This is a genomic window from Methanimicrococcus hongohii (assembly GCF_032594095.1).
GTDB classification, from domain to species: Archaea; Halobacteriota; Methanosarcinia; order Methanosarcinales; family Methanosarcinaceae; genus Methanimicrococcus; species Methanimicrococcus hongohii.
On the sequence record NZ_CP131059.1, the window covers coordinates 519,041 to 576,711 of the forward strand.

Below are 57,671 nucleotides of genomic sequence, written 5' to 3' on the forward strand. Positions count from 1 at the left end.
TAAAGTTCGACTCCTTTTTCGCCATCCTTCGCTTGTTCAACAACGTATCCGGAGTTCTGGATAATTTGAACAAGAAGGTCACGAAGCAAGTCCTCATCATCGACAACCAGTACTTTTTTTTGCATAATTAGATCACTCTCAATATTCTAACCAAACTGAATCATATGTAAAATACGGGAACCGACCGTATTTATCCCTCATTTTCAAAATGAGAATTTATATGATACATTACAATAGAATAGATTATAAAGTATTCGCTGAATTTGAAATCATTGAATGACATTTTAAGATGCGCTCAAATATAAAACAACTTCGTTGACGGAAGAAATAACAGTTTTTTTGAAAAATAAAAACATTTTAGATTTAATAAATTTAAATAAAGTCTTAAAAATATAAACAATAAAAAAATAAAAAGAAAGTAAAAGAACCTGAAAAAAAGATTATTTTGATATAAAATTTGAAAAGAAATTGAGAGAAATCCGGAAAAATTTAGAGAGAAATCAGAGAAAAAGATGAAAATATATTTTTAAATTTGGCATTTAAAATTTAAGCTGGTCTTTATCGGCTTTTTTTATTTTCCAGAAGTTTATATCTAATTGGGGGGTAAATAGCAGTTATATGAATTCAGATATCTCATATTATTCAAAAAAATTAAATGCCGGTCTTGATCTTCTTGACCGAAATAACATATTTGAGGATTATGAAAGCCTTATTTTTGATTTTGAAAAAACTTGCGGTGATGTAGACGGTATTACCGAATCCGTTAGGAAATATAGATCCGACAAGAGTTTTATGGGGTTCAGTATGCCCGGGGCAGACAAAGAATGTTTAAAAAAATGTTGCAGTTATTTGGAAAAACACATTCGTGATTTGAAATCTGCTGATGCCGTATCTGTTCAAAATCGAAATACTCCGGAAATACATATTCATAATACAAACAATAATGAATCAAAATCCACTTCGAATGTGGAAGTGAATGTGTCCGTTTTATTTAATCAAACAATAAATACGATTGATTCTTTAGACGGTTTGTCAAATACTGAAAAAAAAGAAATAAAAAGATTATTGGAAGAGTTAAAAAAGAATAATTCAAATACTGTAGCAGTTAAAAAAATAATAAATTATATGAAAAAAGGATATCAAATTGCAGTTGCGCTCAGCCCGTTGGTTTCTCAATATGTTCCGAACCTGCATTTGTTTTTTTAATTTCTTTTTGGAACAATTTAATTTCCTTCTTGGCGCACAATTCACCTTTCATTAATACAAGAATTGAAGTGTTGTAACTTTCGGCATCGGATTCACATTTTTGAATGCGTTCCTCATATTTTTTGATTTTTTCTTCTAAAAATTCTATTGAATTCATGAGACTTTCTCTCCTGCCGGTTCGGTCATACCCAAATAAAAAGAAAGGGAACCCCCGAATTTCGGGAGCTCCCTTATTTTTGGCTTGAATTCTTTTATCAGTGGACTGATCGGGAATTGAACCCGAGGCCTCTACCATGCCAGGGTAGCGATCTTCCGCTGATCTACCAGCCCATTTAAAAAATCGTGTTTAAAATCAAAATTTTATGAATAAAATAAAATCTTAAAATTAACACGGTCGCCGCCGCTTAAATTCTAAATGAATTGCGTCAGCGCTGCGGATAAACACAAGGAATAATTTCTATAAATAATTGTCGATTTGAAACAGGGATTGCGGTCTGCCGAAAATTCAAAGAAACGACATATGGCAAAACCTTTAAATATCACAATACATATTAGAGGATTGTTGTCTCATGAGCATTCAACAATAACCGATGAGGGCCCGTAGCTTAGCCTGGTGGAGCGTTCGGCTGATAACCGAAAGGTCCTGCGTTCGAATCGCAGCGGGCCCACCATCAAATTCTTTTTGTAAATTTTATACCGGAAAGTGACGGCTTTGCATATTAAGTAAATGAGTCATCTGACATTGAATCTTATTATTTATTATATCAAAAATAAGTCTTAATATAAATGAGTCTTAAAATTAAAATCTGATTTTTTTTAACTTATTCTGATTTTTTTAACTCCTGAATTCAATGGAGAAGTGCATATTCTCCGATAAAAATAAGTGGGTGACTATCTTCTTGTAATTTGCAGAAACAGGAGGATAACACCCATGCACACAACGGCTTTAGGATATAAAAAGTATACACATCTCACACTATACGAACGATTCTGGATTGAAATATTTTCATACATTGGGAAAACACAAGCAGAGATTGCGGCGGCCTTAGGCCGCTCACAATCTACAATTTCACGAGAATTAAAACGGAATCAGCCACTCAAAAACAAAGTGAAATACAATGCTTAGAGAGCTCAAAGTCGCAGCACAGAACGAAAATTGAATGCGGCAAAGAAAGAACCTTTGCAAGATCTTGAAACGCGTATGTATGTTCGTGAGCAAATCAAGATGGGATGGTCACCTGAACAAATTTCAGGAAGGATCAAAAAAGATAAACCCGGATTAAAAACCAACTACGAAAGTATTTACCAATATATCTACAAAGTTGAACAAAATTTAATCGGATGCCTGGCAAGACGGCACAGAAGACGGAAAAAAAGAGGATTGAAAAAAGAAAGACGGATTGGAAAAATTCCGGACAGGGTTTCGATTGAAGACAGGCCAAAAATCGTTGACGAAAGAAGTGAATTCGGACATTGGGAAATAGATACTGTTGTGTCAAGGGAATCAAAAGCGTGTCTTATGGTCGCAGTTGAGAGAAAAAGCAGATTTATGATTATAAGAAAATTGAATGATAAATCAACAAAAGAAATGATGGATAAAGCGATTGAATTTTTCAAAACGCTTCCGGAAAATATGAGGAAAACGATAACATTTGACAACGGAACGGAAAATGCAGGACATATGAGATTGAAAGATGAATTGAATATGGACACATATTTCTGCCGACCGTATCATAGTTGGGAAAAAGGGACTGTTGAAAACTCAATAGGATTGATAAGGCGGCAATGCCCGAAAAAAACAAATTTCGCTTATGTAAGCATTGAAGAATTAGATAAATTAGAAAAGCAAATTAACAACAGACCGAGAAAGTGCTTAAATTACATGACTCCGTAGGAAGTCATGAATTATGCACTTCTGGGTTGAAGATGGGACTTATTCTGTTTTTTAACTTATTCTGTTTTTTAACTAAACTCTAAAATTTTTCAATTTAATTCAAAAATTCTTTAATTAAATCTTTAATTTGATCCTTTAATTTAATTCTAAATTTCAATTATTCTGCTTTTTTCATCCGGATTTTTAATCAATCAGAACTAAACGGATTTATTTTTTAATTTATTTTTGAGATCAAACGCCGTCATTATTTCTGAAACAAAAATACAAAAAATAAAAATCAACGGCGGGCGAATTATTTAAAAAAATTATCATTGCAAATTATAGAAAAATTAGACATATTTGTTAAATTATTATTGTTTTAAAAATATCCAAAATAAAAAAATATTTAAATAATAAAAGAAAATATTTGAATTGACTGTTTTGACCGTTTAACATTCTATATCAATAAATTATTTCAGAGTCTTTTGAAATATAAAGATGAACTGTTTAAGATATATTTTAAATTATAAACATAAGTTTAAAATATAATTAACTGGTTTAAGTAATTGTTTGGAATTATAAAAACGATATAATAAATATGCGAAGACACGAAAACAAATTTTTGCAGACTGTCTGAGCGGCTCAATTAATTTCATACAATTATCGAATGAAATATATATAAATTTGTTTATTAGAATTGAATTCTAATAAATAAACATAAATATTATAACATGATAATTATAAATGTTTGACAAATCTGAATGTTATTTTGAATTTTAAAATTATTCTTTGATTTTAAAATAATCTTGAAATAACTTGATTCTTGAAGAACAAAAATTATCAAAAACAACTTCGGTTGTTAAAAAACGTACAAAAACGATTAAAAACGAAACGAGCTTAAATGAGGAACATATAATGAGTGAACAATACATTAGCAAAGATTCCGAAATGGTGGAACTGCTTCGAAAATTAGACATCAGCAGACCTGTTGCAAAAACATTGGCCTGTTTATCTGACGGCAGAGAATTAACATCTCATTCCATTGAAATGTCTTCCGGCCTCAGACAGCCTGAAGTCAGCATCGCCATGCGCTATCTGAAAAATAATAATTGGATTGAAATCAGAGAAGAAAAGAGAGACAACGGAAAAGGAAGACCTGTAAAATATTACAAGCTGACTGTTCCGATGGACAAAATCATTGAGAAAATCGAGGAAAGTATCCTCGAAGAAAGAAAAATGATTTTGAGAAATATCGAAGAATTAAAGAAAATCTCTTAATTCTTTGATTTTGTTTTTTTATTTTCAGATTTGGTTTCCATTCATAAAATTAAAAATAATTTTTTAATTGAAAACAATTATTTTCAGATTTCAAAATCGGAAAGGTTTACTTCCCGACTCGAAATCTGATAATAAATTAGATTAATTTTACTATTTTTTAAAAATATAATTTATTTTTATTTTAATGAAGAGCTTATGCTTTATTGAAGATTTTGAAAAAAAATTAAAAATTAAAAAAGTAAAAATCAATCCTGAAAACCGGAATCAATTGGTTAATGATTGGATCGGCGCGGGAATTCTGCCGCCGCGTTTTATAAATTCTTCCGAACTGAACGCAGAAACGCTCATTACGGGCGCTGCGCCCAACAAACCGCCGAATTCAACCGAATCGCCGACTTTTTTACCGACTGCCGGAATAATACGAACGGCCGTTGTCTTTTTGTTGATGACGCCGATTGCCATTTCATCGGCAATGATTGCTGAAATCGTTGACGCGGACGTGTCGCCCGGAACGGCAATCATATCAAGCCCGACCGAGCAAACACAAGTCATCGCTTCCAATTTTTCAAGCGATAAAGCACCGTCTTCAACTGCGCGGATCATTCCCGCATCTTCGCTGACGGGAATAAAAGCGCCGCTTAAACCGCCGACGGAAGATGAGGCCATCGCACCGCCTTTTTTAACGGCGTCATTTAAAAGCGCGAGTGCAGCCGTTGTACCGTGCGTTCCGCAGCGTTCCAAGCCCATCGCTTCCAAAATTTCGGCAACACTGTCGCCGACTGCCGGCGTCGGCGCTAATGAAATATCAACAACGCCGAATTCGACGCCGAGTCTTTCAGAAACTTCACGAGCCGCCATTTCGCCCATTCTTGTGATTTTGAAAGCTGTTTTCTTGATTTCTTCAGAAATTTCCCCGAGAGACGGATTCTTGAGCCTGCGAAGCGCCGAGTTGACGACGCCCGGACCGCTGACGCCGGCGTTAATCACGCACTCAGCCTCGCCGATTCCGTGAAACGCGCCTGCCATGAACGGATTGTCGTCGGGCGCGTTGGCAAACACGACCAATTTTGCGCAGCCGATGCTGTCCGCGTCTGCCGTCAGCTTTGCCGCCTGCTTGATGACATCGCCCATCAGCGCAACAGCGTCCATGTTGATGCCGGCTTTGGAGCTTGCCAAATTGACGGAAGAGCAAACGCGTTCCGTTTCAGCCAACGCTTTCGGAATAGATTCAATTAAACGGCGGTCACCGTTTGTCATTCCTTTTTGAACCAGCGCGCTGAAGCCGCCGATAAAATTCACGCCGACTTCTTTTGCGGCTTTATCTAACGTTTTTGCAACCGACACGAAATCGGGGCTGACACAGGCTTCGGCGGCAACAGCAATCGGCGTTACCGAAATGCGTTTATTGATGATCGGAATGCCGTACAAATCTTCGACCGCCTCAGCCGTGCCGACTAAATTTTCGGCTTTGCCGACGATTTTTTCATAAATATTTTGATTAAAAACGTCAATATCGGGATTGGAACAATCTCTTAAACTGATTCCCATCGTCACGGTTCGGATGTCTAAACTTTCCATTCGGACCATTTCGATGGTTTCCAAGATTTCTTCAGAGGTGAGATACATAAAACAGCTCCTATGCTCTTGTTATTTCTTTTTATTCGCCGATAATTAAATGCGGTGCATGTATCTGAAAACATCTTCATGCTGAACGCGGATTTCGACTTTGAATTCTCCGCCGACTTCGGCCATTTTTTCCTGAAAATCTTTCAAAACGAAATTTTCGCTTTTGACTTCGCCGATCATGAGCATTGTAAAAATATCTTCCATAAGCGTTTGACGGATATCGATAATATTGACGCCGTAATCGGACATCACACTTGTAACGCCCGCGACAATACCGACTGTATCGACACCGATGACTGTAATAACAAAACGGTCTGTTTTCATGATAATTTCCTGAATTTTAATGTAATAAAATTGATAATAATTGATAATAAAATTGATAAAATGATAAGAATGAATCGAATACACATTCAAACGATTTAAAGTATATATTATTTTGCGGTTTGCACTGCTGCTGCCGCTTCGGTGTTTGCTCTCAGGTGTTTGCACTCGGGCGTTTGCGGCACGCGGCGCGCTTGAGACGCTTCGTTTTTCTTTAATTTTTGAACTCTGTCCCCTCATTTTGTTTCTTTTTCAACAAAATTTTACTGCTGCCGCTGCCGGTCAGATTTCCGTTTACCGTGACCTGCTGCTGCCGTTACCGACCGATACGCCGTCACGCGCGAGCCGCACAGTTTTTTTCAAAAAAATGAAACATGACCCGCCTTTTAATTTAAATGAAAAAAGAAAACAGCTTTTCAGCTTTTATGATTCAAAACGGATTTCGGGACCGATCTCGGAGCCGATATCTGAATGAGCCGGCTGTTTCTTTTCGGCGCGCGATTTTTTAATCTTTTGAATTAAATCGTAAGCCGCGATAAAGCCTAAACTGAAAAGAATGACGAACCAGAAAGTAAAGAATCTGAAAACGACTGCTGTAATCAGCGACTGCTCGGAAGTTAAGCCGAACATAATCAAAAGGCTTGAAAGCGTCACCTCAAAAACGCCGAGTCCGCCCGGAGAAAGCGGAATCATCGCAATAAAATAAGCCGTCAGCGTCGCTCCCAAAATGGCTAACGGATTGATATCGCTTCTGTATTGATTGACCAAAATCATCAGCTTAAACGGGAAAAGCGCCCAAATGAAAACAGAAAGAGCAAGCTGAAACAGAAGTATTTTTCCGCTTCTGATTTTTTGCGCGTGTTCGGAAAATTCAATCAAACCTTTCTGAAACTTTTGAAGAGCCGGCCGCTTGAAATCATATGATGCGGCTTTGTTTGAAAGAATCTGCGGGCGAAACAGCAAAAGAACAAACAGAATCAAAATGCCGACCATAACAGCCAATAGAACCCCTTTCAAAAAAGGCGTTAAAAATGAAACGGAAGCGGGTAAAAAGATAAGCGCGATCAAATTTAAAAGAATCAGAGAGCCGACACTGATGATTTTTTGAATTGCAACTAAAGATGCGGCATCCGCCGTCGAGCAGCCGAATTCCGATTTGAACAAATAACCGCGGACAACTTCGCCGCCGACTTTCGCGCCGGGCGTAATCGATTCCGTCAAATTACCCTTCGAATTGATGTAAAACATTTTCCAAAAATTCGCTTTAAGACCCATCGCGCCGGCGATATGGCACCACTGGTAATTGAGAAGAAGCTGAGTCAGCAGCTGAAGACCCGCGCAAATAAGAATCAGCGGCAAAGTAATGGATTTTAAACTGTCAATAACTTCGGAAATGTCCGATGACAGAATAAGAGCCGCAAGCAAAAGAGCGACTGCAAGCCATAAAATTGCTTTGAAAAAGGTTTTTCGATTCATAATTCAATTCATAATTCAATTTATAATTCGATTTATAATTCAATTCATAATCCCGATTCAAAAACTTTGATTCATAATCAAATTCATAATTCGATTCAAAAACTTTGATTCATAATTAAATTCATAATTCGATTCATTAATCCTGATTCAAAATCTTTGATTATTCGATCACTTAATATAAAGAGACGTGGAACTGACGTTTCTGAACATGCCGTGCTTGATGCGTTTAAGCGGCGAAATCTCTTCAAAGACGGGCGCCGAAGACGATGAACTGTGGTGAACATAAAGCCGTCTCAATTTCTTTTTTGGAAAACGCATTGAAATTGTGCTTCCCTCATCCGCTTTTTCCCAAACGGCGTTGAAAACCTTTTCTTTGGGCGAAATTTGAGCAGCGATATGAATGACCGAAAATCCGGACATATCCAACGCTTCGCCGTCCTGCATGACAACAGAAATATACGCTTCCATATCTTTTCTTTTCAAAAGCCGTTTAGAACAGCGTACGCTGTTTTCATCGTTATCGACAACCGTGACTTTTGCGCCGGTCAGCGAATGAATGAGAAGCGCGCTGTACGGGCACGGACCGCCGCCGATACACAAAACATGATCGTTTGCCGTAATATTGGCGTAATTGATTTCACGCCTGACCATATTCTTGTAATAAGCCATTGTGACTTTGAAAAAGGAGGGATACTTACATGCAATCCGCTCCACCTTTTGCGTCCAATCAACAAATATCATAGACATACCAAATCCTGTAAGATACAAAATATAAACCAAAAAGATTAGAACCCTATTGTTTTAACAAATAAAACGTTTTTTTAATATCAGGATTTTAATAAAAATCGAAACCCTGATAACGGTGTTTTTCGGATAAATGAATTACCCGAATCAATCAAATCAGGCTGACAATCAAATCAGGCTGAATATGAACGTGCCGACATGATTGATAACACCGCCGACAAACAGCGCCGAAACCGTTGTCAATAAGACAATTCCGACAGCCGTTTTCGCATTGAATTCTTTTGCCAAAATACCGAAAACCGAGAGGCATGGCAGATAAAGCAATGAAACAATGGCGCCGATGTACATTTGAAACGCCGTTAAGTTAAGCATCAAAAGCGGCGCAACGGACATTTCACGGCGAACGATGCCTAAAATCAATGCCATGACACCTTCGCCCGGCAAACCGAGCCAGCCGACCATCAAAGGTTCGAGCCAGACAGCCAAGAGGTCAAGCATTCCGGTTTCTTTAAAGATCGCCGCAATGAAAACCGCCAAAAGCATCGGTCCTTCCGCTTCCCAAATGAACTGCTTGATGCGGATCCAAAGCTTTTTGAAGTAAGCTTTGCGGTTCGGAATAAGCAGATTCGGAACTTCAATCACGAGCGGGTCGACTTTTCCTTTGAAAACTTTGTTCGCAAGAAGTGCAACCGAGATGAAAATGACAAGCGCGGAAACCAATACTGCTGCGAAAAGAGTAAACGAATAATCAGAAGTCATCGCAATTAAAACGCTCAGCTGAGAAATACACGGAACGGAGAAACAAATCATCGTCGTGACCATTAATCTCTCTTTGTAAGTGGTTGCGGAGCGCGTTCCGATAATTGCGGGAACGGCACAGCCAAACGCAAGCATAATGTTGATCAAGCTGCCGCCCTGAACGCCTAATTTGCGCATAATGTTGTCAAATAATACAGATAAACGCGGCAGATAGCCGGAGTCTTCTAAGAATGTGAAAACGAACTGGAAAACAATCACGTACGGGATAACGAGACCCAAAATCCATTCAAAACTGATCACAAATATACCGTATTCGCCGACAAGGATGTTTAACAAAATGCCTTCGGGAATAAAACTTGTGAACAAATTCGTGAAGAACGGAACAATGTAATTGTTGATCAGCGGAAGAATCAAAACGGCACGCAGAGCCTTTCCTGTGCCGACGACAATTCCCAAAGACAGGACAATAACAAGCAATGCGATCGGAATGCCGGGCCACGGTTTAACCATTTTGTCGCCGAGGCGGTCCAACCGGCCGGGTTTGGCTTGTGATTTTTGTGTGACTTCTCTTGCGAGCGCTTTAGCGTCATTCCAATACTGAATGCTTTTGGCATCATCAAAACAGACTTCGCCGGACTGAGAAACGTTGAGTGTCGAGGCAGTATCATTCGAATCACAGCATTTTTTATTGGAGTCTTTATCGGCGTCTTTATGAAATTCGCCGGAACAGCCGCATGATGCTGCGGAAGCGGCAGAAGCAGCAGAAGCAGAAGCAGCGGGCGCTTCAGGTGCATTCTGAAGTGTTTCTTCCAAGAGGCTTTTCAATTCGTCAAAGCCTTCTTTTTTGACGGCAATCGTGGAAATAACAGGGCTGCCGAGTTTTTTGGACAGCAGCGGGACATCAATGGAAATGCCTTTTCTGTCAGCGACGTCCGTCATGTTTAAAGCGTAAACGGTCGGGATGTTGTATTCTTCTTTCAGCTCCAAAGCCAAACGAAGACTGCCTTCCAAGTTTGTCGCATCTAAGACAAAGATGATTGCTTTCGGACCGGATTTAACAAATTGAATGGCAATGGCTTCCGCTTCGGAGTTGGCATTCATTGTATAAGTGCCGGGGACATCGATCAGTGAATATGTTTTGTCGCCGAGCGCCATTTTGCCTTCCATGTAACTGACGGTGGTTCCCGCGTAATTGGAACTGACGACATGAATGCCTGTGAAGGCGGAAAAGAAAACGCTTTTTCCGACGTTCGGACTGCCCATTAATAAAATTTGGGTCATGATAAGAATAGAGGATTATTTCTAACAATCTTTAAGATTTTTTGATATAAATCCTCATTCCTATAATTATACCTAAATTCACATTCTTTTAAATGAAGATAAAAATACTTTTTATTAACTCCTCTATGTTTACTCATTCTGGTTTTAGAGAATCCCCAAAATCCTTCAATCCCATTAATATGGTGTTTCCCATTGACAAATTCATCTTTTCCATGATCCACTCGATGATGTTTTTTATATCCTGCATCTTCTAATCCGTTGTATCCATGCCATTTATCTGAATTGATTTCGCTGTCGAGATCCACTTTTTCTTTAATGATTTTTTGTAATGTTGATTTGGAACAATCCGGGACGATTCTTGTGTAAACTTTCTCTTGCCGTTTTACAATCCCAAAAACAATCGTTTTGTGACCGGCACCACGGCCACGCTTTCCTTTTACGCGTCTCGGGCCGAAATATGATTCATCAACTTCAATTTCTCCTTGAAATGGAGCTTCTTGTTCACAAAATTCGGCAATCCGCTCGCGGATTGCCATTAAGTATCTGTTGATTGTAATTCGACTGATTCCTGTGATTTTAGAGATTTGAGTTGCATCAAGATCGAAAGCAAAAAGCTTCACAATTTGACGAAATTTTGCTTCAGAAATTTTCGAACGGAAAATGTATTTATTTTTCATATGCAAGGTCATTGTTTGAACACCAAATTACTTAGTTGTTCTTATCATGACCCTAAAATTTTATTTTGTAACCCCAAAACCTTCGGGTCTTCCCCTAAATCATGACAACCCATTTATTATTCAGCCTCCCGAACAAGAATTTGAGAAGCTAAGTCTTTGCCGACGGCGACTTTTCGGGAGGAAATGTGTAAAATCACAGGACCGCCTAATTTGTAGCAGTGGCTTTTTCGGACAACGGATTGCGGATAAATTCCGAGACATGCAAGCAAAGCTGCATCGGGAACGCTTTCGACGACATAGTCGGTGTCGTTTGGAGCAACGTAAATATTTTCATAGAACTGACTAATATTAAAAACCCCTAAAAGATTTTATTTAATAAAATAAGTTTCGTTTTACCAAAAAGTAATTTTACAACAAAACACATCTATAAAAATATAACCGCGAAAATTTTTCGGTAAAAGTCAGAAATTTATCAATGACAGATGACATAAAAATAAAATTAATTTAATAAAATAATATAAAAAATAATGAAAAAAGATTAAAATTGTAAATTCATTAAGTGACATAAATGACTTTTTTGTAAAGGATTTGATTGTTCACGGAATCCACAATAACCAACTCGGCCGACTCCCCCGAGCCGAGAATATTTTGCGACGGTTTTTTTGTGCTTTGTGAAACGGGATAAGCCAAAACCGCTGTTTTACCGCTGCCGATACCGCAGACTGCAATCGAATCTCCGATTCCGAATGTATCGCCGGAAAAGTAAGACATATCCGCTTCGGATTGGTTGAACAGAATTCGTATATCAGACATTTGAATCGGCGCGCCGCCCGAATGCTCGATTCGGATGACAGCATAATTTGAACTGCCGACAGCGGCGTTTTCAACACGGGCGCTTAAACTGACCGGCTGAGACGGCGCTTGAAATTCGTAGCTGAGCACTTCGGTTGCCAAGTATCCCGCCATGACGACGGTGATTGCAAGCAGGAGCAGAACACCAACAACGGGAGAAATGCCGCGATTGTCGGAGAAGAAATTGAATTTGGAAATTGGCTTTTTGAAATTCATGAGAATACCTCAAAACCCAAAGATATTCGCAAACGGTTAAATGTTTTTAAATTATTTGAAAAGTTATGAAATTGAAAAAATAAAAAGAGATGAAAAAAGAGATGAAATATAAAACAAAAAGAAATCGAAATTAAAAAATAATTTTAAAAAAAGAAAAATTGAAACACCAAGGAGGTGAGTGTTTCAATTATTTTTGGTCCGATAATGCGAGGGGTGGGAGTTGAACCCACGAATCCCTTCGGAACCGGATCTTAAGTCCGGCGCCTTTGACCACTCGACAACCCTCGCTGTCAGTGGACCAAAAATAAGAGAAAGCAACCGTATAATCATAACAATTATATTTAAAGGTTATTCCCGAGATTCTTTTCTCCGTTCTTGTATTATTTCAGTGCTTCGATTTGGAATTTTTTTCTGCGATTAACCGCGCCGTCACCGATGCGACCTGTCCGTGCGAAATACATCCGTCACCCGGCGGCAGATTTTTATGAGTCAATAAAACAATGCCGTTTTCCTTTAATGTTTTTGCCAAAACCGACACGATATAATCATTGTTTGCAACGCCGCCTGACACGCAAACCGTTTGAATTCCGGTTTCTTCAATGTTTTTTAAAGCCAAACGGCCGATTCCTTCGGCAAAAGCGTGAATAAACAGTGCCGCCAATTGATTCTTTGTAAATCTTGAATTTTCGCCCGCGATGACTTCTAAATAAAGAGAATACAGGAGCGCGGACGTATCAAAAAGTGTACGTTTTGCGCCGTCATTTTCTTTATTTTTGCTATTATTTTCTTGGATTTGTTTGAATGTCGGCCGGAAATAAGAAAGATCATTCAATGTCGGCAAATTTTCGGAGCCCAAAACATCCGAGAGAAAAGACATTTCGGACAAATCCGATGCCGCCGTCAATTCTAAAACGCCCTGATACGCCGTCGACTCTAAAATCATTGCCGGCTCACCGTCATAAGTGCGTTCGCCGCAAAGTCCGAGAAGTGCCGCCGCCGCATCCAAAACGCGTCCGGAACTGCTTGAAAGAGCGACATTGAAATTGTTTTTCAGCTGCGACAAAACGATTTTTGCTTCCTCGCTTCCGCGCGGGAAATAAAGATTCAAAGACAGCAAATCCTCTTCGGAAAGCGTTTCGTTTTGAATGTAAGAATAAAGCATTCCGAAAACGAGCCGCGACGGAAACTTAGTTGCCAAGTCACCGCCTGCCATCGGCTGCGGCGCAAGCGAAGACAAGCGTTCATATTCGGCGTAAGTGCATTTTAAAATCTCGCCGCCCCAAACCGTTTGATCGTCACCGTAGCCGACGCCGTCAAGCGCAATTCCGAGAACAACAGAATCAATCGGCAGATCATTGTCGGCCATGACGGAACAAATATGAGCGTGATGATGCTGAACCCGAACCAAAGCGGAGCCGTTTGCCGCCGCATAATCTTGGGCGAAATGCGTCGTATTGAAATCGGGATGCATGTCGCAAGCAATAATTTCGGGACGAATGCCTGTCAGCTGCCCGAGCGTCTCAAAAGCCTCCGCATGATAAGCAGCCGTTTGCAAATGTTTTGTGTTTCCGATGTATTGCGATAAAAAAATATTTCCGTCTTTTGCAAACGAAAGCGTGTTATTCATTTCGGCGCCGACGCCTGAAACAGCTGTTTCGGCTGTTTCGGCTGAAAACGGCAGTTTGATTCTTTCGGGAACAAAACCGCGCGAACGGCGCAGAAAAATCGGCTCGTTATTGACGAATCGAATCACGGTGTCATCCGTTCTGTTTTGAATGGTGCGATTATGGAAAAGGAAATAATCGGCGATATGAGACAATTTGAAAAAAGCGTCATCATTATCAATCACCATCGGAAGTCCCGGCAAATTGGCGGAAGTCATAACAACGACATCCGTTTTCAAGAAATTGAATAAAACATAATGAGCCGCCGAATACGGAAGCATAATGCCGATATTATGAAGTTTCGGCGCAACCGAAAGCGCGAGCGCGTAAGAATCGGATTTATTGCAAATGGCAATCGGACGGCGCACATTTTCGAGAAGATCAAGATGATCAAGAGTTTCAGAAGTTGCAAAAGTTTCAGAAGTTGCAAAAGTTTCAGAAGTTGCAAAAGTTTCAGAATGAATTCGTTCTTTGTTTTCACGGCGAATCCGAGCATGATTTTCGATAACATCAGTCGTTCGAACCATAACGGCAAAAGGCTGCGCCGGACGTTTCAATCTGTCACGCAAAAGACGGACGGCTTCTTCATTGAAAGCGTCGCAAACGAGATGAAAACCGCCGTCCCCTTTTAACGCAACAACAAAACCGTTATCGATTGCTTTTGCGGCTTCTTTGAGCGCGTCGGTTCCGGAAGAAAGAACAACCGTTTCTCTCGTATTCTTTATTTCTTTTGTATTCCTTGTTTCTTTTGTTTTCCTTGTTTCTGCTGTTTCTCTTGTTTCCCTTTTGTCAATTTTTTTTGAAATCTCCGCTGCGGCCGACTTTTCAAATGTATGAATCGGACCGCATTTCGGGCAGCAGACCGGCTGCGCATGGTAGCGGCGGTCATTGACATTTGTGTATTCGTTCAAGCAGTCACTGCAAAGCGGAAAGTCATTCATGACTGTGTTTTTGCGATCATAAGGCAATTTTTTGACAGTCGTGTAGCGCGGACCGCAATTTGTGCACACCGTAAACGGATACAAGTAACGGCGGTTATCGGGCGATTGCATGTCGGACAAACAGTCGGAACAAACTGCTGTATCGGGCGGAATGATTGAGTTTCCCGATTCGCCTTCGGCGCTTTCTAAAATTAAAAATTCGTTTGACCCGAATTCCGCGCCGCTGAATTTTTCATCAGAAATATTGATTTCATCAATTCTTGAAAGCGGCGGATTTTTTGTCTGCAAATCAGATAAAAAAGATTCAATATTTTGAGGGCTGCCCGCCGCGAGAATTTGAACCATGTTTCCCAAATTGATAACGGAGCCCGAAATGTGATTTTCAATTGCCGTCCGGTAAACAAAAGGACGAAAACCGACGCCTTGGACGACGCCTTTAATCAGAATTTTTTTGTAAACCTCAGACATATTAACACGGATTCACAGAGATAAAATAACAGAAAATTATAGAAAAATAATTCAAAATAACAATTAATCAGTCAAATCTTTTCGAATCTCATCCAAAACTAATGGAATTAAACGATCAATGGCCGCTTCGACTTCGGGGCTCATATCAGTCGTTAAATTCACTTCATCGGGATGTTTTTGGATTTCAACGCCGTAAACAACGATTTCGGGCAGTCCTTGGACTTCGCGGGCGATTCCGAGAACCGTCGGAACCGAAACGTCGTGTGATGACATCATTTTTCCGACGCCTTCGCCGTCAAGCAAATCTTCGCCTTTGATTCTTAAAATCGCGCCGAGATTTTGATCACTTTTCAGCGCGTCGATAATGATAATTTTATCAAATCCTTCCAAAAAACAAAGCATATCCAAGCCGGAAACGCCGGCGTCCAGGATATCAACTTCCTTCAAATAAAAAAGAGAATCAAGAGACAACTCGGGAAAATCCGAAAAGAACGGATCAGACACGGGTATGCCGCCTTCTAATTTATCTTTCATCGCCGTCAGTTTTTCAACCGTATGAATGCCGACACCGTCATCGCCCATCCATAAATTGCCGCAGCCCATAATTCGAATTGTTTTTTGAGACACCATAATGATTCAGCCGAATTTGAATTGATTTTCAGTAATTGGTAATGATAATGATAAAAGGATTGCACAGATTGTATAAAAGGTATCTGATTGAAAACGCGTTTCAAGATGTTTTTCTCGGCTGCCGCCGGCGCGCGAACTGCATCATTTTGATTTAGATTTTTAAACCCGGCCATGTTTTTATTTCATTTTCAGATGAAACCTAAACATCCAATTTTAAGAAAATCGGTGAACCTGAACGCCCGATAAAACCCTAATCTTAAATTTTTAGATTTTCGATAAAAAAAGGCGTTCCGTTTTTGATGAAAATTGGATAAAAAATGATGTTTCAATCAATTTTAAATTGAATTAAAGTTCAAAAACCGTCCCCTCCAACGACGCGTTTCCGGAGCGCAGCGGAGGAAAGAAGGAGTTGGAGATTCTTACCATGAAAAATAAAAACACAAAAGACACCTGATTTTTCAGCTGCGTTCGGTTACAGCTAAGCCTGCCGGTCTGCAACTGTCTTTTACTGCGGACTGATCCGGTCGAGCCCGCCGATTTGCAACTGTTTTTATGATTGCCACTGCCAATCGGGTTTGTGTTTCTGTTTTGCCAATCAGGTTTACGTTGCTGCTTGCATCTGCTTTTTTTTGAGAAATCCGTTCGCATTCGCGAACGTGCCGCTGCTACCTACAGGTTTCTGTTTCCGCTTGCAAGTCAGGTTTCTGTTTCCGCTTGCAAGTCAGGTTTCTGTTTCCGCTTGGAGTCAGGTTTCTGTTTCCGCCGGCAAGTCAGGTTTCTGTTTCCGCCGGCAAGTCAGGTTTCTGTTTCCGCTTGCAGGTCAGATTTCTGTTTCCGCTTGGAGTCAGGTTTCCGTTTCCACTTGCAGGCCCGGTTTGCGCCGCAGTTGCCGCTGCCGGCAGCCGCAGCCCGCCGCCGCGCGAGCCGCTCCGCTTTTCAATCAATTTTCAAATCAAACGACGATTTTTTTCAAATACAGAAAACGATGAAATAAAATATGAAAAAATTTCAAATTGAACGACAAAATTTTCAAAATAGAAAAAACGATGAAACAAAATGTAAAAAAATCAAATCAAACGAATCAAAAAAATAAGTAACAAAAAAAAGAATGTGGAACTTGAAACTTGTGTTTCAAGTCCGTCCGCCGCTTCGCGCCGAACGGATTAGAAAAGGAAACAGAGGGTTTCCTTAAATTTTCCTTTTCCTTTCCAAATATCGTTAATGTTCGTGGTCGTCTTCATCAATGACCTGGACAACAGGGCTGTCCAAGTATTCCTTACCGTCAATGAAAATCGATCTCCAGTACTTGAACACCTTGGTGTCGAATTCCAAAATGAAAGCGTGGCAAATCAATTCAAAGATAAAGAAGTACGTCAAAGCCAAGTGAAGCCAGCGTGCAAATTCAAGAGCATTCATGTCCAGAATCGGAGAAATCCAGCCGAAAATAATAATCAGCCAGTGAGCGATCGGAATACCGACAATATTCCAGTCGACCGCGTAAAGAACGATTCCGGTAATGAGGATCAAAAAGATACACATACCTTCCAAGACGATGAAGATTTTAAACATCGGGTGAAGCTTGGTTCTGTAATGACCGGTTGCTTTGTTATAGACCGTAAACTCAGGATACTTCTCCTGCTTTCCGAAGAAGTTGAGAATCATGCCCTTCAAACGGTAGTAATCTTCCTTGTTGAAGATGTAACTGTAGTAGAAGTGCTTGATAATGCCTTTAACGCCGCCTTCCTGCCAGCCGTGGGAAAGAATTCCGTACGGCACCAAAATCCAGTTGGTGACGAGCAATACCGGAACCATAAACATGTGCAAAAGGCGCGCGTTATGGTATGAGATAATCTCTCCCCAGCCAAAGTAAATGGCTAAGCCGGTAAAGATCAACGTCAACATGGCAATCGCGTGGAAAGTGTGTGTCCAGCGTTCAACCCAGTTGTAACGTTCTACCACTATTTTATCGGTTTTCTGTGCACTTGATGACATTTAGAAAACCTCCATCAGAATAATTCATAATCTCTGGGCGCATTCTTTCCTGTTGCATCAATTGTATGAACGGCACAAGCCACACACGGATCGTAAGAACGGCCGACGTGAAGGATCGCGACAGGGTTTGTGTAATCGGCACCGCCGACATTGTCAACACCTGAGATCGCATTGCCGACAAGTGCCTGTTCAACCGGGCACGGAATTCCGTTTTCATCACGCGGGCCCAAGTTCCAAGTACTCGGAACAATCGCCTGGTAATTCTTGGTTTTTCCGGAACCGTCAGCGACAATCCAGTGACCGAGAGCACCTCTGGGTGCTTCCCAAATACCCATACCTCTGTTATCCTTGGCTGCTCTCATGTCAAGTGGCGCTGCAAAATTCTTATTTCCGAGGTCGATGTCATAGAGGAAGTCAACGATTTTGTGAGCGACAATTGCAGTTTCATGCATACGGGCAAGAACTCTTGTGTAAACGTTTGCCGGAGACATGCCGTTTTCAACAAACGCACTTGCAAGACCCATAATAAGCGGATCCTGGGCGACAATCAAACGGGCGAGCGGACCGACTTCAGCGGCAATGCCGTCATAGCGCGGTGCTTTGAGCCAGCTGTATTTGTCAGTCGGGCCTGCATCAAGATTGATCTTGTCAGTATCTGTAACCGGAACAGTCGTTCCGTCATACGGGTGTCTGGACGGTGTGTCGTCTTCATAGAAGGCGCACTGAATACTTTCAGAAATCTTGGTCGTGTCAAGGTCTTCGAACTTCAAGTTGCTTGCGCGAACAACACCTGATGTGAGGAAACGCTCGCCGGTCGGGCTTGAAGGTGTGTAGCCGTCTTTGGTGCTGTCATAGAAAGAACCGTAAGACATGAAGCACATCTTGCTTGCGTCGCTGTAACCGCCGAGTTTGTCGAGTCTCAAACTTGCCGGAAGACCGAGAAGTTTTTCACCGACGAGTTCGGAACCGAATGCTGCGAAGAGTTCAACATCTTTCCAGCCGTTTGCTTTTGAGAAATCGTTGTTGGAAGAGTTGTTGATTAAGCTTGCGAGATGGTCCGTCACGAATTTAACGGCTGCTGCGGGTGAACTGGCTTGGGATGTGTTTGCAATCCAAGTGTCAAGCGGCACGCCGAGCGTGTGGTTCTGAACAAATTCCATGACTTTCAAGTAGATTGCTGCGGATTTTGTAATGTCGCCGAGATCGGGCGTACATGTGACACCGCCTGCGACGGTAACAGCCTGGTGGGGCATTTTACCGCCGAAAAGGGCAATTGCTTCTTGGAGTCTCTTCTTTTCGGGAATTGCATATAAGTAGCTTTCACCGACAGGGACTGCTTTGCCGTCAACTTTGTAGCTGAGCGGTGCGAATCTGCCGAGAAGTTCTTTCCAGACAGCGTCACCGGTTGCGCCCAAGTTAAGGGTCGAGCCGGTCAAAACGTCTCTGTATCTCGGGTTTGCCAAGTCGGGACCGAATAAAATGTAGATGTGCGTTGCGTGACTTGCAACGATGTTTGCTGCCTGAATGAAGTTTCGAACAGCAAGCGCGTTCTGCGGGACGCTTTCTGCGACCTGGTAGAGGTCGTCAAGCGCGTTTGTTGCGGTCATTGAGTGTGAAATCGGACAGACACCGCAGATTCTGGCAACGTGAAGGGGAGCATCTCTGGGGTCTTTGTTCTGAAGCATTCGTTCAAAACCGCGGAAAAGCATACCGCCGCTCTGTGCGGATGTGATGATGCCGTTTGCGTCTACCTCAGTAGAAATTCTCATGTGACCTTCAATTCTTGTTAAGGGATCAACTGTAACTTTAACCATTTTCATCACTTCTCCTTGTTAACTCTGCGGACAGCGTGAACGCCGGCTGCAACGACTGCAGCGCCGATTGCAAGGGCTGCGACGGTTCCGATGTTGATGCCGAACAGAACGCCTGCGCTTTCCCTTTCTGTAAAGTAAGGCATTGAGCCGTTGGGGAAAATCGGTTCGACACAAGCAATGCACGGGCCGCCGGCCTGCATACAGAGGCTTGTTCCGTTGTTCCACTTTCTGAGTGCGCAGTCTGCGTGGACGTAAGGTGCTTTACAGCCGACTTTCCACAAGCATCCGCCTTCTGCGAATCTCTCGTCGAGAACTCCGCGGTCATAGAAGCCGCGGCGCGGGCAGTTGTCGTGAAGCGTGTTGTTGGGCGGGTAGAAGACCTTGGGTCTGCCGTCGTCGTCTAAAATACCGCTCAAGTCGTTTAAATTGATCTTGCCGAGGATGACGGCTGCGACGGTCAAGAAGAACCAGTCGGGGTGTGCCGGACATCCGGGAAGGTTGATGACGGGTTTGTTGCTGATACCGAGAACGGCGTTCATGCCGCCTTTTTTGTCTTCGGTTTGGTTAACGCCCATAAAGTCGCAGTATTTCTTTGTGTCACAGTCTGTAACTGTAATACCGCCGTAAGTTGCGCATGTACCGAGAGCGATAATTGCTGCGGCGTTCTTTGCGCATTTTTCGTAAATGCTCTTAAAGGTGTGCGTTCCGATCATGTTGATCTTGCCTGTGCCGTCCGGACCGTTTCCGATGGATCCTTCAACGACAAGGACATATCCGCCTGCTTTGACGAGTTCGTCAAGCAAAATTTCACCGTTTAAGTCGGAAGTTCCGACCAATTTACCGTCAACGAAAATACCCTGCGGAGCCAAAAGCGTCTCGTGGTATTCCAAGCTGACATTTAAGTTGCTGAGTGCTTCCGCAAATTCCGGGTTAGCGGCGTTTAATGCGGATTCGGAACAGCCTGTACATTCTGCACCGTGGAGCCAAAGGACTTTTGTTTGCGGGAAAGCAGCTAATGCGTCTGCAAGCTGTGTTCCGTACATGGAAACAAAAGAAGTTGCTCCGAGGGCAGCTACCGCCTTTAAGAATGTGCGGCGGTCGACCTTGAGAATATCAAGGTTCTTGAATTGTTCAATCATATTCAATTTTTCACTAGCCATTTGAAAACCCTCTACTGTAAACACTATAAAGTAGTAGCATCTGACTATATTCCATATGGTCTATATAAACATTGCCCACATTTTTCATTAAAAAACATGCAGGATTGCATCGAAAAATGACAAATCCGATAAACAATTTTCGATATGTCAAACGATGTTTTTGAGATTTGGAGTAAAAATAAATTTTTTCTGAAAAAAATTCGATATATCGAAAAGATAATTCGAAATCGGTCAAGCCAACCTATTTATATAAAAAAAGAAAATAAGAGGAAATCTGTAATGAAAGATGATGATAATAAATGGTCAAAATACTCATTATAATATGACAAATTAAAATGAAATTATGAATTATGAAATTTATGAGAATTAAAAAGAAAATAAAAAGAGAAATTAAAAAAATAAAAACTGAGAAATGAAATTAAAAAATTTGAAAATAAAAAATTTGAAAATAAAAAATTTGAAAATTCTAAAAAAATTGAAAATTCTAAAAAAATTGAAAATTCTGAAAACAAACAATAATTAAAAGTAATAAATTATGAAAAACCAAAATTCTGAAAAATCTAAACAATCTAAAAAAATTGAAAATCCTGAAAAAATTGAAAATTCTGAAAACTAACAATAATTAAGTAATAAAATTATGAAAAATGCGCGACAAATAAAATTAAAATTGTTAAAACGAAAAGAAGAGGTCTGTAAAACATCATTTCAGGCAGAATCAGCATTTCAAGACCATAGATTTATTTATAGGATGAAAGAAACGACACATTTAATCATTTAATTTAATTACAAACAAAAACGAATCCAAAAACGAAAAAAGAAGAGAGGCGAAAAAACATGTGTATTGCAATTCCCGGAAAAATTTCCAAAATTATTGAGGAAAACAAAGCTGAAGTTGATTTCGGCGGCGTTTTCAGAGAGGTTAATTTAGATTTGCTCGGCGGCGCGTCCGAATTAAATGTCGGCGACCACGTTTTGGTTCATGTCGGCTACGCGATTTCAATTATTACAGAAGAAGAAGCGCGTTTGACTGCCGAAGCTTTTGAAGAATTGATGGCGGCAAATGAAGAATTTGATCGTGAAATCGGCGCGTAATGGAGAGGACAGGGGAAAACATGACGACAAAACAGGATCCGTTTGTTAAAAATCCGGTCGAAGTTCAGAAAAAACTGATTGAAAACATTTCAGCTTATCCGAAACCGGCGCGAATCATGCACATTTGCGGCACGCATGAGCGAACGATTGCCAAATACGGCATCCGCAGTTTGCTTCCCGGCAGAATCGAAGTTCTCAGCGGTCCGGGCTGTCCGGTTTGCGTGACGCCCGATGATGATATTGACGCCGCGATTCTTTTGGCAAAAAAAGGCTTCACTGTTGTCACATTCGGAGATATGCTCCGCGTTCCGGGAACGGAAGAAAGTTTATTTGACGCGCGCGCCGAAGGTGCTGATGTCCGCATGGTTTATTCAATTGACGACGCGATCAAATTCGCCGCGGAAAATCCCGAAAAAGAAGTCGTTTTCTTTTCAATCGGTTTTGAAACAACGATTCCGACAACAGCCGCTGCCGTGCGCCGCGGTTTGCCTGCGAATTTTTCAATTTATACATCGCTTAAATTAACGCCTCCCGCAATCAATTTGCTTGTTCAGGATATTAATGTAGATGCGTTTATCGCGCCCGGTCACGTTGCCGTCATTACCGGAACCGTTCCTTACGAGGATTTCGCGAAGAAAGGATATCCGATTGCGGTTGCCGGTTTTGAATCATATGATATTCTGCTCGGCATCAAAATGCTTTTGGATCAATTAGCGGGAGGAACGTCAACGGTTGAAAACGCGTATATGCGCGCCGTGAAAACAGAAGGCAACCCGATTGCGATCAAAATGATGGAAGACGTTTTTGATATTGTTGATGTCGAATGGCGCGGCCTCGGAATCATTCCGGGCTCCGGCTACCGCTTGAAAGAAGAATACAAAGAGCATGACGCGGCGATAAAATACAAAGAAGTCTATGAAGACGATTTGAACAAATTGCGTGAAATCCGCAGCAAGAAAAAGAAGAACTGTATTTGCGCAACGATTTTGACCGGAAAAGCAACGCCTGCCGACTGCCCAATGTTTGAAAAAGCCTGCAAGCCGACAAATCCGATCGGACCGTGTATGGTCAGCGATGAGGGAATGTGTCACAGCTGGTACAAATACTGCCGCGATTAATCAAAAATCAATCGAAAAGAACAGTAAAACCGGCAGCAAAAAAGGCAGTTAAAGAAACAGCAAAGCAGCAAAAAGGACAGAAAACGGTAAAATCGGAGAACAAAAATGCACGAATATTCTTTAGCGATCGACTTGATGGAAAGTGTTTTGACAGCGGCAAAAGACAATGACGCGAAAATCGTGAATCAGATCAGCGTTAAAGTCGGGCGGATCGCGCATGTGAATCCGGTGCAGCTTGAATTCAGTTTAAAATCCGTCAGTGAAGGAACGATTGCGGAAAATGCTTCTTATTCATTTGAATATGTTGATCCGGAAATCAAATGCTTGTGCGGCTATTTTGGAAAACCGAATATTTCCGAAACGGAAGATGATTCGGACATGCTTGAATATTTGGTGTCGCTTGTTTGCCCGCTTTGCGGAAAAAACGTGGAAGTCATCGGCGGAACGGAGCTTGTTGTTGATTCGATTGATATCGACTGAGAAATGATTAAAATGTGAATTATTTTGTTAATTATTTTTAATTATTTATCAATGATTTAATTTCTTATTATTTTATTAATACAAATCAAAACAGAAAAGAAAGAAAAAACCAGAGAAAATTAAGAAAAACAAGATGTAAATAAAGAAAAACAAAGAGGGATAAAACATGTGGAATTATTTTTTGGCGACGGGACATATTATTAACATCGGTCATGATGTTTTCAAGGAAAACAGAAAGCTTGCGGATAAAAATCGTGAAGTTCTCAAAAAAGCGGGCGTTTTTTCCGTCAATATTATGGGCGCTATCGGCTCCGGAAAGACGACTTTGATTGAAGAAGCGATCAAAGCGCTCGGCGGCAAATATAAGATTGCGGCAATTGCGGGCGACGTGATTGCCGATATGGATGCGTCACGCTTTGAAAAGTTAGGCGTGAAAACGATTCCGGCAAATACGGGAAAGGAATGTCATTTGGACGCGCACATCGTGAATGATTTGCTCAAAAAGAATGATTTGAGCGGCTACGATATTTTATTTATTGAAAATGTCGGCAATTTGATTTGCCCGACCGACTTTGATCTCGGCGAAGATATGAAAATCGTTGTTGTCAGCGTCAGTGAAGGCGATGACATTGTTTTAAAACATCCGGTTATTTTCAAAACGTCCGATTTGGCGGTCATCAACAAGATTGACATTGCCGAAGCGGTCGGCGTGGATCCGGAAACGATGATAAGAGACGTTAAATTCTTGAATGATAAGATTCCGATTCTTCTGACATCTAAAAAGCAGGAAGAAACGGTTGAGGTTTGGGTCAAAACGATTGAAAACGAAATGCTTGAAAAGAAAAACGGCAATTAATGCAATAATCAATTAAATATCAATAATCAATTAAACGCAAACTTTTCAATTCAAACAATTCAATTCAAACAATTCAATTCAAACAATTCAATTCAAACAATTCAATTCAAACAATTCAATTCAAACAATTTAATTCAACAATTCAAACAATTTAATTCAACAATTCAAACAATTTAAAATTAATTTTTTAACATTTTGTAAAATATTTTGAATATATCAATTTAAACAATTTTTTGAAGTAAAACGCTATCGAAAGCATTCATTCTTGATTTCAAAATTTTAACTTCAAAAGATTAAATAACAAATAGGACACATATATAAAATATATATTAAGCGGAAAATCGCGAAATCGGGGCGGGTAAAAAATGGCGAAAGAAAATAAAATTTCGATGGAACATGGAGCGGGCGGCCAGCAAATGCAGGCGCTGATCGGCGATATTATTTTAAAGAATTTTACAAATACGAAAGCCGGTTCTGTCGGTTTGGATTCGTTGGATGACGGGGCGACAATTGAACTTGACCGCGATTTTTTGAACAAGAATCAAAATGCCGAACTCGTGATGACAACGGACAGCCATGTCGTTAAGCCGATCTTTTTTCCGGGCGGCGACATTGGAAAAGTCGCGATTTGCGGCGCAATCAACGATCTGGCCGTCATGGGCGCGCGCCCGCTTGCCGTCAGCAGCGGCATGATCATTCCCGAAGGCTTCAGCATACCGGATTTGAAGAAGGTTGTCGAATCCATGAATGCCGCGCTTTTGGAAATCGGGGTTCCTTTGATCACGGGAGATACGAAAACCGTTGAAGGAACGGCTTTGGATTCGATCATGATCAATATTGCGGCAATCGGCATTTGCGATACGCCTGTTCGCGACTGCGGTCTTCAAATCGGCGACAAAATCATTATTTCGGGATACATTGCCGATCACGGAATGGCGCTTCTGACGAAAAGGGAAGGGTTTGAATTTAATTCGGACTTGGAATCCGATACGGCGCCGCTTTGGAAAATGATTGAACCGATTTTAGAAGTTCGAACCGAAACGGGAGAGCGGGCGGTGACCGCGATGAAAGATCCGACGCGCGGCGGCGTTGCCGATTCGCTGAATGAGATGGCTCAAAAGAGCAATGTCGGAATTCGCGTTTATGAAAAGGAACTTCCGATTCGGGAAGCGGTTTTTACGTCTTGTGAAATGCTGGGCTTGGACCCTCTTGAAATCGCCAATGAAGGAAAAGCCGTTATCGGCGTTCGTCCGGAATGCGCAAAAGCTGTTCTTGAGCTTTTGAGAAGTCATCCGTACGGTAAAGATGCGGCCGTCGTCGGCGAAGTGACGGAAGATAAGCCGGGAAAAGTCATTTTGGTATCGGAACTCGGAAGCACGCGTTATGTGGATGTGCCGACCGGAGATCCGATTCCTCGTGTTTGTTAAGAGATTTTTAAGATTTATTGGTTTTTTAATGTATATTTGTATTTTTGTGATTGTGTTAAAAAATGGTGGTGAAAACGTGTCCGGAACGAAAAAGAAGTCTGAAAAAAAGTCTGAAAAGAAGAATCAATATATTTTTATGTATGCGACATTTCCGTCTAAAGCGACGGTCGTGCCGATTACTGAGAAACTGATTGAAAAGAAATTGGTTGTCTGCGCCAACATCAGCGAGCATGATGCGATTTATACTTGGAATAAGCGCGTCTATGAAGGAAAAGAGTTCGGCGTCTTTTTTAAGACAAGAGAAGATAAATGGAAAAAAGCCAAGTCTTTCATTTTAAAGAAACATCCGTATGAGACGCCTGTAATCGTGAAACTGAGAATCAGAGATTATAATCCGGGATTCAAAAAATGGATGGATGAAAGTTTGGATGACTGATTTTCATTTTTTATTTTGCGGATTTAAAAAACGGGATTTACTTTATTTTTTTTGAAAAACGGGGATTTATTTTTTTTGAAAATGGGATTGCGTTTTCTGTAACTTTTTTTGAAAAATGATGCTGTTTTTTTGCAATTATTTTGAAAAAACGAGGATTGTTTTCGGTAATTTTTTGAAAAATTGTGCGATTGCGCGCGGGAAGGCGGCTGTAAGCGGCAAAGCCGGAAAAATCGCGCAGCGATTTTTCATAAACACCTCCCTCCAACTGCAAACAAACACCTCCCTCCAACTGCAAACAAACACCTCTCTCCCCCCGCCAATCTGAAATTTTGTGAGGCGAAGCCGAGCAAAATTTGGATTAGACTGCTCCCGCTTTCAAAACTGAACAAACATTTTCGACTTCTTCTCTGAATTCGTCGTCGGAAAAGCCCATTAAATTGGCGAGATACATGGCGCCGCCGGCACCCGCGCCTTCTTTGATTGTTCCCGTATCATATCTTTGAATGCCGGGAAGTTTGGATTTGCCGAAACCCGGATCGGAAATGTAAGCTTTGAAGCCGAGATCTTTGGAGAGGTCGGCGAAGTTGGCGGTTTCATCTTCCATGACGTATCTTGTTGTCGCCAAATCGACATTGTCAAGATTGACGCCCATGTGTTTTGCAACGGCGTAAACGGCTGCCATTTGAGTGCCGCCGGCCATGATAATATTCATGCCGGGATCGTACTCTTTGAATCCTGCGATCAAACCTGCAACGGCAGGCATCATCGGATCGCCGAGAAGTTCGACTGCTCTGAGCGGATCGGTTCTTAAGCTGCCGACAATAATATTATTCTTTTTCATCGCGTCGCTGACGACTTTGCATTTCAGTTCAACAGGATTAATGTCGGCGCTGCTGCTGACACGGGCATTGTAGCCGAGCGCGATTAATACGCCCATCGCGGTTGTCGTGCCGCCCGGAATGCTTTCGCCGATGATCGGGTGATCGGTGGTCGGCGCAATTTCGTAACCGATTTTTTTCGCGTTGTCAAAAATCACCCGCGGATTGTGAACGGCAATTCCCGTCGTGATATCTTCGCCGACTTCGGCACCGACGTTGTGCATTGGAATGGAATCGTCGGGCAAAATCATTAAGCCGGCGTTGACAAAAACGTGCGGCACTTTTGTCAGGTTCAGCGCGGATTTTGTGATAACGGCAGGTGTCGGCGTGTCATAAGGCGGCGTCATGGGCATGACAGGAACGCTGATGATGTTTCCTGTGTGCATCAGTTCGCTGTCGCCGGCCGGCGTGTAAACGGTCAGTTCCGCAGTTTTTCCGGCGGCGGAAAGGCCGGGAATCTGCGAAGTTTTGGTATTCGATAAAACACAAACGTAAAGAGGCTTTTCGGCATTAGATTCAGGTTTCGGTGTTGTCCAGCACATTCTTTTAAATCCCCCGTTTCAAAACAATTATTTTCAAAACAATTCATTTGTAAAATCAACAAGTGAAATGTAATAAGGAGATTTTGAAATATTAAGTCTCCGTTAAGTAAAATTGAGGATTATGAAAGTGGGATTGATTTGGATAAGGGGTTTTGGAGAGAGAAATCCTATGTGTTTATTCATTTTGTTGTTGAATTTCAACAATTGAAAATAAGGTCCTGGCAGATTAAATTTAAACAATATACTATAAGCATAAGACAACAGCTCACGCTTTGCAAAATTTTTCAAAAAAAAAGTTGAGAATATTGTTTTCAGAAAATAACTCTGAATCATTAATAAGTAATAGAATTAGAATAAAATCCCGCCAATGCGGAGTCATTCAAAGAATGACGGTTTCGGCTAAAGCCTTATTTGAACTCATGTTGTTACCTTTCATAATGAAGCGAATTGTATATATAATTTGCTCTTGATTAATGATTACAGTTTTAATTTATAGTTACGTTGGGGTTTATAATATGGTGAAAAAAGTTTTTGATGATTACTATTTGGGTTTGGATATCGGTACTGATTCTGTCGGCTGGGCTGTTACTGACAAAAATTACAATATTTTGAATTTTAATGGTAAAGCGATGTGGGGCATTCATCTTTTTGATCAAGGCAAAACCGCAGAAGAACGCAGAACTCATCGAACAGCACGCAGAAGATTGGAAAGAAGGAAACAGAGAATAAAGCTTCTGCAAGATATTTTCAGAGATGAAATGAACAAAACCGATCCCTTATTCTTTGAAAGACTTAAAGAAAGTCGTTTCCACGTCGAAGATCGGGCAAATAAAAACCATGATACGCTTTTTAATGACCCGTCATTTAAAGACAAAGAGTATTTCAAAAAATATCCGACGATTTACCACCTCAGAAATGATTTGATGGGAGTAAATGAAAAACCGGACATTCGGCTGCTGTATTTGGCATGTCATCATATTGTCAAATACAGAGGGCACTTTTTATTCGAAGGTCTTTCAAACGGGGAACTTCCGGAATTTGACGAAATATTTACAAAATTAATTGAAACTCTCAATCAGGAATGCGGAACTGAAATAGAATCTGCAGGAATCAATAATGATGTAAAAGAAATTCTCACAAACAAAAACCTTGGCGTAAACGAGAAAAAAAGAGAGCTGCAAAAAATTATCGTTGATGAGGAATCTTCGAATACCGTAAAAGAATTTTGCAGTTTAATTTCAGGCGGTACGGCAAATTTAGACAAATTATTTGAAATCGACAATGAAGACTCTAAGTTATCATTATCATTTAAAAACACAGATTATGATGAAAAAAGAGCAGAATATGAAAATAGATATTTTGAAAAAACAGAAGTTTTGGATTGCGCCAAAGCGGTTTACGATTGGGCATTGCTTTCCGATATTCTTGGTGAATATCACAGCATTTCAAAATCAAAAGTTGCAAGTTATGAACAGCATGAGGCAGATCTTAAACTTTTGAAATCAATCTTAAAAGAAAATCCTGAAAAATATAAAGAAATGTTTAAATCAGATTCAAAAGGACTCTTCAACTATACCGCTTATTCAAAATATTCTAAATTTTCTAAAAATAATCAAAAAAATAATTCTGAATACCAATTCTGTACTCAAAATGATTTCTGTAAATATTTAAGAAATGTTTTGAAAGAGGAATTAGCTCAACAAGATTTCCAAGACAAATATCCTGATTTGGTAAAAAGAATTGTTGATGACACTTTTATGCCGAAGCAGACAAACAAAGACAACAGTCTGTTCCCGAATGCTTTACATATTCATGAATTAAAGACTATTTTAAATACCGCATCAAATTATTATCCGTTTTTGAAAGAAACAGATGAGACAGGATTTAATCCGGCAGAAAAAATCGAAAAACTCGGAACATTCAGAATTCCATATTATGTCGGACCTTTGCAAGCGAATCCTTTCATGAAGTCAAATAAAGCATGGCTTGTCAGAAAAGAAGACGGGCCGATTACGCCTTGGAATTTTGAAGACAAAGTAGATTTGGACAAAAGCGGAAACGAATTCATGAACCGCTTAATCGGTAATTGTACTTATTTGCCCGACAAAAAAGTTGTTCCGAAATCTTCGCTGATGTATCAAAGATATATGCTTTATAATGAGCTGAATACTTTGAAAATCAATGGTGAACGACTTTTTAAAGTGAGTCCATCCCTAAAACACAAAATGATAAGTGATATATTTGAAAAATCAGGTTCAACAAAAGTTACCAAGAAAAAGATTGAATTATATATCACCAAAAATGGAAAATTTTCCAAGGTTTATGATGAGATCGAACTTTCCGGAGTTGATGATGGTATAAAGTCTTCCCTAAAATCTGAAATTCAATTGAAAGAGATTTTAGGGCAAGATATGAATCGCAATATAGCTGAGGAAATCATTCGGACTATTACAGTTTTCGGGGATGAGCGATCCCGGCTGAAAAAGAAACTTGAAAAGGATTATTCCGACAAACTAACGAGTGAACAAATCGAAAAACTGTCAAATATTCGATTCAAAGATTGGGGACGTTTATCTGAAGAGTTTTTGACGGGAGTTTACGCGCCGATTGACGGCAGAGATATGAATATTTTAGAAGCTCTTGAGAACACTTCTCTGAATTTGATGGAACTGCTTTCAGATGATTACGGCTTCAAAAAGGAAATTGATAAGCTGAACGAAACAAATGTTTCAGGCAAACGTATAACTTACGATTTGGTTGAGGATTTGTATGTTTCCCCGCCTGTTAAACGCGGCATTTGGAGAACGCTTCGAATTATAGAAGATATTTTAAAAGTGACAGAACATCCTCCTGTTAAAGTTTTCATTGAAACGACACGTGAAAATCAGGAAAGCAAGAGAACTGTTTCAAGAAAAAACAAATTGTCGGAAGCATATAAAAAATGCAGCGAAGGAAACAATGAGCTGATTGAAGCATTGAATAAAGAAGATGAAGGCAGACTTCGCCGGAAAGATTTATTTTTGTATTATTCGCAGCAAGGAAAATGTATGTATTGCGGCGAAAAAATCGATTTAAACGACCTTGGGAACAAAAACAGCAGGCGCTATGACATAGACCACATCCACCCGAGATCTTTAAAAATGGATGACAGTATCCACAATAATTTTGCACTTGTCTGTTCAAAACACAATCAGGAAAAGGGTAAAGATTATCCGCTCAAACCTGAATGGCAGAACAAAATGAAAACGTTTTGGACAACTTTAAAAGATAAAGGTTTCATCACGAAAGAGAAATATGATCGCTTAATCAGAATTCATGAATTTGAAGATGATGAGCTGAGCGGATTTATAAATCGTCAATTAGTTGAAACAAGTCAATCTGTCAAAGCCGTTTCAAAAATATTAGAAACAATTTTTGATCACAAAACGGAAGTTGTTTATGTAAAAGCAAATACTGTCAGCGATTTCAGAAACGGCAATAACGGTTCTAAGAAATCAGATTCAGAAGAATCATTGAAGTTTATCAAATGCCGCTCTGTTAATGATTATCACCATGCAAAAGACGCTTATCTGAATATTGTTGTCGGAAATGTTTACAATACAAAATTCACGAAAGATCCGAAAAATTTCATCACGGGCGGAGGTCATTACAATCTTCGAACATTGTTTTCGGAGGATGTTAAACGTGGTGATGTGCAAGCATGGACGGCAGGCCCCCAAGGAACGATCGCAACAGTTCAGAAATATATGAAGCGCAACAATATTTTGTTTACCAAATTCGTTCATGAAGATAGCGGTATGTTATTCAAGATTACGCCTCAAAAAAAATATGAGGGGTCAAAGTTAAACCCATTAAAAAAAGATTTATCTCCGGAAAAATACGGTGGATATACAGGAACTGAATTTGCTTATTTCGTCTTAATTGATTATAAAAAAGGTAAAAAAATCGAACGGAAACTCGAAGCTGTTCCGGTTTATGCTGCATTAAAAAATTCCGAACAAGATATTTTAAATTATTTTATTTCGGAAGGATATAATGAGCCAAAAATTGTATTAAACAAAATAAAAAAGGGAATGACATTTAAAATTGCTGATTTTAAATTGTTCATTGCAGGTCGTTCTGATTTTACGTGCGGAACTCAGCTCATATTATCACAGTATGATGAAATTTATTGTAAAGAAATTTCAAAATATGCAGAGTCAATTAAGGAGAGAAAAACTCCAAATCTTTACAACCTCAACTCTGAATCAAATATCCGTTTGTATGAGGAATTGCTCAAAAAATTCGGTTCAGCTTATAATGCGCCTTTTTATGAAAATGTGAAAAACCAATTAACCGATGCAAAAGAAGTATTTGAAAGTAAAGATATTGAAACACAAGTGAAAGTACTTAATGAGATACTTAAAATATTTTCTTGTAAGCCTGCGCGTGCAGATTTATCTGCAATCGGATGTAAAGCAACCGGCAGAATTGAACTCAGTAATCCTTTAAAATGGGATGTTAAATTGATTCATCAATCCCCCTCCGGATTATTTGAAAATGAAATAAACCTCAAAGAATTATGACTTGGAGAATTGTCGTTATCAGCAGTGTATGTAAACTTGATTTGAAGCTGAACCATATTGTAATAAGGGGAGAACAGCTTCGGCGAGTGCATCTCTCGGAAATAGCGGTTCTGATGATTGAAAATACATCCGTATCTCTTACAGCTGCGCTTCTTTGTGAATTGTCTAAAAGAAAAATTAAAGTCATTTTTTGTGATGAAAAAAGAAATCCGTATGGGGAATTGTTGCCTTTTTACGGGTCACATGACACAACAGATAAACTTCGAACTCAAATCGGATGGGATTTGGAAACTGCCGGAATTGTTTGGGCTGAAATTGTAAAAGATAAAATTCGAAAACAAGCAGGTTTACTTTCTGAATATCGTTTAAATCGGCAAGCTGAACTTCTTGAGTCATACATTGATGAAGTTCAGCCGCATGATTCAACGAATCGTGAAGGACATGCCGCAAAAGTTTACTTTAATGCTTTATACGGAATGGATTTTTCAAGAAGGAATGAAAATACAGCCAATGCTTGCATGAATTATGGTTATGCTGTTTTATTATCTGCATTCAATCGAGAAATTACAGCTGCTGGCTATTTTACCCAATTGGGAATTTTTCACGACAATACTTTTAATCCGTTTAATCTCGGAAGCGATTTAATGGAACCGTTTCGTCCTTTAATTGATAAATGTGTTCTTGAAATGGATCCGATTGAACTTGGAACTGTCGAAAAAATGAAACTTGTTGAGGTTTTGAATTGGGAAGTTGTGATTGACAGTAAAAACAACTATTTGATTAATGCAATTCGAATCTATTGCAGAAGTGTGTTTGATGCGATGAATACAAAAAAGCCCGAGAAATTGAGGTTCTATGGATGAGGTTCAGGTTTATGCGTGTTATTGTATTTTTTGATTTACCGATGCTGACGAAAAAGGATGTTCGACAGTATACATACTTTCGGAAATACTTAATTTCACAAGGTTTTGTCATGATTCAAAAATCAGTTTATTCTAAGATCGCTCTCAACAGCACTGCTTCAAATGCTGTTATTGATAATTTGAAAAAAAATCTTCCGGAAACAGGATTGGTTCAAATTTTGGTAATTTCCGAGAACCAATATCAATCTATAGAATTCTTAGTGGGCGAAGGGCAAAAAGAAACGATTGATACACAGCAAAGACTTGTTATATTATAAATGGGGGAATAATTATAATTTTAACTCATTATGAATTGGATGAGCCTATCGAATTCAAGGATGGAAGTATTAATGTTCTGATTATTGAAAATCCGTCTTTTATGACTAAAATGATTGGAGAAATATGGGGTCAATCTAACAATGAAGAAGGCGGGTTTGAATTATTTGAAAACGAAAAATCTCTGACGTTCACCAATAATGTTGAACTTATCGTTAATCCTTTTTCTGCCGATGTGAATGAACGTGATCTTTTAACGAAGTTGTATGCGGAAATGAAAAAAGATGCATTAGATGAAGAATTGTTTATGAGCACAAATACATTTCTTTCGGAAATTGAAAAAAATGTAAGGGAGATTATGGAAAGACAAAAATTGTTATTAGAATCCGAAACTCCGGATGTCGTCGGTCTTTTCAAACTTTTAGGTGTTCATTTTTCGGTTTCAAACTCTTTAGTTGAAAGAATGTGTGATTATATCGATATTTGTTCAGAATATCGTAAAACTAAATTGTTCATATTTGTTAACCTAAAATCATTTTTGACGGAATCTGAAATTATTCAATTATATATTCATTCGACTTATCTCAAAAAACCAATATTGCTAATCGAGAATCGACAACTTCCGAGATTAGATTATGAGATAATGAGGGTTATTGATTTGAATTTGTGCGAAATTCCCATATCAGATGCAAAAGATAATGATATATATTGAAACAACATTTGAGGTTTGAGAATGTTGTTAATTCAGAGGGCTCCAAATCTTGCCTGCTCTTTAGTAATTCTCTTCCCTCGTTTGAGAATGTTGTTAATTCAGAGGGCTCCAAATCTATGTACGGCAATGAGCCGGATGCGGTGTTGTTTGAGAATGTTGTTAATTCAGAGGGCTCCAAATCGACGTTCTGTAGGTGTTGTTTCCGTGATTTGTTTGAGAATGTTGTTAATTCAGAGGGCTCCAAATCTTTTTTCTCAAGTATTCGAGGAATGCCGTTGTTTGAGAATGTTGTTAATTCAGAGGGCTCCAAATCTATGTCTTCGGGCTGCAGCTGTTGCACGGTGTTTGAGAATGTTGTTAATTCAGAGGGCTCCAAATCATGTATTGTCAAGTCTTGTTTTGGTTCAGGGTTTGAGAATGTTGTTAATTCAGAGGGCTCCAAATCTTGTTCTTAAAAGAATGGTAAATGGAACGCGTTTGAGAATGTTGTTAATTCAGAGGGCTCCAAATCTGGACTCCCTTTCTCTCAATTCGGGTTTTAGTTTGAGAATGTTGTTAATTCAGAGGGCTCCAAATCCGTACGACGTGTCGTCCAGCGACGGGTAGTGTTTGAGAATGTTGTTAATTCAGAGGGCTCCAAATCTAGCCGCTTTCGTCTTTCTGTTTGATGTCGGTTTGAGAATGTTGTTAATTCAGAGGGCTCCAAATCTATGAAAATGCCATATCAAGAAGTTCAGGTGTTTGAGAATGTTGTTAATTCAGAGGGCTCCAAATCAAAGTTATCGGACGGAAGTTATATCATTGTGTTTGAGAATGTTGTTAATTCAGAGGGCTCCAAATCTATTATTGTCGGTGGTGATTCTGCTACTGCGTTTGAGAATGTTGTTAATTCAGAGGGCTCCAAATCTTAAATGATTATGTATGGACAAACGGTAACGTTTGAGAATGTTGTTAATTCAGAGGGCTCCAAATCCAAGAAACTTTCCGGTACCACGGAAGTCGAGTTTGAGAATGTTGTTAATTCAGAGGGCTCCAAATCTTTATTTATAATTTAACATTTATCAATCACGTTTGAGAATGTTGTTAATTCAGAGGGCTCCAAATCAAAGAAAACATGTTGCAATTTGTGCGATAAGTTTGAGAATGTTGTTAATTCAGAGGGCTCCAAATCTAAAAAACAGATGAAAACATGATGGACGATGTTTGAGAATGTTGTTAATTCAGAGGGCTCCAAATCTCAATCTGACGTGATTCGGTATTTTTTTCTGTTTGAGAATGTTGTTAATTCAGAGGGCTCCAAATCACATCAGCGTCATTATCATTGCGTCCGACTTGTTTGAGAATGTTGTTAATTCAGAGGGCTCCAAATCCGAAAACAGAACAGCCAAGAAGCAACAACCGTTTGAGAATGTTGTTAATTCAGAGGGCTCCAAATCCTCTCAGAATGGAGCTTTTGGAAATTCCGAGTTTGAGAATGTTGTTAATTCAGAGGGCTCCAAATCCTGTTTCGGTGATGCCGTTGATGTGGCATCGTTTGAGAATGTTGTTAATTCAGAGGGCTCCAAATCAACATCGTCGGGGGATGTGTGGCCGACAACGTTTGAGAATGTTGTTAATTCAGAGGGCTCCAAATCAAGAACTGTGATGTACTCGACCGCGTCAACGTTTGAGAATGTTGTTAATTCAGAGGGCTCCAAATCACTTTACTTCTATCGACTGAACAGCGCTACGTTTGAGAATGTTGTTAATTCAGAGGGCTCCAAATCCGTTCACGAATGCGATGACGTTGTCGGATTGTTTGAGAATGTTGTTAATTCAGAGGGCTCCAAATCTCCTGAGATTGTTATTATTCAGCCGCTCGGGTTTGAGAATGTTGTTAATTCAGAGGGCTCCAAATCTAACGTCACCACCGCAGGCGATGCAAACGGGTTTGAGAATGTTGTTAATTCAGAGGGCTCCAAATCAAATGAAAGCCAACGAAGACGCGGCAGCGGGTTTGAGAATGTTGTTAATTCAGAGGGCTCCAAATCAATGTCATCAAATATTTTTGATAAGTGATCGTTTGAGAATGTTGTTAATTCAGAGGGCTCCAAATCAGTATACACATCGACAATGTTGTAAGCTTCGTTTGAGAATGTTGTTAATTCAGAGGGCTCCAAATCTAATTTTTCAGCATGTGTGAACATGCCTGCGTTTGAGAATGTTGTTAATTCAGAGGGCTCCAAATCAAAATTCCCAAATTGAAAAATAACAGCATTGTTTGAGAATGTTGTTAATTCAGAGGGCTCCAAATCGTCTCAAAGCAACGGAACTGCTCGGGAAGAGTTTGAGAATGTTGTTAATTCAGAGGGCTCCAAATCGTTGTAAGAAAGGGGTGCGAGAACAAGGAGGTTTGAGAATGTTGTTAATTCAGAGGGCTCCAAATCCGCTGCCCCCCGATCCGTTAATGGAAACGTGTTTGAGAATGTTGTTAATTCAGAGGGCTCCAAATCTTTAGATGAGTTTAGAACGTGGGGCATCGCGTTTGAGAATGTTGTTAATTCAGAGGGCTCCAAATCTCGTAATCCTCGCAATCATCGTCACGTCTTGTTTGAGAATGTTGTTAATTCAGAGGGCTCCAAATCAAAAACGGAGTTGAAAAACGAAATGGTATTGTTTGAGAATGTTGTTAATTCAGAGGGCTCCAAATCTCACGAAGATTCAAGAAGTTGTCTTTTCGCGTTTGAGAATGTTGTTAATTCAGAGGGCTCCAAATCATCGAGAAGAGTTTATGCAATCGCTGCCATGTTTGAGAATGTTGTTAATTCAGAGGGCTCCAAATCATGTCGTATTCGCTGGTGACGGGATTGTACGTTTGAGAATGTTGTTAATTCAGAGGGCTCCAAATCTAATAATAAATAGCGCCCTGATACATGGCGGTTTGAGAATGTTGTTAATTCAGAGGGCTCCAAATCTCTTTTATAGATTCCACTTCCGCAAGGGCAGTTTGAGAATGTTGTTAATTCAGAGGGCTCCAAATCGTTTAACCGGACATTAATTTGAATGTCTTTGTTTGAGAATGTTGTTAATTCAGAGGGCTCCAAATCATTGTAAGCCTCCGGCAGAATCTGGAAACTGTTTGAGAATGTTGTTAATTCAGAGGGCTCCAAATCACGATTCAGAATCGAAATCTACAACCCGACGTTTGAGAATGTTGTTAATTCAGAGGGCTCCAAATCTCAGAACTTGTTTTTGTGGTCAAGTTGCCGGTTTGAGAATGTTGTTAATTCAGAGGGCTCCAAATCATTTAATCATGCCACGCAAAACATCAGTTAGTTTGAGAATGTTGTTAATTCAGAGGGCTCCAAATCAACCAATACGGGATGTTGTCTTTGATGTCTGTTTGAGAATGTTGTTAATTCAGAGGGCTCCAAATCTAATTCAGCAACCGCTTTTGCAGCGGCGTAGTTTGAGAATGTTGTTAATTCAGAGGGCTCCAAATCCTTAGCTATGTGGATTAATGCAGCTTATAAGTTTGAGAATGTTGTTAATTCAGAGGGCTCCAAATCCTTAGCTATGTGGATTAATGCAGCTTATAAGTTTGAGAATGTTGTTAATTCAGAGGGCTCCAAATCCTTTATGTTATTTTTATTAATAATTTACCGGTTTGAGAATGTTGTTAATTCAGAGGGCTCCAAATCATAATAAAATTATTCTAAACTTAAAACACAGTTTGAGAATGTTGTTAATTCAGAGGGCTCCAAATCTTCACTTGCGAATGTCGATGCGATTCTTGCGTTTGAGAATGTTGTTAATTCAGAGGGCTCCAAATCTGATTTAATCCATTTATCGAATGAGCCGGCGTTTGAGAATGTTGTTAATTCAGAGGGCTCCAAATCCCGACTGCAAAAATAATCTGAATGGTTCTTGTTTGAGAATGTTGTTAATTCAGAGGGCTCCAAATCAAAAAACTAGAAAGGAAAGGTTCGGGTTCGGTTTGAGAATGTTGTTAATTCAGAGGGCTCCAAATCGGGAAGTAGCTTTTGTATGCGAACCCCTGCGTTTGAGAATGTTGTTAATTCAGAGGGCTCCAAATCATTCGAAGAAGTGATAGGAATGGAAGAGAAGTTTGAGAATGTTGTTAATTCAGAGGGCTCCAAATCTATTGGAAGTGAAACTATGCAAGTGTCAGTGTTTGAGAATGTTGTTAATTCAGAGGGCTCCAAATCTCTCATCCCTGCGTATGATAGGAACGTGCAGTTTGAGAATGTTGTTAATTCAGAGGGCTCCAAATCACACACAGGGGGCACCACGTAACGACCGATGTTTGAGAATGTTGTTAATTCAGAGGGCTCCAAATCTCTGCCGGTGTTGTGGGCTCTAGCAAGGCGGTTTGAGAATGTTGTTAATTCAGAGGGCTCCAAATCGACCGGTTCCGGCAGTTTAGGCAGCTCTGCGTTTGAGAATGTTGTTAATTCAGAGGGCTCCAAATCTCAAAAAACAAATACAACAATCGAGCAACTGTTTGAGAATGTTGTTAATTCAGAGGGCTCCAAATCAATCAAACTCATCAACAAACTTGTCGATGAGTTTGAGAATGTTGTTAATTCAGAGGGCTCCAAATCTCTTCCTGTGATTGATTGCTTAATGGACGCGTTTGAGAATGTTGTTAATTCAGAGGGCTCCAAATCAGATTGAATGGAGAGTTAAGGAACTTATCAGTTTGAGAATGTTGTTAATTCAGAGGGCTCCAAATCAATGTTATATGATATTATTAATGCTTATACGTTTGAGAATGTTGTTAATTCAGAGGGCTCCAAATCTTCTAATAATATGAAAATGGTGTTAGCGTGGTTTGAGAATGTTGTTAATTCAGAGGGCTCCAAATCAACGCCCAAATTCGCCCCGTGTGCGACTTTGTTTGAGAATGTTGTTAATTCAGAGGGCTCCAAATCCGATTTGGCTGCACAAGCGGCAGACAATCCGTTTGAGAATGTTGTTAATTCAGAGGGCTCCAAATCATTAATTAGAACACCGTTTGGATGGCATTTGTTTGAGAATGTTGTTAATTCAGAGGGCTCCAAATCCGATACCTGTGTGATGTTTGGTTTAGATTAGTTTGAGAATGTTGTTAATTCAGAGGGCTCCAAATCAAACCCGTCAACGAAACAAACAACGGAAGGGTTTGAGAATGTTGTTAATTCAGAGGGCTCCAAATCTCAGCGATGCATCAGCACTTGAAAAAATGCGTTTGAGAATGTTGTTAATTCAGAGGGCTCCAAATCCACACCTGAGACGTTCAAAAGTCGTTCAGAGTTTGAGAATGTTGTTAATTCAGAGGGCTCCAAATCTAAGGGGGATTCAATCCCCCGCGTCAGCCAGTTTGAGAATGTTGTTAATTCAGAGGGCTCCAAATCCGGAAACCCGCAAAGTTGGCACGTTGATAAGTTTGAGAATGTTGTTAATTCAGAGGGCTCCAAATCCTTGTAAATTTTGTGCTGCTGCCGCTGCTTGTTTGAGAATGTTGTTAATTCAGAGGGCTCCAAATCTTTATCTCCTCGGAGTTCTGCGACGATGTCGTTTGAGAATGTTGTTAATTCAGAGGGCTCCAAATCCGTAAAGTTTACTGAGAGGGTCGGCGCTGTGTTTGAGAATGTTGTTAATTCAGAGGGCTCCAAATCTGATGCCATCGTTAATTCATTATTCGGTATGTTTGAGAATGTTGTTAATTCAGAGGGCTCCAAATCATAAGTTTTTCTTTTTGGGAAAAAAGATGTGTTTGAGAATGTTGTTAATTCAGAGGGCTCCAAATCTGTGGGATTTATTCATCGTAAATGAAATTTGTTTGAGAATGTTGTTAATTCAGAGGGCTCCAAATCCATGAACATCGATTTTGTTGCAGAACAGCGGTTTGAGAATGTTGTTAATTCAGAGGGCTCCAAATCTGTAGATTTGCGCTTAATTACTTCTTTTTTGTTTGAGAATGTTGTTAATTCAGAGGGCTCCAAATCGCTCTTCAAAGCCTTTCTTTCTCTTTCTGCGTTTGAGAATGTTGTTAATTCAGAGGGCTCCAAATCCAGTCGCTCTGCCGGTACCCGATGAGCTGCGTTTGAGAATGTTGTTAATTCAGAGGGCTCCAAATCAGACCACGAGCCGAGCGAAAAAGCGTCGGAGTTTGAGAATGTTGTTAATTCAGAGGGCTCCAAATCAATGACGGACGCGGAAATTGCCAAAACTCTGTTTGAGAATGTTGTTAATTCAGAGGGCTCCAAATCCATCAAAATACCGGTTTTCTTAATGTCTTCGTTTGAGAATGTTGTTAATTCAGAGGGCTCCAAATCTGATACGCCTATTATAGAGGCCAGTGACAGGTTTGAGAATGTTGTTAATTCAGAGGGCTCCAAATCCGATGTATTGACCGCTTCGCTTTACATGGCGTTTGAGAATGTTGTTAATTCAGAGGGCTCCAAATCAAAATCACAAGCAAAATATAGGAAATTATGGTTTGAGAATGTTGTTAATTCAGAGGGCTCCAAATCGCACCCCAACAGACAGCCAGTTCAACAGAGGTTTGAGAATGTTGTTAATTCAGAGGGCTCCAAATCTTTTTCGCTGTTGGTGTAGTAATTTTCATCGTTTGAGAATGTTGTTAATTCAGAGGGCTCCAAATCTTATATTAACGACTATTCCGAACATTCCTAGTTTGAGAATGTTGTTAATTCAGAGGGCTCCAAATCTCGAAAGCGTCCAGGTCATCGAAAGATTAAGTTTGAGAATGTTGTTAATTCAGAGGGCTCCAAATCTTTTAATCGACGTGAACCCGCCCGCTTTGTGTTTGAGAATGTTGTTAATTCAGAGGGCTCCAAATCATTCGGAATTATTTAATGAAATATTTGACTGTTTGAGAATGTTGTTAATTCAGAGGGCTTAAATCAAAAAATCAAATCCTTGTCAAAACAACTTTATCCGAAAGCGTTTTTGACAAATGATGATCTTCTCCGCAGCGCCCGCACTTGATCAAATCACCGATTTCTTTATCGATAATATAGATCCAGTTTCCGCATTTTCTGCACTTTCGGACAAGATTCATGACAATCAAACCTGATTTAAAAATAAAAACAAACAAAAAATAAAAACAAACAATCGTTTTACATGTAAACAATATTGGACAGAGTACCCGTCATTATTGTTTTGAATAATTCAAATTCATTTCGATATTTATCTTTTTTTATGATTTCCTAAATAGTATTAATTATTAAATAGATTATGTTTCGAAATAGAAATCCGATATTATAAAAACAAAAAGAAAATACAAAAAATGAAATTAAAGAAAATGAAATTAAAGAAAATGAAATAAAAAATTAAAGAAAATCATATTTTAAAAGCCAGCCGAACATGGTTGAATAGACTTTCTTTCGAACATTTTCCTTTGATAAAACCAAATCGTGAATACCGCCGTCGATTGGAACAAAATCAACATCGCCCCGGATATTTTTTGAAATAACGGAAATATCATGTACATCCAAAACAATATCGGTATGGTGAATTTTATCTCTCTGCTCCAAATCAATCAGCGATTCGCCGGCACACATAATAAGAACAGGCTGCTTGATATCAAAACGTTCTTGAATTTCTTTTTGTCCTTGATAAATCGCGCGGACCCATCCCAAACGCACTTTCGGCGGCGTATGTTTTTTCCATTCCAAATTATAATCCCATTCACCGCGATTGTCTTTGTAAATGCTTTTACCGTATTCTTCCGAAAAAACAGGATTGACCTCCAAATTCGGGAAGTAACGGCCTGCCATCGAAGCTGCCGAAATCAAAGTTTTCTTTGTCAAAACCGTATTGAAATTAAAAAACGGGCTGTTGAGAATTAAACCGTCGAATAAATCGTCATCCGTATAATCCTTTGCAAAAAGCGTGAGAACCAAGCCGCCCATTGAGTGACCGGCTAAAATGACATCTTCATTGCCTTCGATATAAATAATCTGCAAAGCTTCCAGAATTTCTTCATGATAAGTGCGCAAATCACGAATATCATTAAACTTCTGATGCGACTGATGAGAGCGGCCGCATTTGCGCAAATCAAGTCCGTAAAAATTGTATCCTTTTTCATTGAATTTGAATGCCGCTTCTTTTTGGAAAAAATAATCATTAAAACCGTGAACATAAAGAACAGCTTTTTGAACGGACGGATCTAAATTTTCATCCGAATAACAATCCGAAATGCGCCTGACAAGTGTTGCCGTCACCGCTCCTTCATAATCATCATCAAGAGTTAAAATTCGTTTTTGAAAATTGTCGCCGAGAATGTCTTCTGTGTAGTGAAGAGCATCGTATTCTTTGTCGGGGATAAGACATCTTTGCATATATTACAATAATATTCTTCAAAGTATATATAATTATGACAAAAGACTTTGGAAAATAATCAATAAAATAATATAAAACAAGGAACGCAATTTTTAAAATAAATGAAAATGAAGCGTTTCGCGCGCGGCGGCGCCTTGGAAGAGATTCTGAGAAAATAAAAAGTGAAAACAGAAAGTGAAAATGAAAACTGAAAATGAAAACTGAAAAAATGAAATAAATTCATAATGATTTTTTCAATCCGTCAGCGCTTTTTCCCGAAGCTGTCTGTTGAAAGTAACCGCGAATCTGTGTGCTTCGTCACGAATTTCCTGAAGATAAAGCGATGCTTTTTCATTCTTTTTGATCGGAAGCGGATCGGAAAGTCCAGGAACAAAGATTTCTTCTTCGCGTTCGGCAAGTGAAATAACAGGCGTTCTAATGCCGAGTTTTTTGAGTACGTCAACGGCATATGAAAGCTGGCCTTTGCCGCCGTCAATGACAATCAAATCCGGCAGCGGCTTTTCTTCTTCAAGCAAACGGGTATAGCGTCGGTTGACGACTTCCGCGATGGAAGCGAAGTCATTGATTCCGTCAACGGTCTTGATTTTGAAGCGGCGGTAATTGGATTTATCCGCCTTACCGTCGCGGAATTGAACCATTGAAGCGACTGTATGCGTTCCCGACAAATGTGATATGTCGAAGCATTCGATCACGCGCGGCGGCTCGGGCAGCATCAAGCGTTTGCCGAGCTCTTCCACTTTGGAAGTGGCGCTGAAGAAAGCGATTTCAATATTCTTTTCGGCAAGCAGCAATAGATCTTTTTTGTCGCCGCGTTTCGGAACGGTGATTTTAACGGTTTTGCCGTGACGCTGAGAAAGAAAATCAATCAAAGAGCGGCTGATATTTTCACTCCCCGTATTTTCGGTTTTCGATTCAGATTTTGTTTTTAAATCTGTTTCTGATTTTGTTTTTGATTCCGTTTTGGGGTTTGAATTTAAGTTTGAATTTAAGTTTGAATTTGAAATCGCTGCAGATGTTTCGAGAACGACATCATCGGAACGCGTGTAAGCTTCTTCTTCCTGAATTTCCGAAGCGTCCGGCAAAATGATTTCAGAAGGCGTTTCATGTCCGGAATAATAGCGCACTAAAAATTCTTCAAGGAAATTTTGATGATACAAAAATGAAAATTCTTCTTTGCCGACCAATGTTCCTTTGACGACGTTGAAAACCATGATGTAAATTTTACCGTCGCGGACGATGTAGTTGATCACGTCTTCATCATGATTGATTTGGCGGGCGACATGCTGGCGGTTATTCAAATATTCAAGCGCATAAATCTGATCGCGCAGGTCTTTTGCGATTTCAAATTCCTGCTTCTTTGCAAACTCTTCCATTTCCGTTCGAAGTTTTTCGGCAAGTTCGGCGGAATTTCCGCGCAAAACGGAGTCGGCTTTATCGATTGCTTTTTTATATTCTTCTTTGGGAATGTTTCCGGTGCAGGGTGCCATGCAGTTGCCGATGTGGTAGCGCAGACAGGGACGCTTGGGCATGTTTCGGCAGGATCTGAGTTTGAATGTTCGTTTGACGACATCCAATATTTCGTCGCGCTCTTTGGCGGAAACGAACGGGCCGTAAAGTTTTCCTTTGGCGGTTGCTCTTCTGAGGATTCCGATTCGCGGGAAATCATCGCCGCTGATATGGATAAACGCGTAGCTCTTGGAGTCTTTGAGATCAATATTGTATTTCGGATTGTGCTTTTTAATCAACGTGTTTTCCAAAATCAGCGCTTCCACTTCGTTGGCGGTGATAATGAAATCTACGGAGTGAATATGTTTCACCAACAGGCGCGTTTTCGGATCAAGATCCCGTTTTTGAAAATAACTGGAAACACGTTTTTTAAGATTTTTCGCCTTGCCGATATAGATAATTTCATCCTCTTTGTCGCGGTAAATGTAACAGCCGCTGGATGTCGGAATAACGGAGAGATCAATCATTTTTCTCAAGTTTGTTTATTTGAAAGCAGTCAACATTATTGATTTAAATAACGATTAGAATTTTGTCGGATATTATATAGCCTTTTTCTAAACTTCAATTCGATTTATCACAAAATTATCAAAATCAATCATAAAAATAAATCATATAATTCAATAAAATCAATGACAGATTCAATCATCAAGATTAATCCGCAAGAACAATCGTCAAACTCGTCCGTTTCAGATTTCGTCATCAATCTCATCATCAATTTCATCATCAAACTCCTCCTCAAATTCATATTCTACGATTTCAAGAGGCATGATGTCGCCGTTTTTATCAAACGCTTTCCAGGATTCGCGCGTGTACGGGTCGCCGACAATGATATTCACTTCATTTGTTCGGAAAAATATCAAATCCTGTTCGGACGGGCGGACGGCGCCGCTCGGATGACTGTGAACAGACCCGGCGTGCGGCATGTTCGGCATCATCCATGTTTTTAAACTGACGCTTCGGCTCGTTGAATCGGTTCCCGGGAGATAAATGATATTAATGATCGTGTCGCCGTCGGCCTCCAAAAGAGCGCCGAATTCGCGCGGATGGGAGGCTTTGCAGGATTCCAATATAAAATCAAGAGCGTCGGTTGCGATTTTTCGAATTGCCATTTTTGTCACAGATTTGTTTTTGATATGTTTTGATTTGTTTTTGATATGTTTTTGATATGTTTTGATATGTTTTGATATGTTTTGATATGAATTCATTCATTCGATAAATATTATGTGTAAATATTCTGCATAAGGCGCCGTTTTGAAAAATTCAAAAAAAAGGCGAACGACTTTTCAGCCGCCCGCCTTGTTATTAACGAATTAAAAATTTTAATCGGATATTATTCTGATTATTCTTTTTCATCCAAATCCAATTCAATGTACTGCATGCCGGACTTTTTCTTAGTCGGCGCACTCTCGGCCGGCGCATCGGATGACGGCGCGGGCGCGGATCTCTCCTGCGGCGGCTGCCATTCCGTTTCTTTAGGCGCTTCCGCTTTTTCTTTTTCCATCACGGAATCGAAATAAGCGTATTTGGAATTGCTGACCTTTTCTTCTTTTGCTTTCGGAACGACGGGCTCGGGTTTTTCGTCTTTTGTTTCAAAAACCTGAACGCCTTCATCGTCTTCGGGATTGCGGGTCGGTTCTTTTTTCTCGCGGAACGCGTAAACCGTTTCGACCGGCGCTTCAACGGGCGTTTCGTCTTTGGCAACCGGTTTGTCGGAAACATAGCCGGATTGCGTTTCTTCGTCAAACGAATATGCTCTGGCTTCGAAAAGTTCCAAATCTTCGTCATTCCATTCGTCTTCGGACGGCTCTGCAAGCGGGGCGGCGGCAACAGCAGCGGCGGCAGCAGCAGGAGCGGCGGATGCAGGCGTTGCGGCGGCAGCAGCTTCATTGACTGCTTTCTTCTCTTCTGTCGGCGGTTTCCATTCGATGACTTCTTCTTCGTTGACTTTGTTTTCATCAACGACGATGACCGGACCTTCAACGATTTTTTGTTTCGGTTTTGCCGCCGGCGCGGATTTTAAAGATTCGACAGCGTTGTCATAATCTTCGTCGGAATCGAATTCGTCTTTGAAGCTTGCGGGCGCGGTTTCTTCTTTGCGTTTGAGTTTTTTGCCTTCTTTGGGGGGCTTGGGCTCTTTCACTTTCTTTTCCTTAACGATACCGTTATCCTTGTTGAATTTGCGTTTGCCGATGAATAAACTGACAACGGCAACAATAATGACAAGCAAGATAAACAGAATCGGATAAACGTAAATCGGTATATCTGAGAGTTCCATGACAAAAAATGAGGCATTGCTGGTATAAAAAAGTGTGTTTGTCAGTAAATTTTGCTCGTGACCGACCTTCGGCCGGTCTCTCACAAAATTTCAGATTGGCAGGGGGAGGGCAGTGTTTGTAAAAAATTGCTTCGCAATTTTTCAGGCTTCGCCGGTTTGCAGTTGGAGTGAGGTTTCGGTTCCCGCTTGGAGGGTGGTTTCTGTTTCCGCGTGGGTTGAGGTTTCTGTTTCCGCTTGGAGGGCGGTTTGCATTTTGCCGAAGCTGTCTGTTTTGCACATCCGTTCGCTTCGCGAACGGGCGGGCACCGCCGCCGCGCGCGAGCCGCTTCATTTTTTATTAAACTTTTCAAACCCGTCTGCCGTTTTATTTACTAAAATTCCAAAATCGCATCCCGGTTTTATTTTAACAAAATTTCAAAGCCGTCCAGCCGGTTTCTTTTAAATTTTAAGAATCTTGCCGCTATTTTTGCTTGTGAAAAATATTTAAACCCCTTCTTCTTTTGAAGTATCAAATGTTATGGATCCTTTTTGCCGGAAAGGGAAAAACTTTCACGGTCATGGTCATCGCTGACAAAAAACGGGAGCCCTTATGGGTCGGCGAGCTTGAGCTGAAACAAAATACAGCCGGCTTTCGCCCGCACAAAATCCGTGTTCAAAAGAAAAACGGAAAAATGCTCACCGATGAAGAATACTATCCGACAAAGGATTTTATCGAACTTTTGAAAAAAGCCAACCGAATCATGATTTCAAGAGAAACGTCGCCGAAAAATAAAGGCGAACTCGAAGACATGTTCAAAGCCTACCAGATCGAAGCCGATACCGTTGACATCTGCCGCCACTGTCTGCTTCAAAAACGTTTCAATTTCTTAAACAAATCATCCGTCAAATACGGCAAGGAGCTCATCTGTCCCGACTGTGCGAAAGACGAACTCAAAAAAGCGCTCCGCAATTCCAAACAGCACATGGGCGACTCCACAATGGAATTTTTTGACCGCGTTTTAGACCGCACCAAAGATTTTGACAAAACACTTTCCATGCTCAATGCCGACAGATTGGACGAGACAACGACGAAATACGATACAGTCGTCTCCTCCAAAAACGAGAAAAAAATGCCGATCAAATCCCTTCCGATTCACAAACGGCTGAAAGATTTGCTCCTCAAAAAATCCAAAGACCTCATGCCCGTTCAAACGCTCGCCGTCGAATCAGGTCTTTTGGAACGTAAAAATTTAATGATCGTATCGGCGACCGCGACCGGAAAAACGCTCATCGGTGAAATCGCAGGCGTTGAAAACGTGCTTTCCAAACGCGGAAAAATGCTTTACTTAGTGCCGCTCGTTGCGCTTGCCAATCAGAAATATGATCAATTCACGTCCCGCTACAACGAAATCGGACTCAAAACATCCATTCGAATCGGCGCCGAGATGATCAAAACCAAAGAAACAACCTTCATGAAAAAAACGCTCGACTCCGACATTATTGTCGGCACTTACGAAGGCATCGACCATCTCCTCCGCCTCGGAAACGCTGACGCTCTCGGGCAAGTCGGAACCGTTGTCATCGACGAAGTGCATATGCTCACCGATGCCGAGCGCGGTCACCGCTTGGACGGGCTGATTGCGCGCTTACGCTACACCGTTCCCGACGCCCAATTCATTTATCTTTCCGCAACTGTCGGCAACCCGAATTATTTCGCCGAAAAACTCGGAGCAAATCTTGTTGTTTACGAACATCGCCCCGTCCCGATTGACCGCCATCTCGTTTTTGTCCAGGAACACGAAAAAAATCGATTGATGACGCAGTTGGTCCAGGACGAATGGAACATGAAATCATCCAAAGGTCATCGCGGGCAAACGATTATTTTCACCAACTCGCGCGCCAATTGTCAAAACATTTCAAACGCGCTCCCGATGCCTTCCGCTTATTATCATGCAGGGTTGAACCAGCGCGAAAGAAAAATCGTTGAAACAAAATTCGGAAACGGCGAAATTCCGGTTGTCGTCACGACAGCAGCGCTTGCGGCAGGCGTTGATTTTCCGGCATCGCAAGTTATTTTTGAATCGCTTGCAATGGGAATAGATTGGCTGACTGTTCAGGATTTCCTTCAAATGAGCGGCCGCGCGGGGCGTCCCGATTATCATGACCGCGGCGTTGTCGTTCTGATGCCGGTTCCCGGAAAAACGTATTCGTCGGGAACAAAAGAAACCGAAGAAGATGTCGCCGTCGGCCTTTTGAAAGGAACGCTTTTAGATGATGATTTCGATTTTAATGAAGAAAATCAGCTTGAAGAACTGCTGGCTTCGGTTTCTGTGACATCTTCCAAATCCGATTTGATGAAAATTTTGTCAATGATGTTTGGCTCAATCAATGAAAACATTATGCTGCTCAAGCTTCAAAAATACAAATTTATCGAACTCAAAGGACAAGTTGTTACCCAAACCGAACTCGGTCAAATCGCTTCGGCTCATTTCCTGTCGGTTTCAAAGACGTTTTTAATTGTCGATTCCATCAAAGCAAACATCTCGGCACTTCGCATCATTACGAATTTGGAATTTTTCACGGGCGCGACATTCAAATATGCCGAACAGATCTCCAAAGATCTTCGGATGAATCTGCCCGCGCGCGTTTTCCAAGGCGCGTTTTTGGATATCATCTTTGACGGCTCCGTTTTGCGCGAAGTCAGCCCGAAATATCAAAAGCTTCTGCTCAATTTCGCAGGCGATATGTTTGTCTGCTCATGCAAAGAATCGCCGTATTGCGGCTGCGCCGAGCGAAAGTTTTCGGAAAAGATTCTGCTGCTTCGAATGAAAGGGCTGGAGCCGATTGCAATCATTCGAGAATTGGAAAGCGAATACGGCATAACGGCTTATGTCGGTGACGTTTTTTCATATTTGGAAGACGCTGTCAGAAATTTGGAAGCGGTTGAGTTGATTGCAAAAACAATGAAGAAAGACGGATTGGCAAAGGAAGCCAAAGAGCTGAGAGTAAAAATCCGCGGGTGAATGTGGTGTCATTTGTTGCCGCTGTCGCCGCCGCGCGCGAGCCGCTTCATTTTTCATTTTGTTTTCCAACCCTGTCCCTCTTTTTTATTTTATTTTCAAAGTCGAAACCTAAACATCCATTTCGCGAAAACGTTAAACCTGAACGCCCGATAAAACCCTAATTTAAAAATATATTTCATTAAAATTGGCGTTCCGTTTTTGAATATTTTTAATGAAAAATGATGTTTCAATTAATTATTTGATTCGATAATATTTCAAAAACCGCCCCCTCCAACGACGCGTTTTCGGAGCGCAGCGGAGGAAAGAAGGAGTTGGAGATTCTTTCTATACGAAACAAAAAATACAAAACCATTTTGTTTTTCAGCTGTGTGTCGCCTCAAGCTGAGCCTGCAAGTTTGCAACTGTTTTAGTGTTGCCATTATGTTGCTGTTGCGGAGGGAGGTGTTTGTTTCCACTTGGAGTCAGGTTTCGGTTTCCGCTTGCCGATCAGGTTTGCGTTTGCCGGCAGCAGCTGCCGCCGCGCGCGAGCCGCTCCAATTTTAAAATGATTGAAAACGGGTCGTTCATTTTATTTATTATTTTGAAAATGAGAAAACAAATACTTTAAAATAATAATGCAATCATTCTATCAGTTTGTATTCATTAATAAAAAACAGGCGATATAAATGGCAGAAGAAAACACTCCTCAAAAATTGCCGGCGCAGCCCGCTCCGGGACAGCAGCCGTATGAAATTGTGATCGAAGTTTCTAAAGAAGAAGATTTTAAGCGTTTTTACGCAATCGGCGCAATCGGCGTGAACAATATTTACGATTTCAGAGTCAGTTTCTATAACGATGACCCCGAGCTCGGTCAGAGAAACGGCGTGAAAAAGATTCAGCGCAAAATCGGAACGGAAGTCATTCTTTCACCGGTTGCCGCAAAAGAACTCGCCCGCTGGCTCACGCAGAATGTGAAGGATTATGAAAACAAATTCGGCGAAATCAAAAGCCAGTCCGGCCAGAGAGGAAATTCGAAAGGAACAGCGGACAACGATACTACGGTTTTGGACGGATACGCTTAAACGATGTTTAACGGCGCTTGTCTGTCAAAATGCATGCTATTGCCGAAGCATATTGTCTGTATTTATCTGTATTATCTGTAAATTATAACATGACGATATGAATTCGGCATCCGTAAAGATTTATAAACCTTTATATGCAATAAATACTATTTGAAATGCCGAAATCTAAATAATTTTTGAAAAAATTAAATAAATTTGAAAAATTATTATATAATTTTTAATTTAAATTATTTTAATTTAAATTAATTTGAATCAGATTTCACATTATCGATTTTTATTCAAGTCAAAAAGAGAGGGATTGATTTTGTTCCCAAATAAGAAAGTTCAGAAAATTGTCGGATCACGTGTTCTTGTCGAAATGAAAGGCGACACCCACCTCCTTGAAGGAACGCTCAGTACTGTTGATGATTATATGAATCTCCACTTGGTCGACACTTTTGAAATCGTCAACGGCCAAAAGGAAAGATCACTTAAATCAGTCGTTTTGAGAGGCAACAATATCATTTTGATTACGCCTGTTGACGAATAACTCTCGAACCTCCCTTTAGCTGTCGGTTGATTCCGAAAAATGCTAAAATTACCAAGGAGAACAACATGAGTACAACAGTTAAAAAAGAGAGTACAAAAAAGAGTACGAAAAGCGCAAAAGCGGAAGCTGTGAAAGATTCAGCGGAAGCAGAAGCACCCGTCAAAAAGACGGCAGCAAAGGCGGCTCCGAAGACGGCAGCGGCAAAAACCGCAGCAAAACCGGCAGCAAAAACCGCCGTCAAAACAGCAGCTGCTTCAACAACAGCCGCAGAAAAGCCGGCGGCAACAGCAGCAAAAACTGCAACAGCAGCAGCGAAACCCGCCGCAAAAGCATCGGCAACAAAAACATCAGCAGCAGAAACACCTTCAAAAACAACAGCAGCGGCAAAGAAAGCAGCTGTTCAGGAAGAGCCTGAAGAACTTGCAGAAGAGCCTGTTAAGAAAACACGCGGAAGAAAACCTAAAGCAGTTGCCGAAGAAGTTCCGGTCGAAGAACAAGATGAAGCGCCTGTCAAAAAAACAAGGGCAACACGCAAATCCAAGACAACCGAGGAAACTGACGCAGCAGAAACGGCAGAATCCGCTGAAGAAACTGTGAGCGAACCTGCTCCCAAACGCAAATATACCCGCAGAAAGAAAGCGGATGCTGATGAGGAAAATGCTTCTGTTGGGAATTCTGATGAGGAAGACGAAGCTGAAGTCAAAGCACCGGCTAAGAAGGTCGGCAGAAAAAGCAAAGCTGAAAAAGAAGCTGAAGCTGCCGAGTCTGATGACGGCGCGGATATTGAAACGCGCGTTTACAATTTGATTAAAAACACATCCGGCGGCGTTTATCAGAATGAAATTTGGAAGCAGCTGGATATTGACAGCCGCAAATGTTCCCGCATTCTGAAAAAACTCTTGGATTCCGATCAGATCATTCGTGAGGAAGCGGTTGCCGGCGGAACGAAGACTTATCTTTTGAAGACGGTCGCAGAAGAACGCAAAAGAAATTACGATGTTTTGATGGTGAAAGGCACATTCTCTCCGTGCACGGGATGCATGGGCGAATGCCGTCCCGAATATTGTCCCGCATTGACTTTTTGGATCATGAATATTCATGACCACCCCGAAGAGCTTTATGCGGCAATGGGTTACAGCAGCAATGCCGAAGAACCCGCGCAAGGGGAAGTTGAAATGCCGCCGGAATTCCTTGAAGAAATGGAAGCCGGCGAATATGAATTCGCCGATGACGACGACGGAAATGAAGATATTGTTTTTGAATAACGTGTAAGCGAATTCAAGACAAATCTTTTTCATTTTTCATTTTTTCTTCTTTTTTATTTTCATTCTTCTTTTTTTCCATTCTTCTTTTTTATGAGAGGGTGCCGCCGCGTTGCGCGCGAGTCGCTTCATTTTTATTATTTTTTCAAACTTGTCTCTCGTTTTTCTTTTATTTTCAACATTGAAACCTAAACATCCGATTTTGAAAATCGGTGAACTTGAACGCCCGATAAAACCCTAAACTTAAATTTTTAGATTTTGGAAAATAAATGGCGTTCCGTTTTTGAAAATTTTAGTTAAAGAAGATGTTTCAATTTATTTTAGATTGGATAAAAGTTTGAAAACCGCCCCCTCCGACGACGCGTTTCCGAAGCGCAGCGGCAGGATTGAAGGAGTTGGAGATTCTTACCGTACGATTCAAAAAATTAACAACCGAGCAGCTAAAATTCAAGATTGCAGTCTGCTCCGAACGATTGCCGTTTCTGCGACTGTCTTTTAATGCTGTCAGATCCCGCCGAGACTGCAAGTCTGCGACTGTCTTTTACAAGTGCTGTTACCAATCCGGTTTTCGTTGCTGCTGCCTTCGGGTTTCTGTTTCCACTTCGGGTCAGGTTTCTGTTGCCGCTGCTATCTTCAGGTTTGCATTGCAGTTGCCACTGCCGACAACCACAGCAACTGCCCGCCGCGCGCGATCCGCACCATTTTTGTTAATTTAATCACCAATCCCGCATTTTTATTAATCTTCTCATCCGGTCCCACGTTTTTATTTTTACTTTCAACAAAAAATCCCTTTTTCCAAATTTTATAAAACTCCCGTTATCGAGTCATATTTATATCAAAAATGAATCGCGGTCGAAGTAACCAAAATGTATATATACCAGAGATTCCTTGTTATGCTCTGTTCACAAGCCTTAAAATAAGGAAGCGTGAACCTCTTTAAATTAAAAAAGAGCATATTTTCAGTATGCTCCAGTAGTGTAGCTCGGCCAATCATTCCGGCCTTTCGAGCCGAAGACTCGGGTTCAAATCCCGACTGGAGCATCAACCTAAAAGAGGGGGCGTAACAGCCCCCTTTTTTTTTAATTATGTTCTTTTAATTTTATCAAAAATATTAAGCTTGAATCTTAATTTTAACTCAATTTATCTTAATAATAACCTCAATATCACTTAATTTCAATCTTGACCTCAATATTATTAACTCAGTTTGTTCATTACTTTGTTTGTTAATTTTATTCGTTTTTCAAATCATTTTTCATTAATTCTTAAAAAATAAACGGCGGGTACAATATGGAAAAAAATTATCTTGATTGGATTATTCGATTCGTCAAAGGAATTTTTATCGGAACCGGTTTCATTTTGCCCGGCGTCAGCGGCGGCGCGCTTGCAGCCGTTTTCGGCATTTACGAACGGGCGATTTCTTTTATCGCTCACATGAGCCGTGATTTTGTCAAAAACGTTCTTTTCTTTATTCCCGTCGGACTCGGAATGCTGTTCGGCGTCATGTTATTATCATACCCGCTCAGCTATTTGCTTGAAAATTATTTTGCGCCGACGATGTGGTTTTTTATCGGCGCGATTGCCGGAACACTCCCGCTCATGTGGAAACAGGCCGGCGAAAAAGGTCGTGAACCCAAACACATTGTTATCATGATCATTGCGCTGATTCTCGGATTTTTGTTCATGTATTTCAGCGCCCGCTTAATCGACGGACAAATGCCCTTAAACTTCGGAACATGGATTTTGGCCGGCGCAATCATCGCGCTCGGCGTTTTAGTTCCGGGACTCAGCCCCACCAATTTCCTGCTTTTCATGGGAATGTATGACGGAATGGTGACCGGATTCAAGACATTGGATCTCAGCATTTTGATTCCGATGGCAATCGGCGGCGCCGTTTGTCTTTTGATTTTTGCAAAAGTCGTTAACAAACTTTTTGAAAAAGCCTATGCCGGACTTTTCCATGCGATTTTCGGCATCGTTGTCGCATCGACATTGATGATTATTCCGACCGATTACAATTATTTCAGTTTAGGCGCATTGGTTTGCGCAGCAGCCTGTATCGTCGGCATCGCGCTCGGGCTTTGGATGAGCGCATTGGAGAAGAAATACAAGCCGGCCGAATCAGAAAGTGAATAAAAGATATCATGAAAATTTCAAGTTTAAAAATTATCAATTTTATCATTTATTTTTAATTTTACTTTTTTATTTTGGAACGACAATGGTGGATTATGACTTCTAAAATCGCTTTCTGTTTTGATCCTCAAGATTTTGAAAGAGTAAAAAATGCGCTTGATTCCGCCGTTTCAATCCATTCTGAAACTCATTCTGAAACTACTCATTCTGAAACTCAGCCGAATCTTCCGGATCTTCTTTTACCGAATCAATTTCAAATCCAAAATCAAATCCAAAATCTAACAGCAGATTCACTGCCGGATTTGTTAGCAGAATCGGATATCACGGTTGTTTTTATCGGCAAACACACTTTTGAAAATGAATTATGTCTTCAAATGATTGACGCAAGTTTCCGCCGCGGAAACGCTTTTCTCGCTGTTTATCTCAACAATGCCGACGATGTCAGAAAGACGGGAAAAGAACTTCTCGGCAAAAATCCGCTTGAACTTTTTTATTTTGAATACAACGGAGGCATCACAACACTCCATCAAGGCGCCGTCGTTCTTCCCGGAAAATTAAAGCGCCGCGTTTCATCCAAAGATATGAAAGCAAAAGCTGACTTCGTCAAAGTTTATGATTTCATCAAAGACAACGGCGCGGAAAATTTGGAAAAATGGATCGAAGAAGAGCGCCAAAGAAAAGCCGATTTTTGGGCGGAATGCAGCAAAATCAGCGAGACGGAATGGCCGAGCGCTCTGAAATTAACGCATAAAAGCGGAATCGTCAGTTTCTTTTTGTATTACGATTGGATGACTTATTCGAAAGAGAAAGAATGATTTTGACAGTATCAAGCGGCATGAATCTATCTTTTCAATTCCCTATTTTTGTTTCAATGATTTTTCTGTTTTTTCAGAGAAAGTCGGCATCCGTAAATTCGTTGACTCATCGTTAGAATCTCCATCTCCTCCTTTTTTCGCTGCGCTCAAAAACTCGTCGTTGGAGGGGCGGTATCCGGTCTTTTCATTTCTATTTTCGGACAAAACCAAACATCGCTTTTTTAATCTTCACGATAAACCCGAACGCCCGATAAAATCCAAAATAAAAGAAATCTTTTGAAGAAAAAACGGCGTTCGATTTTTGTTTTAGATTTGATAAAACCGATGTTTGATTTTTGAAAAAAATAAATGAAAAGTCCAAGTAACGTCCCCGCAAGTTGAAATTCCCGCAGCGTAGCGTTGGGAATTGAGACTTGGCGGATTCTTACACGACGAATATAAACAATTCTTTCTGACTTTTTCAAATCTAATAAAATAAAAAGTTGTAAAACGGGTCAGTTTTGCCAGTTGAAGGAGGTGTTTGTTTGCAGCGGGAGGGAGGTGTTTGTTTGCAGCGGGAGGGAGGCGTTTGTTTGCAGCGAGAGGGAGGTTTCTGTTTCCGCTGCTACCTGCAGATTTTCGTCCGGCAGCAGCTGCCGCCGCTCGCGCGAATCGCCCCAATTTTATTTTTTTAAAAAACTGCACCCCGTTTAATCTTTTGAAAGAAATAGTCCCCGCCGTTTTTATTTTTCTTTTTATTTTTAACTCAATCATCATTTTTCATTTCAACAAAAACGGCATCAAAATTTTTGACACCATTTTTTCAAAAACGTCAACTCAAAAATTGAATATCAAATTTTGGCGGTTCACAACCGCTTCTCCCTATCGTCATTTATCCATTCAAAAAAAGAAAATTCAAAAAAATAATTTGTTTTTATTCGTTTCGAATCGCAGCCCGATTTATTTTATATAATTTCCAATCGCATATAAATATGCAGAGATTGATTTTTCTGCAAAAAACATACAAAACGAACGTGAGAGTGTGTCCTTTTTCTCTTCAAATATTTGAAAAATTGTGTAATGTGTATTGTGTAAATATGTAAAATCGTGTGTGAAAACAGTTTTTAATGGAGGATAGAAAAAAATGGTTTCAGAAATGACACCGACACGGCGCGTTCTTGCTGCCGTTCTCGGCGGACGCGTAGATTACGTGCCACCCGCAAATCCGCTCGCTCAAACCACCGCCGAACTCATGGATTCCGTCGGCGCCACTTGGCCGGAAGCGCACCGCGACCCGAAAATGATGGCAGATTTAGCCGCAGCACCGTATGAAGTCTGCGGAATCGAAGCCGCCCGACCGCAATTTGACATCTCTCTCGAAGCCGAAGTCTTAGGATGTCCGCTCGATTGGAACAAACCCGACAGACCGCCTGTCGCCGCTCACGCTTACACTGATCCCAAAGACGTCACATGGGACCCGGATTTTGCAAAAAACAGCCGTGCTGCTGTCGTCCTTGAAGCAATTTCTATACTTCGGGAAAGATACGCCGGAATGCTTCCCATCATTCCCGTGATCACCGCGCCGTTTACGGTTGCAGGACACATTGCCGGCGTTGAAAACTTAGTTCGCTGGACAAGAACGGATCCTGAAAAAGCGCACGCGTTCATCGAAGCGGCCACCGAATTCGTCATCGAATACGGCAAACTTCAGGTCGCAGCCGGCGCTCACATTTTGTTCCCGGCCGACCCGTCTGCATCAGGCGACTTGATTTCCGGCGAAACGTATGAAGAATTCGTTCTGCCCGCGCATCAGAAAATGGCGCGCGAAATCAGCGCTCCGAAAATCCTTCACATGTGCGGCAACACAAGCAAACTTCTTCCGTATGTGAAAAAGAGCGGCATGGACTGTTTTTCGTTTGACTCGGTTCCCGTTTGGTACTGCCGCCAGGTTCTCGGCAACAGCATGTCCATTCTCGGAAGTTTGGATGTGATCGATTTGATGCCCAACGGCACGCCCGAAGACGTTTACAACAGAACGAAAGAATGCATTATTCAAGGAACCGACGTTGTCGGAACCGCTTGTGACGTTTCTTTCGGAACATCGATCGACAACTTAAAAGCATACGTTCGCGCCTGCCATGAAACACCTGTTCCGCAGCCCGACGATACTGAGGCGCTCATCCGCGAAATCGGCGTCGGAATCGGCAAGTATGAAAAATCGCAAGGGCAAACGCTTGATGAAGTCAAAGGGAGGTTTATCTGATGATCCGACACATTGATACGGCTGCGGCCGAAATTTATGAATTTAAAGAAAAGAATCCGCAGCGATATAAAGAACTCCTTGAAGTCGGCATTCGAATCGGATTCGGCGAATCGCCTGAGACGGAAGACAAAGCCGTTTTGACGCCGGATAAGGTGCGCGCGAAATATCTTCCCAAAGACGCTGCATATGCCGCTTTGACGGACGCCGTGATTGAAGGCGAAGTCAAAGAGTCGCA

The 57,671-nt window shown here is 40.7% G+C and carries 51 protein-coding genes, 4 tRNA genes, 1 pseudogene and 1 CRISPR repeat array (2 of these 57 running past the window's edge); of the genes and pseudogenes, 32 read left to right on the top strand and 24 right to left on the bottom strand.

The window, feature by feature from the left end:
• Window positions 1-125, bottom strand: partial view of a response regulator gene (locus MmiHf6_RS02305; protein WP_316558100.1) — the 5' portion only. The gene continues 232 nt to the left of window position 1, outside the view; 125 of the gene's 357 nt are visible here — the first part of the coding sequence; the start codon lies at window positions 123-125; its stop codon lies off the left edge, out of view.
• 493 nt (window positions 126-618) lie between these two features.
• Here MmiHf6_RS02305 and MmiHf6_RS02310 point away from each other — a divergent pair, with 493 nt between their 5' ends.
• Complete coding sequence (locus MmiHf6_RS02310; RefSeq protein ID WP_316558101.1) at window positions 619-1,206, top strand: hypothetical protein; 588 nt, start codon at window positions 619-621, stop codon at window positions 1,204-1,206.
• Here the strand turns inward: MmiHf6_RS02310 and MmiHf6_RS02315 are convergent.
• Entirely contained in the window at window positions 1,157-1,363 is a 207-nt protein-coding gene (locus tag MmiHf6_RS02315; protein ID WP_316558102.1) for a hypothetical protein, read from the bottom strand. The two genes, MmiHf6_RS02310 and MmiHf6_RS02315, sit on opposite strands and share 50 nt — an antisense overlap.
• 101 nt (window positions 1,364-1,464) lie before the next feature.
• Window positions 1,465-1,536: transfer RNA gene (locus MmiHf6_RS02320), tRNA-Ala, on the bottom strand.
• 264 nt (window positions 1,537-1,800) lie between these two features.
• On the opposite strand from MmiHf6_RS02320, the gene MmiHf6_RS02325 reads away from it, so the two are divergent.
• The 4 genes and pseudogenes from MmiHf6_RS02325 (at window position 1,801) to MmiHf6_RS02335 (ending at window position 4,357) form a co-directional block, all read left to right on the top strand.
• Window positions 1,801-1,877 (top strand) — tRNA-Ile (locus MmiHf6_RS02325).
• 260 nt (window positions 1,878-2,137) lie between these two features.
• Window positions 2,138-2,332 (top strand): helix-turn-helix domain-containing protein, encoded by a 195-nt coding sequence (locus tag MmiHf6_RS10200; RefSeq protein WP_420891311.1) that lies wholly within the window; start codon window positions 2,138-2,140, stop codon window positions 2,330-2,332.
• Between the two features lie 15 nt (window positions 2,333-2,347).
• Window positions 2,348-3,100: pseudogene (locus MmiHf6_RS02330) on the top strand (IS30 family transposase); the annotation flags it as partial.
• A gap of 894 nt (window positions 3,101-3,994) precedes the next feature.
• Window positions 3,995-4,357, top strand: coding sequence for an MreA family transcriptional regulator (locus tag MmiHf6_RS02335; protein ID WP_316558103.1), 363 nt, complete (start codon window positions 3,995-3,997; stop codon window positions 4,355-4,357).
• Between the two features lie 264 nt (window positions 4,358-4,621).
• Here the strand turns inward: MmiHf6_RS02335 and MmiHf6_RS02340 are convergent, their stop codons facing one another.
• Together MmiHf6_RS02340 and MmiHf6_RS02345 are read right to left on the bottom strand one after the other, a co-directional pair.
• Entirely contained in the window at window positions 4,622-5,983 is a 1,362-nt protein-coding gene (locus MmiHf6_RS02340; protein ID WP_316558104.1) for a PFL family protein, read from the bottom strand.
• A 45-nt stretch (window positions 5,984-6,028) separates the two neighbouring features.
• The gene (locus tag MmiHf6_RS02345; protein WP_316558105.1) at window positions 6,029-6,307 is read right to left on the bottom strand and encodes an ACT domain-containing protein; all 279 of its coding nucleotides are present in this window, start codon (window positions 6,305-6,307) and stop codon (window positions 6,029-6,031) included.
• A gap of 112 nt (window positions 6,308-6,419) precedes the next feature.
• On the opposite strand from MmiHf6_RS02345, the gene MmiHf6_RS02350 reads away from it, so the two are divergent.
• Window positions 6,420-6,779, top strand: coding sequence for a hypothetical protein (locus tag MmiHf6_RS02350; RefSeq protein ID WP_316558106.1), 360 nt, complete (start codon window positions 6,420-6,422; stop codon window positions 6,777-6,779).
• Here the strand turns inward: MmiHf6_RS02350 and MmiHf6_RS02355 are convergent.
• The 9 genes from MmiHf6_RS02355 to MmiHf6_RS02395 form a co-directional block, all read right to left on the bottom strand.
• Window positions 6,728-7,780, bottom strand: a complete 1,053-nt coding sequence (locus MmiHf6_RS02355; RefSeq protein WP_316558107.1) for a lysylphosphatidylglycerol synthase transmembrane domain-containing protein — start codon at window positions 7,778-7,780, stop codon at window positions 6,728-6,730. The two genes, MmiHf6_RS02350 and MmiHf6_RS02355, sit on opposite strands and share 52 nt — an antisense overlap.
• A 168-nt stretch (window positions 7,781-7,948) precedes the next feature.
• Window positions 7,949-8,527, bottom strand: a complete 579-nt coding sequence (locus MmiHf6_RS02360; protein WP_316558108.1) for a nicotianamine synthase family protein — start codon at window positions 8,525-8,527, stop codon at window positions 7,949-7,951.
• A 165-nt stretch (window positions 8,528-8,692) separates the two neighbouring features.
• Window positions 8,693-10,546, bottom strand: coding sequence for a ferrous iron transport protein B (gene feoB, locus MmiHf6_RS02365; RefSeq protein ID WP_316558109.1), 1,854 nt, complete (start codon window positions 10,544-10,546; stop codon window positions 8,693-8,695).
• A gap of 14 nt (window positions 10,547-10,560) precedes the next feature.
• Window positions 10,561-11,241 carry an IS1595 family transposase gene (locus tag MmiHf6_RS02370; RefSeq protein WP_316558638.1) on the bottom strand — a complete coding sequence of 227 codons (681 nt, stop codon included), beginning with the start codon at window positions 11,239-11,241 and terminating at the stop codon, window positions 10,561-10,563.
• 116 nt (window positions 11,242-11,357) lie between these two features.
• Window positions 11,358-11,588, bottom strand: coding sequence for a FeoA family protein (locus MmiHf6_RS02375; protein WP_338140909.1), 231 nt, complete (start codon window positions 11,586-11,588; stop codon window positions 11,358-11,360).
• Window positions 11,589-11,796: 208 nt separating this feature from the next.
• Window positions 11,797-12,309, bottom strand: a complete 513-nt coding sequence (locus MmiHf6_RS02380; RefSeq protein WP_316558111.1) for a type IV pilin domain-containing protein — start codon at window positions 12,307-12,309, stop codon at window positions 11,797-11,799.
• A gap of 205 nt (window positions 12,310-12,514) precedes the next feature.
• Window positions 12,515-12,597: transfer RNA gene (locus MmiHf6_RS02385), tRNA-Leu, on the bottom strand.
• A 97-nt stretch (window positions 12,598-12,694) separates the two neighbouring features.
• Window positions 12,695-15,382, bottom strand: coding sequence for a carbamoyltransferase HypF (locus MmiHf6_RS02390; protein ID WP_316558112.1), 2,688 nt, complete (start codon window positions 15,380-15,382; stop codon window positions 12,695-12,697).
• 63 nt (window positions 15,383-15,445) lie between these two features.
• Complete coding sequence (locus tag MmiHf6_RS02395) at window positions 15,446-16,012, bottom strand: hydrogenase maturation protease (RefSeq protein WP_316558113.1); 567 nt, start codon at window positions 16,010-16,012, stop codon at window positions 15,446-15,448.
• Window positions 16,013-16,587: 575 nt separating this feature from the next.
• On the opposite strand from MmiHf6_RS02395, the gene MmiHf6_RS02400 reads away from it, so the two are divergent.
• Window positions 16,588-17,001 (top strand): hypothetical protein, encoded by a 414-nt coding sequence (locus tag MmiHf6_RS02400; RefSeq protein WP_316558114.1) that lies wholly within the window; start codon window positions 16,588-16,590, stop codon window positions 16,999-17,001.
• Between the two features lie 229 nt (window positions 17,002-17,230).
• On the opposite strand, the gene MmiHf6_RS02405 is transcribed toward MmiHf6_RS02400, so the two are convergent.
• The 3 genes from MmiHf6_RS02405 to MmiHf6_RS02415 are packed head-to-tail and all read right to left on the bottom strand — an operon-like array spanning window position 17,231 to window position 20,978.
• Window positions 17,231-18,004, bottom strand: a complete 774-nt coding sequence (locus tag MmiHf6_RS02405) for a cytochrome B (protein ID WP_316558115.1) — start codon at window positions 18,002-18,004, stop codon at window positions 17,231-17,233.
• Window positions 18,005-18,018: 14 nt separating this feature from the next.
• A complete protein-coding gene (locus tag MmiHf6_RS02410) occupies window positions 18,019-19,824 on the bottom strand; it encodes a nickel-dependent hydrogenase large subunit (RefSeq protein WP_316558116.1) in 1,806 nt (601 codons plus the stop codon).
• Complete coding sequence (locus tag MmiHf6_RS02415; RefSeq protein ID WP_316558117.1) at window positions 19,824-20,978, bottom strand: hydrogenase small subunit; 1,155 nt, start codon at window positions 20,976-20,978, stop codon at window positions 19,824-19,826. Before MmiHf6_RS02415 ends, MmiHf6_RS02410 begins: the two co-directional genes overlap by 1 nt.
• Before the next feature lie 834 nt (window positions 20,979-21,812).
• On the opposite strand from MmiHf6_RS02415, the gene MmiHf6_RS02420 reads away from it, so the two are divergent.
• From MmiHf6_RS02420 to cutA, 6 genes are all read left to right on the top strand, one after another.
• Window positions 21,813-22,070, top strand: a complete 258-nt coding sequence (locus MmiHf6_RS02420; RefSeq protein ID WP_316558118.1) for a HypC/HybG/HupF family hydrogenase formation chaperone — start codon at window positions 21,813-21,815, stop codon at window positions 22,068-22,070.
• A gap of 20 nt (window positions 22,071-22,090) precedes the next feature.
• Window positions 22,091-23,188 (top strand): hydrogenase formation protein HypD, encoded by a 1,098-nt coding sequence (gene hypD, locus MmiHf6_RS02425; RefSeq protein WP_316558119.1) that lies wholly within the window; start codon window positions 22,091-22,093, stop codon window positions 23,186-23,188.
• Window positions 23,189-23,293: 105 nt separating this feature from the next.
• Complete coding sequence (locus MmiHf6_RS02430; protein WP_316558120.1) at window positions 23,294-23,668, top strand: hydrogenase/urease maturation nickel metallochaperone HypA; 375 nt, start codon at window positions 23,294-23,296, stop codon at window positions 23,666-23,668.
• A 166-nt stretch (window positions 23,669-23,834) separates the two neighbouring features.
• Window positions 23,835-24,524 (top strand): hydrogenase nickel incorporation protein HypB, encoded by a 690-nt coding sequence (gene hypB, locus MmiHf6_RS02435; protein WP_316558121.1) that lies wholly within the window; start codon window positions 23,835-23,837, stop codon window positions 24,522-24,524.
• 365 nt (window positions 24,525-24,889) lie between these two features.
• Window positions 24,890-25,951, top strand: coding sequence for a hydrogenase expression/formation protein HypE (gene hypE, locus MmiHf6_RS02440; protein WP_316558122.1), 1,062 nt, complete (start codon window positions 24,890-24,892; stop codon window positions 25,949-25,951).
• A 76-nt stretch (window positions 25,952-26,027) separates the two neighbouring features.
• Complete coding sequence (gene cutA / locus MmiHf6_RS02445) at window positions 26,028-26,387, top strand: divalent cation tolerance protein CutA (protein WP_316558123.1); 360 nt, start codon at window positions 26,028-26,030, stop codon at window positions 26,385-26,387.
• 135 nt (window positions 26,388-26,522) lie between these two features.
• Here cutA and MmiHf6_RS02450 read toward each other — a convergent pair whose 3' ends face one another.
• Both MmiHf6_RS02450 and cobT read right to left on the bottom strand, forming a co-directional pair.
• Window positions 26,523-26,690 (bottom strand): hypothetical protein, encoded by a 168-nt coding sequence (locus tag MmiHf6_RS02450; protein WP_316558124.1) that lies wholly within the window; start codon window positions 26,688-26,690, stop codon window positions 26,523-26,525.
• Window positions 26,691-26,745: 55 nt separating this feature from the next.
• Window positions 26,746-27,807, bottom strand: coding sequence for a nicotinate mononucleotide-dependent phosphoribosyltransferase CobT (gene cobT, locus MmiHf6_RS02455; RefSeq protein WP_316558125.1), 1,062 nt, complete (start codon window positions 27,805-27,807; stop codon window positions 26,746-26,748).
• Window positions 27,808-28,322: 515 nt separating this feature from the next.
• Between cobT and cas9 the strand changes: the two genes are divergently transcribed.
• The 4 genes from cas9 to csn2 are packed head-to-tail and all read left to right on the top strand — an operon-like array spanning window position 28,323 to window position 34,262.
• The gene (gene cas9 / locus MmiHf6_RS02460; protein ID WP_316558126.1) at window positions 28,323-32,372 is read left to right on the top strand and encodes a type II CRISPR RNA-guided endonuclease Cas9; all 4,050 of its coding nucleotides are present in this window, start codon (window positions 28,323-28,325) and stop codon (window positions 32,370-32,372) included.
• Entirely contained in the window at window positions 32,369-33,235 is an 867-nt protein-coding gene (cas1, locus tag MmiHf6_RS02465) for a type II CRISPR-associated endonuclease Cas1 (protein ID WP_316558127.1), read from the top strand. Before cas9 ends, cas1 begins: the two co-directional genes overlap by 4 nt.
• A gap of 11 nt (window positions 33,236-33,246) precedes the next feature.
• Window positions 33,247-33,552: a CRISPR-associated endonuclease Cas2 gene (gene cas2, locus MmiHf6_RS02470; protein ID WP_316558128.1), complete on the top strand. Its 306-nt coding sequence runs from the start codon at window positions 33,247-33,249 to the stop codon at window positions 33,550-33,552.
• 17 nt (window positions 33,553-33,569) lie between these two features.
• Complete coding sequence (gene csn2 / locus MmiHf6_RS02475; RefSeq protein WP_316558639.1) at window positions 33,570-34,262, top strand: type II-A CRISPR-associated protein Csn2; 693 nt, start codon at window positions 33,570-33,572, stop codon at window positions 34,260-34,262.
• A gap of 13 nt (window positions 34,263-34,275) precedes the next feature.
• A CRISPR array of direct repeats spans window positions 34,276-41,176; the repeat unit is 36 nt; unit sequence GTTTGAGAATGTTGTTAATTCAGAGGGCTCCAAATC.
• Window positions 41,177-41,181: 5 nt separating this feature from the next.
• Here the strand turns inward: csn2 and MmiHf6_RS02480 are convergent.
• The 5 genes from MmiHf6_RS02480 to MmiHf6_RS02500 form a co-directional block, all read right to left on the bottom strand.
• On the bottom strand, window positions 41,182-41,331 hold the full coding sequence (locus tag MmiHf6_RS02480) for a hypothetical protein (protein WP_316558129.1): 150 nt from the start codon (window positions 41,329-41,331) through the stop codon (window positions 41,182-41,184).
• 271 nt (window positions 41,332-41,602) lie between these two features.
• The gene (locus MmiHf6_RS02485; RefSeq protein WP_316558130.1) at window positions 41,603-42,613 is read right to left on the bottom strand and encodes an alpha/beta fold hydrolase; all 1,011 of its coding nucleotides are present in this window, start codon (window positions 42,611-42,613) and stop codon (window positions 41,603-41,605) included.
• Between the two features lie 234 nt (window positions 42,614-42,847).
• Window positions 42,848-44,587 (bottom strand): excinuclease ABC subunit UvrC, encoded by a 1,740-nt coding sequence (gene uvrC, locus MmiHf6_RS02490; protein WP_316558131.1) that lies wholly within the window; start codon window positions 44,585-44,587, stop codon window positions 42,848-42,850.
• 219 nt (window positions 44,588-44,806) lie between these two features.
• Window positions 44,807-45,229, bottom strand: coding sequence for a Mov34/MPN/PAD-1 family protein (locus MmiHf6_RS02495; protein WP_316558132.1), 423 nt, complete (start codon window positions 45,227-45,229; stop codon window positions 44,807-44,809).
• A 230-nt stretch (window positions 45,230-45,459) separates the two neighbouring features.
• Window positions 45,460-46,395: a hypothetical protein gene (locus MmiHf6_RS02500; protein WP_316558133.1), complete on the bottom strand. Its 936-nt coding sequence runs from the start codon at window positions 46,393-46,395 to the stop codon at window positions 45,460-45,462.
• 112 nt (window positions 46,396-46,507) lie between these two features.
• On the opposite strand from MmiHf6_RS02500, the gene MmiHf6_RS02505 reads away from it, so the two are divergent.
• The 15 genes from MmiHf6_RS02505 to MmiHf6_RS02575 form a co-directional block, all read left to right on the top strand.
• Complete coding sequence (locus MmiHf6_RS02505) at window positions 46,508-46,837, top strand: hypothetical protein (protein ID WP_316558134.1); 330 nt, start codon at window positions 46,508-46,510, stop codon at window positions 46,835-46,837.
• Window positions 46,838-46,907: 70 nt separating this feature from the next.
• Entirely contained in the window at window positions 46,908-49,397 is a 2,490-nt protein-coding gene (locus tag MmiHf6_RS02510; RefSeq protein WP_316558135.1) for a DUF5814 domain-containing protein, read from the top strand.
• A 5-nt stretch (window positions 49,398-49,402) separates the two neighbouring features.
• Window positions 49,403-49,558: a hypothetical protein gene (locus MmiHf6_RS02515; protein WP_316558136.1), complete on the top strand. Its 156-nt coding sequence runs from the start codon at window positions 49,403-49,405 to the stop codon at window positions 49,556-49,558.
• A gap of 259 nt (window positions 49,559-49,817) precedes the next feature.
• The gene (locus MmiHf6_RS02520; protein ID WP_316558137.1) at window positions 49,818-49,940 is read left to right on the top strand and encodes a hypothetical protein; all 123 of its coding nucleotides are present in this window, start codon (window positions 49,818-49,820) and stop codon (window positions 49,938-49,940) included.
• A gap of 122 nt (window positions 49,941-50,062) precedes the next feature.
• The gene (locus tag MmiHf6_RS02525) at window positions 50,063-50,458 is read left to right on the top strand and encodes a DUF3467 domain-containing protein (protein WP_316558138.1); all 396 of its coding nucleotides are present in this window, start codon (window positions 50,063-50,065) and stop codon (window positions 50,456-50,458) included.
• Between the two features lie 304 nt (window positions 50,459-50,762).
• Complete coding sequence (locus MmiHf6_RS02530) at window positions 50,763-50,987, top strand: LSM domain-containing protein (RefSeq protein WP_316558139.1); 225 nt, start codon at window positions 50,763-50,765, stop codon at window positions 50,985-50,987.
• A 65-nt stretch (window positions 50,988-51,052) separates the two neighbouring features.
• Window positions 51,053-52,252, top strand: coding sequence for a helix-turn-helix transcriptional regulator (locus MmiHf6_RS02535; RefSeq protein ID WP_316558140.1), 1,200 nt, complete (start codon window positions 51,053-51,055; stop codon window positions 52,250-52,252).
• Window positions 52,253-52,532: 280 nt separating this feature from the next.
• A complete protein-coding gene (locus MmiHf6_RS02540; protein ID WP_316558141.1) occupies window positions 52,533-52,748 on the top strand; it encodes a hypothetical protein in 216 nt (71 codons plus the stop codon).
• Entirely contained in the window at window positions 52,748-52,960 is a 213-nt protein-coding gene (locus MmiHf6_RS02545; RefSeq protein ID WP_316558142.1) for a hypothetical protein, read from the top strand. Before MmiHf6_RS02540 ends, MmiHf6_RS02545 begins: the two co-directional genes overlap by 1 nt.
• A 255-nt stretch (window positions 52,961-53,215) precedes the next feature.
• Window positions 53,216-53,290, top strand: a tRNA-Glu gene (locus tag MmiHf6_RS02550).
• Between the two features lie 246 nt (window positions 53,291-53,536).
• Window positions 53,537-54,382, top strand: coding sequence for a DUF368 domain-containing protein (locus MmiHf6_RS02555; RefSeq protein ID WP_316558143.1), 846 nt, complete (start codon window positions 53,537-53,539; stop codon window positions 54,380-54,382).
• A gap of 92 nt (window positions 54,383-54,474) precedes the next feature.
• A complete protein-coding gene (locus MmiHf6_RS02560; protein ID WP_316558144.1) occupies window positions 54,475-55,194 on the top strand; it encodes a TIR domain-containing protein in 720 nt (239 codons plus the stop codon).
• 516 nt (window positions 55,195-55,710) lie between these two features.
• A complete protein-coding gene (locus MmiHf6_RS02565; RefSeq protein ID WP_316558145.1) occupies window positions 55,711-55,887 on the top strand; it encodes a hypothetical protein in 177 nt (58 codons plus the stop codon).
• 430 nt (window positions 55,888-56,317) lie between these two features.
• Window positions 56,318-57,436: an MtaA/CmuA family methyltransferase gene (locus tag MmiHf6_RS02570; RefSeq protein WP_316558146.1), complete on the top strand. Its 1,119-nt coding sequence runs from the start codon at window positions 56,318-56,320 to the stop codon at window positions 57,434-57,436.
• Window positions 57,436-57,671: the 5' portion of a cobalamin-dependent protein gene (locus MmiHf6_RS02575; protein ID WP_316558147.1), read on the top strand. 628 nt of this gene lie beyond the right edge of the window; only the first 236 of its 864 coding nucleotides appear in the window; it begins with the start codon at window positions 57,436-57,438; its stop codon lies off the right edge, out of view. The genes MmiHf6_RS02570 and MmiHf6_RS02575 overlap by 1 nt, the downstream gene beginning before the upstream one ends.

Coding starts and splice junctions, on each gene's coding strand:
- MmiHf6_RS02310 (WP_316558101.1), top strand. CDS start 619: ATGAATTCAGATATCTCATATTATTCAAAAAAATTAAATGCCGGTCTT.
- MmiHf6_RS02315 (WP_316558102.1), bottom strand. CDS start 1,363: ATGAATTCAATAGAATTTTTAGAAGAAAAAATCAAAAAATATGAGGAA.
- MmiHf6_RS10200 (WP_420891311.1), top strand. CDS start 2,138: ATGCACACAACGGCTTTAGGATATAAAAAGTATACACATCTCACACTA.
- MmiHf6_RS02335 (WP_316558103.1), top strand. CDS start 3,995: ATGAGTGAACAATACATTAGCAAAGATTCCGAAATGGTGGAACTGCTT.
- MmiHf6_RS02340 (WP_316558104.1), bottom strand. CDS start 5,983: ATGTATCTCACCTCTGAAGAAATCTTGGAAACCATCGAAATGGTCCGA.
- MmiHf6_RS02345 (WP_316558105.1), bottom strand. CDS start 6,307: ATGAAAACAGACCGTTTTGTTATTACAGTCATCGGTGTCGATACAGTC.
- MmiHf6_RS02355 (WP_316558107.1), bottom strand. CDS start 7,780: ATGAATCGAAAAACCTTTTTCAAAGCAATTTTATGGCTTGCAGTCGCT.
- MmiHf6_RS02360 (WP_316558108.1), bottom strand. CDS start 8,527: ATGTCTATGATATTTGTTGATTGGACGCAAAAGGTGGAGCGGATTGCA.
- feoB (WP_316558109.1), bottom strand. CDS start 10,546: ATGGGCAGTCCGAACGTCGGAAAAAGCGTTTTCTTTTCCGCCTTCACA.
- MmiHf6_RS02370 (WP_316558638.1), bottom strand. CDS start 11,241: ATGAAAAATAAATACATTTTCCGTTCGAAAATTTCTGAAGCAAAATTT.
- MmiHf6_RS02380 (WP_316558111.1), bottom strand. CDS start 12,309: ATGAATTTCAAAAAGCCAATTTCCAAATTCAATTTCTTCTCCGACAAT.
- MmiHf6_RS02390 (WP_316558112.1), bottom strand. CDS start 15,382: ATGTCTGAGGTTTACAAAAAAATTCTGATTAAAGGCGTCGTCCAAGGC.
- MmiHf6_RS02395 (WP_316558113.1), bottom strand. CDS start 16,012: ATGGTGTCTCAAAAAACAATTCGAATTATGGGCTGCGGCAATTTATGG.
- MmiHf6_RS02405 (WP_316558115.1), bottom strand. CDS start 18,004: ATGTCATCAAGTGCACAGAAAACCGATAAAATAGTGGTAGAACGTTAC.
- MmiHf6_RS02410 (WP_316558116.1), bottom strand. CDS start 19,824: ATGAAAATGGTTAAAGTTACAGTTGATCCCTTAACAAGAATTGAAGGT.
- MmiHf6_RS02415 (WP_316558117.1), bottom strand. CDS start 20,978: ATGGCTAGTGAAAAATTGAATATGATTGAACAATTCAAGAACCTTGAT.
- MmiHf6_RS02420 (WP_316558118.1), top strand. CDS start 21,813: ATGTGTATTGCAATTCCCGGAAAAATTTCCAAAATTATTGAGGAAAAC.
- hypD (WP_316558119.1), top strand. CDS start 22,091: ATGACGACAAAACAGGATCCGTTTGTTAAAAATCCGGTCGAAGTTCAG.
- MmiHf6_RS02430 (WP_316558120.1), top strand. CDS start 23,294: ATGCACGAATATTCTTTAGCGATCGACTTGATGGAAAGTGTTTTGACA.
- hypB (WP_316558121.1), top strand. CDS start 23,835: ATGTGGAATTATTTTTTGGCGACGGGACATATTATTAACATCGGTCAT.
- hypE (WP_316558122.1), top strand. CDS start 24,890: ATGGCGAAAGAAAATAAAATTTCGATGGAACATGGAGCGGGCGGCCAG.
- cobT (WP_316558125.1), bottom strand. CDS start 27,807: ATGTGCTGGACAACACCGAAACCTGAATCTAATGCCGAAAAGCCTCTT.
- cas9 (WP_316558126.1), top strand. CDS start 28,323: ATGGTGAAAAAAGTTTTTGATGATTACTATTTGGGTTTGGATATCGGT.
- cas1 (WP_316558127.1), top strand. CDS start 32,369: ATGACTTGGAGAATTGTCGTTATCAGCAGTGTATGTAAACTTGATTTG.
- cas2 (WP_316558128.1), top strand. CDS start 33,247: ATGCGTGTTATTGTATTTTTTGATTTACCGATGCTGACGAAAAAGGAT.
- MmiHf6_RS02480 (WP_316558129.1), bottom strand. CDS start 41,331: ATGAATCTTGTCCGAAAGTGCAGAAAATGCGGAAACTGGATCTATATT.
- MmiHf6_RS02485 (WP_316558130.1), bottom strand. CDS start 42,613: ATGCAAAGATGTCTTATCCCCGACAAAGAATACGATGCTCTTCACTAC.
- uvrC (WP_316558131.1), bottom strand. CDS start 44,587: ATGATTGATCTCTCCGTTATTCCGACATCCAGCGGCTGTTACATTTAC.
- MmiHf6_RS02495 (WP_316558132.1), bottom strand. CDS start 45,229: ATGGCAATTCGAAAAATCGCAACCGACGCTCTTGATTTTATATTGGAA.
- MmiHf6_RS02500 (WP_316558133.1), bottom strand. CDS start 46,395: ATGGAACTCTCAGATATACCGATTTACGTTTATCCGATTCTGTTTATC.
- MmiHf6_RS02510 (WP_316558135.1), top strand. CDS start 46,908: ATGTTATGGATCCTTTTTGCCGGAAAGGGAAAAACTTTCACGGTCATG.
- MmiHf6_RS02520 (WP_316558137.1), top strand. CDS start 49,818: ATGTTGCTGTTGCGGAGGGAGGTGTTTGTTTCCACTTGGAGTCAGGTT.
- MmiHf6_RS02525 (WP_316558138.1), top strand. CDS start 50,063: ATGGCAGAAGAAAACACTCCTCAAAAATTGCCGGCGCAGCCCGCTCCG.
- MmiHf6_RS02535 (WP_316558140.1), top strand. CDS start 51,053: ATGAGTACAACAGTTAAAAAAGAGAGTACAAAAAAGAGTACGAAAAGC.
- MmiHf6_RS02545 (WP_316558142.1), top strand. CDS start 52,748: ATGCTGTCAGATCCCGCCGAGACTGCAAGTCTGCGACTGTCTTTTACA.
- MmiHf6_RS02555 (WP_316558143.1), top strand. CDS start 53,537: ATGGAAAAAAATTATCTTGATTGGATTATTCGATTCGTCAAAGGAATT.
- MmiHf6_RS02560 (WP_316558144.1), top strand. CDS start 54,475: ATGACTTCTAAAATCGCTTTCTGTTTTGATCCTCAAGATTTTGAAAGA.
- MmiHf6_RS02570 (WP_316558146.1), top strand. CDS start 56,318: ATGGTTTCAGAAATGACACCGACACGGCGCGTTCTTGCTGCCGTTCTC.